Raw genomic sequence first — 57,671 nt, forward strand, 5'->3', positions numbered from 1 at the left:
TCATATTGCACAGTGTCGTCGTTGTGAATTCAACGTTTGTCAGCTGCATGTCTCCGTATTGGTCAACATCCATATAGGCTTCCCAAGGGTCAAACTCGGGCGTAATCGGACGCAGCTTCGTGTTTTGTGTCATGACTATCTAACTCCTTTATAAATGGGCATACTAACGCTGCCAACAGTTAATTTTAGACCTGATTTGCCAAGATCGCAAGTAGCGCGGCGATTGAAAAACGGCAAAAAATGAGCTACCATATTAAAAAATGAATGGAGGAACAGAATGGGGAACGCCGTAAACAATAAAGATCAGCAGATTGATTATTTAAAGAACAGACTTGACATGTTTATGAACGTCATCGATTCATTAGACCCTGAAGCAACCGACGTTGAAGATATAGACAGGCTTATCAGCATGCTTGATGACCTGGAAGCCAAATACGAACGTTTTAAAAAAGATTGGGAATAAAACCGCGCGCCCGCTGCGGTTTTTTTATTGGCATAAAGCAACAGTATAAAACAAAGCCCCTATCTGTAAAATAAGAAAAAATGCAGAAGGAGCGCTGGCCATGAAGTGGATGTGTTCAATATGCTGCGCCGCCGTATTGCTTGCCGGAGGTGCAGCACAGGCGGAAGCGGTGCCGAATGAGCCGATTAATTGGGGCTTTAAACGAAGTGTCAATCATCAGCCGCCAGATGCCGGGAAGCAGCTGAACAGTTTAATTGAAAAATATGACGCGTTTTATTTAGGGAATACAAAGGAAAAAACGATTTACTTAACGTTTGATAACGGATATGAAAATGGCTATACGCCAAAAGTGCTTGATGTCTTAAAAAAACATCGCGTAACAGGAACGTTTTTTGTCACCGGGCATTTCGTAAAGGACCAGCCTCAGCTGATCAAACGAATGTCAGATGAGGGCCATATTATCGGCAACCATTCCTTTCACCATCCGGATTTAACGACAAAAACAGCTGATCAGATTCAGGATGAACTTGATTCAGTCAACGAAGAGGTTTATAAAATTACGGGAAAGCAGGACAACCTGTATTTGCGTCCGCCGCGCGGCGTGTTCAGTGAGTACGTACTGAAAGAAACGAAACGCCTCGGCTATCAAACCGTTTTCTGGTCGGTCGCTTTTGTTGATTGGAAAATCAACAACCAAAAGGGGAAGAAATATGCCTACGATCATATGATTAAGCAGGCGCACCCGGGAGCCATTTACCTGCTGCACACCGTATCAAGGGACAATGCAGAAGCGCTGGATGACGCGATTACAGATCTGAAAAAACAGGGCTACACTTTTAAAAGCATTGATGATCTGATGTTTGAGAAAGAAATGAAGATGCCGTCCTTGTAATGAGAAGAGCCTCTCCTGAAATGGAGAGGTTTTTCTTTATTTTATACATTTAATCAGTGCGGCCCAGTCCAGATCCCCGAAGCCTTTCTCAATCCCGCTTTCAAAATGGCTCTTGGCCAGCTCGGCAAGAGGAAGATTTGCAGAAACCCGTTTTGCGGCGGCGAGTGCCAGGTTGGTATCCTTCAGCCCTAAAGACATTTTGAAGCCGGCCGGCTCAAATTTCTGCTCGGCCATAATGGTTCCGTAATTTTGATAGACTGGAGAACCAAAGAGCGCGCTGGCGATTTCTAAAAATTGTTTTTGTTCTAAGCCGTATTTCTCCATCATTAAGAAGGATTCAGATAACGCTTCCAGCATGGACACGAGCAAGAAATTGATGCTGATTTTGGCTGCATTTGCCGTCTTGCTTTCTTCGCCGACGTCAAATACCTGCTGGCTCAGGCTGTCGAGCAGAGGCTTGGCAGCTTGCTTTGCTTCCGCCGGTCCGGCTGTTATGATACGGAGCGCGGCTTTGGCTGCGGCATCCGGTCTGCCAAGGACAGGAGCGGCGAGAAAAAATTGTCCTTTCTCTGCATGAGCCGCTGCGAGCTTTTCTGAGAACTCAACACTGATTGTGCTCATCGAGATGTGAATGCCGTTCTCTGCTAATCCTTCAAGCAGCCCGTCTTCTCCGAATGTCACGGTGCTGACTGAATCATCATCTGCAAGCATTGTGATGACAATATCAGCGGATTTTGCCGCCAGCCGCGGCGTATCAGCTGCCTGTGCGCCTTCTGTGACAAGGTCTTCTGTCTTTTGTTTCGTCCGGTTATAGACAGTCAATTCGTAGCCTGCTTGAAGAACATTTCGGGCAATGGGCTGTCCCATATTGCCGAGTCCGATGACAGCAATTTTCAATCTAATCACTCCCTGAATATTTTTTCCATTATAAACAATATGAACAGAATATGCATAGCGATCGGCTTACAACAAAAAAGAACAGCTGCTCGCTGTCCTCATTTAAAAATATTGAACCATCCTTTATGTACAAACCAAATCAGCATTCCAATCACAAGCGCGGCCATCAGGCCAAGTACAGCGAAATATCCGTATTTCCAATGCAGTTCCGGCATAAAGTCGAAGTTCATACCGTATACACCGGCAATAAAGGTGAGCGGGATGAAAATGGTTGATACGATCGTCAGTGTCATCATAATCGCATTCATCCGGTTTGAGTTTAGCGTCACGTAGCTGTCACGCAAGTCGGACGTCATGTCACGGTTGGATTCCACAATTTCAGACAACTTTAACAAATGATCATATATGTCGCTGAAATAGGCTTTCGTTTCCCGCTGCTCTTTCACATGGTCAAGGCTTAAAATCCGGTAGAGCAAATCACGCATCGGGATAATCGTCCGTCTCAAATGCAATAGGTCTGTTCTGAGATCAAACACCTCATTCATCAGCGTTCCATACGTTTTGTGGGGACGGCTTTCTTCAATTTCATTCAGCCGGTCTTCGATTTTATACACGAGAGGAAAATATTCATCAACAAGCTGATCCATGATCATATAAGAAATATGCCCGGGCCCTTTTTTCAATATGTCCGGTGAAGCATACAAACGCTCCCGGACTTTAGCGATACCGGGCGTTTCGTGTAAATGAAAGGTGACGACAAATTTTTCGCCTTGAAAGATATCGACTTCCTCCGTCTCAAGTGTTTCCTTATTCAGCGCATGAATCACGTAAAAACGATAGCTGTCATAATGGTCAAGCTTTGGCCGCTGCATATGCTGGAAGCAATCCTCAATGGCAAGCGGGTGAAAATGAAAAAAATCTCTCAATAACGCCGTTTCCGTATCCTCCGGGCCGTAAAAATCAACCCAGTACCATGCAATATCAGGCTGTTCCACTCGTTCGATCGGTATATTTTTCAGCAGCTGATGCTCTGTTGTGATTGCGGTAATGTTGATCATAAACAACCCTCCACCTGCCATTATATCATGCGGTCTTTATGAGAAAAGTATACGGTACTCTCTGCCTAATTCCAGCGGCATGTTATACTGAACAAAAACGGAAAAAAGGGTGGATCTCATGTGGAAGGAAAAAGTATCTGTCACGCCTCCGTATCATTTTGACCGCGTGCTGGACAGGCTGTCTTTAGACCCCCTCAATGCTGTTGATCGAGAGGCGAGGGAAGTCCGTGTCCCAATCAGAAATCAAGCGGGGGACGTATGTATTGTAAAGGTACAGGCGTTAGGCCATCCGGGCGAGCCTGAGTTCCTCGTCAGCGGGGAAACGGATCAGGGAGAAATGATGAAGGAAATCAAGCGGATTTTCCAATGGGAAAATCATTTGCAGCACGTTCTGGATCATTTTTCAAAAACGAGCCTGTCCGCCATTTTTGAAGAGCATGCCGGGACGCCGCTTGTTCTGGACTACAGCGTGTACAACTGCATGATGAAATGCATTATCCACCAGCAGCTCAATCTTTCCTTCGCTTACACGCTAACAGAACGGTTTGTTCATGCGTTTGGCGAGCAGAAGGATGGCGTGTGGTGCTACCCAAAGCCGGAAACGATTGCAGAACTCGATTATCAGGATCTGCGTGATCTGCAATTCAGCATGAGAAAAGCGGAATACACCATTGATACATCAAGGATGATCGCAGAAGGCACACTCAGCTTGTCAGAGCTGCCGCATATGGCGGATGAAGACATTATGAAGAAACTGATCAAAATCAGGGGTATCGGCCCGTGGACCGTGCAAAATATCCTCATGTTCGGACTTGGCCGTCCCAATTTATTCCCGCTTGCCGATATCGGCCTCCAGAATGCCATCAAACGCCATTTTCAGCTGGACGATAAGCCGGCAAAGGATGTCATGCTGGCGATGAGCAAGGAGTGGGAGCCTTATTTAAGCTATGCGTCTTTGTATTTGTGGAGAAGTATAGAATAATTCGTCTGACAATGAAGGAAATCCTGCAAACGTGTTATACTAGAAAGATGTGAAAAAACCATTTCACTTTCTGCCAGCTGCAGAAAGCTTCATATAGAAACGGAGAGAACAACGTGAACCAACAAAAGAAACAGGCGCCCGTCGAACTGAAGGTCGGACAAACCTTTCCGCTGACGATTAAGCGTCTCGGCATTAACGGAGAAGGTGTCGGCTATTTTAAGAAAAAAGTCGTCTTCGTGCCCGGCGCGCTTCCTGGCGAAGAAGTTGTTGTGCAGGCCACAAAGGTCCAGCCGAAGTTTTCGGAGGGCCGCATTAAGAAAATCCGCAAGGCGTCTGAGCACCGGGTGGCACCGCCTTGCCCTGTTTATGAGCAATGCGGCGGCTGTCAGCTTCAGCACCTTGCATACAGCCAGCAGCTTCGGGAAAAACGCGATATCGTCATTCAGTCTCTTGAACGCCATACGAAGTTTAAAGTTGAAAACATGGAAATCAAAGAAACGATTGGCATGGACAACCCGTGGAATTACCGCAATAAAAGCCAATTCCAGATCGGACGCTCGCAAAGCGGCAGCATCATCGCCGGCTTATACGGCCTTGATTCTCATGATATCGTGCCGATTAAAGACTGTATCGTTCAGCATCCGGCAACGAACAAAACAACAGGCATCGTCCGCCGCATTTTAGAGGACTTCAATGTGTCTGTTTATAATGAAAGAAAACGAAAAGGCGACGTTCGCACGATCGTGACGAGAGTCGGCTTTGAAACAGGCGAAGTGCAGGTTGTGCTTGTAACCGCAAAAGAAACGCTTCCGCACAAGGAAGAAATCGTCAAAGCGATTCAAAAGCGATTGCCAGAGGTCAAATCCATTATTCAGAATGTAAATGGTGCGAAAACTTCAGTGATTTTTGGTGAGAAAACAAAACCGCTCGCCGGAAAAACAGTGATTCAAGAAGTGCTCGGCGACGTATCTTTTGAATTGAGCGCCCGCGCTTTCTTCCAGCTCAACCCGGAACAGACCGTCAAGCTGTATGATGAAGTGAAAAAAGCGGCGCAGCTGACCGGAAAAGAAAAAGTCGTTGATGCGTATTGCGGTGTCGGCACTATCGGCATGTGGGTGGCGGACGGAGCGAAGGAAGTCCGCGGCATGGACGTCATCAAGGAATCGATTGACGATGCTAAGAAAAACGCCAAAAAACACGGCATGGCAAATGCCACATACGTAACAGGAACAGCCGAGCACTGGCTCCCGAAATGGACGAAAGAAGGCTTCCGCCCGGACGTCGTCATCGTAGACCCGCCAAGAACCGGCTGTGACAGCACGTTCCTGGACACGATCAAAAAAGTCAAACCAAAACGCTTCGTCTACGTATCCTGCAATCCATCCACGCTCGCGAAGGATTTGCAGACGCTGTCGAAGGACTATCGCGTGGACTATATTCAGCCTGTCGATATGTTTCCGCAGACGGCGCATGTTGAAGCAGTGGCGAGACTTGTATTGAAAGCGTCTAACTAAAATAAACAATACCTAATCAGACCTGGATTTCGGTAAAATAAACAATTCCGATTTCCGGGTCTTTTTTTCATGTACAGCCCTTGTCCTGACTGTCTTTTCCCAATTTTATCTTTCTTTTTTTCGCGGAGATCTTTATTTTAACTGGCGAAAAGAGTTGATAAAAACGTGTTGAAAAGCGGGTGAAAAACAGCCAATTTTGAACAGGAAAAGTATGAAAATGGGGGTTCGGTAGGAAAAGTCTATTTTAACTCGAATAGGGCTGCTGTAGCAGTTACTATTGGAGCGCTACACTTGTCCCTAAAGTAGGTTCATATCCCTTTCGAAAGCCTAGAGACTTACTTACTAGCGATCTCTATCTTCTTTATCTTTTTTTGATAAGAAAGTAGGTAAACTTAAATTAATTATGTTATATCATCGCCAATGGAAGTCTTGTGTATTATCTTCAACTGGAATAAAAGACTCTTCAGTATCTACAATAATCGATTACTCCTCAATATCTTTTTTGCTGAAAATAGGTTTAAATTTGTTTCTATATTTCTGAACCTTGTTTATTGTCGATTCACTTACTTTTGAGCCGAGGTTAATTATGATAGAGTCATCATTATTTGATTCTTCAGCATGAGCGCTTAGGCTGTAAACTGGCAAATATGTAAACCATCGAAATTCTTCATTTTTTACATACTCCATTTCCTTTATATATTTTATTAAATAGATAAGATTGTATATAATTTATCCCTCTTCCTATAAACAAAACTTTAAATGTTTATTTTTCTAATTAGCAGTTATTTAACCGGAAAAATTTCCTTCCAGTATGATTAAAATACATGAGTAGAATGATGTAAAATCATAGATGTATTTTCATAATTTGTAAAATTATATATTGACTTGCAGTTATTACGTGTGAAATATTGATTATAGGAATATAAGGAAAAGTATGGCGTATATCATTTCAAGAGTCATTCGATGTAAAAAGTTGAAACATTGTAATAAATGAAAGAGGTGAAAATGATGGCCAACCCCATTTTAAAATGCATAACGTATGAGCACTACAACAATTAAATAATAGTGCCGAGACGATAACAACTATTACAGTAATACCTACAATGGTTATATCCTTGCGACAATCATGCTTCATAATATAATGATTTTAGATTGACACTTGGCTAAAAAGTATTGCAGAGAAGGAAATGGATAATTAAATGGATAAAGTATATAAAAAACGACCGTTATATAAAAGAAGTTGGTTTCAAACATTTTTGGCATTTTTAGTATCTCAGCTTTATTTTAATTTTGTAGAATTAACGGGATGGGGTCCTAAGTATAGAGAAATGAATGGATTCCCAGCAAACATAGTTGAACAAGATTTCTTTCAAACATATCTTTCATTCTATGATAATCCATGGTTTAATATTATTACTGTTTTCTTGGGAGTTTTCACTATTATACAAATAATTACAGGGATAACAAAGGATATTCGAAATTAAAGCAATAACTTCTGATGCCTTATTTAATGATGAAAGAAAATGAACACTTTCTTAATTATCTTATGAGTGAAGACTGCGACACTTAGTCAGCAGTCTATTTTATTGGTTCTGGAGCAGGATTACCGTTCTCATCCTCTTTACCACATGTGATTCACAAGTAGTAGCAAGCCGTAAGTTAAAGCTTTTTCATTCTCTTGAGTACTAGTTATACCACCCCCAACTCAATTTGCTTAATCAAAGTTTATCTCTTGAAATTAGTTTTTCCGCAAATATGATATAGAGATACGGATATGGTGTAGTGTTAAATATCTTATCTTCAATAACAGGGCAATTATTTTGCGTTGGTAATATGGAGAACTCATATGATATTCTATTTAGGTTGGAATTCTTTTTATCCAAAAAGTTCAAAAGTAAGGCCACTAAGAAAGACGAAGGTCAGCGCCAGTGTTAACCACAATATATGGTTTAGATAATCATCCCACGTGAAATGTTCAAAATTTACTATAGATTGATAAGAAATGCTTTCGCATGCGATAAGTGTAAAAAGAAAGCATGGTCAGTTTTTTAATATTGAGATAAAGGTATAGCCGTATCCCCTAATGAAAGGATTTGATTTTTGTTATGACAGAAAATTTCTGGCGTGAATTACCACGGCCATTTTTTGTACTGGCACCAATGGAAGATGTGACAGATGTTGTTTTCCGGCATGTAGTAAGTGAAGCAGGCAGACCGGATGTATTTTTTACAGAGTTCACAAACTCAGAGAGCTATTGCCATCCGGATGGGAAGGATAGCGTACGCGGCCGTTTGACTTTTACAGAGGATGAACAGCCAATTGTGGCCCATATATGGGGAGATAAGCCTGAAAACTTCCGTAAAATGAGTATTGGCATGGCAGAGTTAGGATTTAAAGGACTAGATATCAATATGGGCTGCCCAGTGCCTAATGTGGCGGGGAATGGAAAGGGAAGCGGCCTTATTTGCCGTCCTGCAGTTGCGGCAGAATTAATACAAGCTGCAAAAGCAGGGGGATTGCCTGTAAGCGTGAAGACAAGACTTGGATACACGGATGTGGATGAATGGCGCGAGTGGCTGACACACATTTTGAAACAGGATATTGCCAATCTTTCTATTCATTTGCGTACAAGAGCGGAAATGAGCAAAGTAGATGCCCATTGGGAACTCATCCCGGAGATTAAGAAACTTCGTGATGAGGTGGCACCAGATACACTTTTGACGATCAATGGCGATATCCCTGACCGCCAAACTGGCTTAAAACTTGCTGAACAATACGGCGTCGATGGAATTATGATAGGGCGCGGTATTTTTACAAATCCATTTGCCTTTGAAAAGGAGCCGAAAGAGCATAGCAGCAAGGAATTGCTTGATCTCTTAAGGCTGCATCTGGATCTTCATGATAAATATTCAGCATTAGAAGCCCGTCCGTACAAGCCTCTTCCTCGCTTTTTTAAAATTTATCTCCGCGGGTTCCGAGGGGCAAGTGAATTAAGAAATCAATGCATGAACACAAAGTCAACAGATGAAGTGCGTGCATTGCTCGACGACTTTGAGAGAAAGTATCTTGATGGGGTAGAATAACAGCAGTGCTTGATTCAAAAAAGGCTAACAAAATAAAGGGATTTTTACACCATTCTTGACTAAAATAAACCTGGATTTTCGGTAAATCCGGGTCTTTTTTGTACGCAGCTTTTACTCAGCCTGTCTTTTCTCTAATTTATTGTAAGAAAATAATGGTATATTTAGTCGAGATATCTTATAAAGGGGGAGAGGAAAATGAAACGGCTATGCATCATCCCCTGCGGCAAGAAAAAAATCTGGGACGTCCAGCCTGATGCCGGGCCGGTAAGAGCAGAGGACGCTTATCTCAGCCCGTTTCATCAGGCGTGCGAACGGTATGCGAAAGCATTTTTCGATGAGTGGGTGATTTTGTCTGCGAAGCACGGGTTCCTCCGCCCTGATGATCTCATTTCGGGAAATTACGATGTCACTTTTGGCACCGGTCATCCGGAAATCATGACAGCGGACGAGCTGAGCCGCCAATTTCACGAAAAAGGCTTTTCTGATATCGAAGAGCTAGTCATGCTTGGCGGAAAAAAATATCGAAGCGTTCTAAACGCCGTCATCGGAGAACACCAGCATATCAGCTGGCCGCTATCATCTTACAAAGGCATAGGCTATATGCTCCAAGCGCTGAACCGGGCTGTTGAAGAAAAGCATGAACTGTAGCACGTACATATGAAGAAAAGAGTGGGAACATGAAAAAACTTGTGTTTGGCTTGCTTGCCATTGCATTATTCGGATGCGGACTATATATCTATCATGTATGGTTCGGTGATCCATTTTCGAAAAATGCTGCAGAACAGAAGCTAGTCTCTTATGTGAAACAAACCTATCCTAAGAAAGAAATCAAGATCACGAATGGGGTATATAACGCTAAAACCTCTGAATATGTATTCGAAGCAACCTCCCAATCTCATCGCTACCCAATGTGTACGAAGGGATTTCTGCATCCTAAAGTAACGTGCGATGGAATTGAAGAAGCGTATACCGAATCAGTATCAAAACATGTAAATGAAGAAGCAACGAAGGCAATCGAAGCAGATCTGAAAAAAGCGGTTCCTCGACTTATAAAAGCTGATGCTGCTTTGAGTTTTGAAAACGGACAGTTCACGTTAGATACAAAATGGAACAAACAGCTGGCTGAAAAAGCGCCTATGAGCATGACGATTCAGTTAGACGCCAGCGGGTTATCAAAAACAGATGCCGCAAAGATGGCGGAAACAGTCAGAAAAACGCTTAATGAAAAGGGATATACATACTCAAACGGCACGATAGACTGTATGCAGAAGGACGGGGACGGCGGTATCGGATATGTCAAATATTCAATTGATTTTCTTTCAAAAGCAGCTATTCAGTCAAACGATGCAGAGGAACTAGGAAGTTAAAAAGATTTCCAAGGAAATAAATACGTCGATCATTGTCAAAGGCCGGGTGATATCCGGTCTTTTTTTTGCATGCTGTAAAACGAGACAAATGAATCAGTTTGAGACAAAACGAGACACACGTCTCAAACTGTCTCCAAAGTGAAGACGAGAAGACTGATTTTACGGGCTCAAAAGACTGGCACACTTCTTGCATTTATAATGGTGAACCCTAAATAGAAGGAGGCGCACAAAATGGAATTGTTAAAACGAGAAGGCTTGTCATTAACTGAGGAAAAAGCGCTGTGGATGTACCAAAAGATGCTGGAGATCAGGGGCTTTGAAGACAAAGTGCATGAACTGTTCGCCCAGGGAGTGCTTCCCGGATTCGTTCATTTATATGCCGGTGAGGAAGCCGTGGCTGTAGGGGTGTGCGCTCATTTACATGATGGCGACAGCATTACAAGCACCCACAGGGGACATGGACATTGTATCGCCAAAGGCTGTGATCTGGACGGCATGATGGCGGAAATTTTCGGGAAAGCGACCGGATTGTGCAAAGGCAAGGGCGGTTCTATGCACATTGCGGATCTTGATAAAGGCATGTTAGGCGCAAATGGAATCGTCGGGGGCGGCTTTACGCTCGCATGCGGATCAGCGCTCACGGCTAAATATAAACAGACTAAAAATGTAAGCGTTTGCTTTTTCGGGGACGGGGCAAATAACCAAGGCACCTTTCACGAAGGGCTGAATTTAGCGGCTGTATGGAACCTTCCTGTCGTGTTTGTCGCCGAAAATAACGGCTATGGCGAAGCCACCCCATTTGAGTACGCATCAGCCTGTGATTCAATTGCCGATCGGGCGGCTGCTTATAACATGCCGGGGGTGACAGTTGACGGCAAAGATATTTTAGCAGTTTACCAGGCAGCCGAGGAAGCGATAGAAAGAGCAAGAAACGGCGGAGGCCCGTCTTTGATTGAATGTATGACCTACAGAAACTACGGCCATTTCGAAGGGGATGCCCAGACCTATAAAACGAAGGATGAAAGAGTTGAGCACCTTGAAGAAAAGGATGCCATTCAAGGTTTTAAAAACTACCTTTTAAAAGAAACAGATGCTAATAAGCTGTCAGACATTGAACAGCGTGTCAGCGAATCGATTGAAAAAGCCGTCTCGTTCAGCGAAGACAGTCCATATCCAAAAGATTCGGAGCTGCTGACAGATGTGTACGTGTCATATGAAAAAGGAGGAATGTAAGAGATGGCGAGAGTCATAAGCATGTCAGACGCGATCAATGAAGCAATGAAGCTTGCGATGAGAAGAGACGAAAATGTGCTTTTGATCGGTGAGGATGTCGCCGGGGGAGCGGCGGTCGATCATTTGCAGGATGATGAAGCATGGGGCGGTGTATTAGGGGTCACAAAGGGACTCGTACAGGAATTCGGGCGCACAAGAGTGCTGGACACACCGATTTCTGAGGCGGGCTACATGGGTGCGGCTATGGCTGCGGCATCAACCGGTTTGAGACCGATTGCCGAGCTAATGTTTAACGATTTTATCGGCACGTGCTTTGACCAGGTGATCAACCAAGGGGCGAAATTCCGTTATATGTTCGGCGGAAAAGCGCAAGTGCCGATTACCGTCCGCACCACATACGGAGCAGGGTTCCGGGCCGCTGCCCAGCATTCACAAGCGCTTTATGGCCTTTTCACGAGCATCCCTGGACTGAAGACGGTTGTTCCATCCAATCCGTATGATGCCAAAGGTCTTCTGCTTGCAGCAATAGAAGATAATGATCCGGTGTTCTTCTTTGAAGACAAAACGTCCTACAACATGAAGGGCGAGGTGCCGGAAGATTATTATACAATTCCGCTCGGAAAGGCGGACATCAAACGTGAAGGCAATGATGTCACGCTATTTGCAGTCGGCAAGCAGGTCAATACCGCGCTTGAAGCAGCTGCACAGCTTTCAGAGAGGGGCATCGAAGCTGAGGTCCTTGATCCGCGCAGTCTGTCTCCTCTGGATGAGGATGCGATTTTCACATCGTTAGAAAAAACAAACCGGCTGATCATCATTGATGAAGCCAATCCGCGATGCAGCATTGCCACGGATATTGCTGCGATTGTCGCTGACAAGGGCTTTGATTTGCTTGATGCGCCGATTAAACGGATTACAGCGCCGCATACACCGGTTCCGTTTTCACCAGTGCTTGAAGATCAATATTTGCCGACACCAGATAAAATTGTCAGCGTCACGCTTGAATTGCTTGGCGAGCCGGCAATGAATTAAAGGGGGGACACAAATGGCGGTAAAAGTAGTGATGCCAAAATTGGGAATGGCCATGAAACAAGGGGAAGTATCGATATGGAATAAAAAAGTAGGCGACCCGGTTGAAAAGGGAGAAAGCATTGCCAGCATTCAATCGGAGAAAATTGAAATGGAGATCGAAGCGCCTGAAAAAGGAACGCTGATCGATATCAAAGTGAAAGAGGGAGAAGAGGTTCCGCCCGGCACAGCTATCTGCTATATCGGGGACGCCAATGAGTCGGTGCAGGAAGAGGCGAGTGCGCCTGTTGCTGAAGACAATATGCCGCAAGCCGTTCAGCCCGTCAAACAAGAAAACAAACCCGCAGCCTCCAAAAAAGATCGAATGAAAATATCTCCAGTCGCCAGAAAAATAGCAGAAAAAGCAGGATTAGACCTAAAACAACTGAAAGGAACTGGACCAGGCGGACGAATCGTGAAGGATGACGTAACAAAGGCTCTTGCTGAACAGAAAAAAGATCAGGCAAAGCCTGTTTCGGAACAGAAAGCGCAGGAAATCCCGGTGACAGGCATGAGAAAGGTCATCGCTGCCCGAATGCAGGAAAGCCTGGCAAACAGCGCGCAGCTGACGATCACGATGAAGGCTGATATCACCAAGCTTGCCACTCTTCAAAAACAGCTTTCATCAACTGCGGAAGAGAGATACGGCACAAAACTGACGATCACTCATTTTGTCTCAAGAGCCGCCGTTCTCGCTCTGCAAGCTCACCCTGTGCTGAACAGCTTTTATCAAAATGAGCGCATCATCACACATCCCCATGTACACCTTGGTATGGCTGTAGCCTTGGAAAACGGCTTAGTGGTGCCTGTCATCCGCCATGCTGAAAAGCTATCGCTGACTGAACTGGCTCAATCCATCTCAGAAAATGCCAAAAAAGCACGCGAGGGACGTGCGGGAAGCGAAGAACTGCAAGGCTCTACCTTCTCCATTACAAACCTTGGCGCGTTTGGAGTTGAGCATTTCACACCGATACTAAATCCGCCGGAAACAGGCATTCTCGGCATCGGAGCAAGCTATGACACGCCGGTGTATCAAGGGGAGGAGATCGTCAGAAGCACGATCCTGCCGCTCAGCCTGACATTTGATCACAGAGCGTGTGACGGCGCCCCAGCCGCTGCATTCCTGAAGGCGATTAAAACATATTTGGAAGAACCCGCAGCATTAATTTTATAGGAAAAGCAGGTGAAAACGACATGACATTAGCCATTATCGGCGGCGGACCTGCAGGCTATGCGGCTGCGGTCTCCGCGGCACAGCAGGGCAGAAACGTGCTGCTCATTGACAAAGGCAAGCTTGGGGGGACCTGCCTGAATGAAGGCTGCATCCCGACAAAGTCTTTGTTAGAAAGCGCAAACGTTCTTGATAAAATCAAGCATGCCGACAGCTTTGGAATCGAACTTCCGGCAGGTGCGATATCAGTCGATTGGAGTAAAATGCAAAGCCGAAAACAACAGGTTGTCAGTCAGCTTGTCCAAGGCGTTCAGTACCTAATGAAGAAAAATCAAATACAGGTTGTAAAGGGAACAGCCTCCTTTCTTTCTGAAAGAAAGCTCTTAATCGAAGGAGAAAACGGAAAAGAAATCAGAGAGGCGGACCAAGTATTGATTGCCTCCGGATCAGAGCCAATCGAGCTGCCTTTTGCCCCGTTTGACGGCGAATGGATCATCGACAGCAAAGACGCGCTTTCTCTTTCCGAGATTCCGTCTTCACTAGTCATTGTCGGCGGAGGTGTCATCGGGTGTGAGTATGCAGGGCTGTTCGCCAGATTGGGATCGAAGGTGACCATCATTGAAACAGCGGACCAGCTGATCCCGGCTGAAGATGAAGATATTGCCCGTCTCTTTCAGGAGAAACTTGAGGAAGACGGTGTCGAAGTGCATACTTCATCCAGATTAGGGCGGGTGGATCAAACGGCCAAAACGGCAATATGGAAAAGCGGTCAGCGAGAGTTTAAAACGAAGGCCGATTATGTGCTGGTGGCGATCGGCAGAAAACCCCGTCTTGACGGGTTACAGCTGGAACAGGCCGGAGTTGATTTTTCTCCAAAGGGCATTCCGGTGAATGGGCACATGCAGACGAACGTGCCTCATATTTACGCGTGCGGAGATGCTATAGGGGGCATTCAGCTCGCGCATGCCGCTTTCCATGAGGGCATCATCGCTGCTTCTCATGCTTCCGGAAGGGATGTCAAAATCAATGAGAAACATGTGCCGCGCTGCATCTATACGTCCCCGGAAATCGCGTGTATCGGAATGACAGAACGACAGGCAAGAAGCATATACGGGGATGTGAAGATCGGCGAATTTTCATTTTCCGCAAACGGCAAGGCGCTCATTAAACAGCAAGCGGAAGGAAAGGTCAAAATCATGGCTGAACCGGAATTCGGCGAAATCGTGGGTGTCTCGATGATTGGCCCGGATGTAACCGAGCTCATCGGCCAAGCGGCAGCGATCATGAATGGTGAGATGACGGCAGATATGGCGGAGCATTTTATCGCCGCCCATCCGACTTTATCGGAAACATTGCATGAGGCGCTGTTAAGCACGATCGGCCTTGCGGTACATGCATAATAAAGGAAAAAGCAGGCGCATGGATATAAGGCGCCTGCTTTTTTTATTGTTGAAAGCGCTTTATTTTTCCCCTACAATAGATGAAAACGGCGTGTAAGGGAGGAGCGATCAAGGAAATGAATTCGGTCCCAAACGATTTGCAAACCTGGAAACGTTTTGTGAAAGACGGTGTGCTTGACGAAGCCCGATTAAGAAAACGGATTGCCGAGTCATGGCATCGCTGCCAAAAAGCTGAGGTCAATCCTTATTTAGAAAAAGGCCCGAAGGTTTTACAGCAAACGGAGCTGGATCAGCAGTCAAAAAAACATTCATTCTTCTTGACGACCGCAAAGCCTTACCTCGAAAAACTGCTGCCTGCCATAAAAGAAATGGAAATGATGGCGCTGTTAATTGATTCAGACGGTGTTGTTCTGGCATTGGACGGCCATCCCCGCGCGCTCTATGAAGCCAAACGCATCAACTTTGTCGAAGGGGCATGCTGGACGGAAACGGCTGTCGGAACAAATGCGATTGGCACGGCGCTCCACATCGGCGAGCCGGTTGCGATACAAGGATCAGAGCATTACTCCATTGCTTCCCATCTTTGGAACTGTTCAGCCGCTCCGATTCACCATGAGGATGGCAGCCTTGCGGGTGTGATTGACATATCGTGTCCGGCGGCAGGCGCTCATCCTCATATGCTCGGTATTGCCACTGCGATCGCCTATGCAGCTGAACGGGAACTCGCAGCTAAAAGCCGTGAGAAAGAGCTCGAGCTGATCAGCCGTTTTGGAGAGAGAGCTGCATCCAGTGTGCCGATGGTGCTATGCAATAACAAGCAGCACATCATCAGTGCGAGCATACCGATTCGAACCTCAATACCGGATTGGCAGGGCCGGCACCTGTATGAGTTGAAGGAACGGGGCTACTCAATCGAAAAAGCTGTCACCATAGGAGATGGCGGCACTTGTTTTTATCTTTCGGAACAAAAGAAAAAGAAGGTGTTTCGATTCAATGGAGTGATCGGAAAAAGCGGCCGATCACAAGCAATGCTGATGAACCTTGAACGTGCAGCTGCGGCAGATGCAACGGTCTGTTTGTCGGGCGAAACTGGTACGGGAAAGGAAGTCGCGGCTCGCGCGCTTCATGAGAACAGTGAGAGACGGCAAGGTCCGTTTGTTGCTGTCAATTGCGGAGCGATTCCGTCTGACTTGATTGAAAGCGAACTGTTCGGATATGCAGAGGGCGCTTTTACGGGAGCGAAACGAAATGGCTATAAAGGCGCCTTTCAAAAAGCGAATCAAGGCACATTATTTTTAGATGAAATCGGAGAAATTTCCCACTCGATGCAGGTTGCACTTTTACGGGTGCTTCAGGAACGCAAGATAACGCCAATCGGCGGGACGAAAGAAATTCCGGTTGATATCAGAGTTATTGCCGCCACACATTGTGATTTACGCGAGCTTGCCGAAAACGGAAAAATCAGAGAGGACTTGTTTTACCGTCTTCATGTCTATCCAATTGAACTCCCTCCATTACGCGATCGCACCGACGATATCCCGGACCTCTTTGAGTACTACAAACAGAAGAATCATTGGCCAGGCGAACTTCCTTCTGATTTTTGTAATGTGCTGAAGCAATGGAAGTGGCCGGGGAATATCCGTGAGCTGTTTAATGTGTTTGAACGTCTTTCTATCAGATTTCCGGACGGCCGGCTGAGGGATGAATCGCTTCCCGCTTTACTGGAAGCCGCTGGATTGCCGGCCAGCTCTGCAGAAAAAAAGCCGGCTGCTGCCGGCGTGCTTACTTTTCGTGAGCAAATCCAAAAAGATATGATGATCAAAGCGCTTGAATCTGCAAAAGGAAACGTCTCTCAAGCCGCAAAAATCAGCGGGATACCCCGAAGCACTTTCTACAAACGCCTGAAAAAATTCAACTTGTCCGCTGAATCATAAAGCATACTTCCTTCGGGAAATGGAAACATTATGTATGAAGGAGGGTGTTACGATGAATATTCAAAGGGCGAAAGAAATTGTAGAATCTCCCGACATGAAGAAAGTAACATATAACGGCGTTCCTATTTACATTCAGCACGTAAATGAAGAAACTGGAACAGCAAGAATTTATCCGCTTGACGAACCGCAAGAGGAGCATGAAGTGCAGCTGACTAACTTAAAAGAGGATTAAACAAAAATGGCCCGCTTCATAAGCAGGCCATTTTGTTATCCGCGCGGCGCAAATAAAATAACACAGACACCGATGAGACAAATGAATGCGCCGATCCAGTCATACAGATCAGGTGTTTTCCGGTCAACAAGCCATCCCCACAGGACCGCAAGCACGATGAATACTCCGCCATAAGCGGCGTATACACGGCCGAAAGATGGGAAGGACTGAAACGTCGGAAGAATGCCGTATACAATGAGGATCAGCGCCCCGGCGATTCCATAGCCGGCTGGCTTTGCCTCTCTCAGCCATAGCCAAACCAGATATCCGCCGCCAATTTCAGCAAGCCCTGCCGCGAGAAATAAAAGAATGGTAATCAGCATCATGAGCACTCCTCAATTTGCATTTATCTTTCATTATAGAGGAGGAGAGCTTTTAAAGCTTCGGATGATTCTCAAATTCCTTCAAATACGCTTTTCGCTGAACCTCTGTAAATTGGCTGATCCAATTGTTTTGAGCCTCTTCACTCAAATGGGGAAGGATATAGCGTTCAACCGCTTCGAAAAACAGCGGATTCGCGATGATGTTCCAGGTCGGGATGCGAACGATTTTCCCGTCTGTTTTTTCGATGATAATATCCTCAAAAAAGATCCCTTTCAAACTGTATTGATGACGTCCCATATAAAGCCGCTTCACCTCGGAAAACAGCACGCTGCGCTTTCTCGAAAAGATCTCGCCATTAGGTCCGGTCTTTATGCTGAAAATGACATTTCCACGGCTTGTGAACGCAGGAAAAGCCATAAAGAATGTGATCAATCCATAAATCATCGCCAGTAAACCGCCGCCCAAATAAAGCAGGGCATATTTAGATTCAAACGTGAGAGCTTCAGACACCAGCCAGACGCCCACAATAAAGGCGCCCCCTGTAGCGAGGAACAGCCATATTCTAAAAAACAGTCTGCTTTTGACCTTAATTACTTCATTGTTTTTCAATTGCTATTCTCCTTTATCGCTCTTTAGCAAAAAAGTATTCCTTTTATCACATCTTTATTTGCTGTTACGATAGAAAATTCATTTTGGGTAATACCTATTACCAGCCAAGTATGATGGCTGCCAGGCAGAACGAAAGCCATGTCAGCCACTTCCGGGGAGTTGTCTTTGTCATAAACCAGCCGCATCAGCGTATCCATTTTTCCTTTTCGCAAAGCCAGATCATTTACAAAACGGGTAACGTCCTCTTGGTGATCATGCTTATCTAGAAACTCCTTGAGATGTGTGGGAGTGTCTGAAGCGCCCTCCAAAAGCAATTCAAATTCAGTTGATGTCAGAGAGATCAGTGATTCTTTGTGATCTTCTGCATCTATTATATTTAAAAACTCGGATGTTTTAGAGAGTAATCCATTAGTTGAATCCATTTTTTTGATTCTATGCACCTGTTCATCAAACAGCAATTCATGAGAGTAAGTACCAAACTTTGAAACATGGCAGGATATATTCTGTTCTTTGCCTTGTTCATCAAATTTGGACAGCTTAACTGTATAGTCGGCGTCGTTTAACACATGGATAAACGGACAGTATTCGTCCTTTAGCCGATATTGATGATTCCGATATTCCGCCGCATCTTTGGCTAAGAGTGAGCGGCACGCGGCTTCAAATAACGCGCCGAGCTGTTCATCTTCTATTTCGGGAAAATAGGCTTGTTTTAAGGCCATTCCCTGTTCGAAAAACCCTTCGCTGTAAAAACAAAACAAGAGTTCTTCTATGCTGATTGTAAACTGCTTCATTGTTTATTCTCCTATCCAAATGAAAATTTCCCTTTAAGGAAATGGGTTGCGCCGTGTATGAGCGAATCCGCTGTTTTCTTTGCTTTTTCTATTCCTTTTTTCGCACTGTCTATCCCTTTATGTATCGTTTTATTCGCCGCATCTATGCCGTCATTCACTGATTTGACGACTTTGCCGGCTGATTCCAGTCCTTTTTTGGCTGTATCAACGACAGCATGGATCGGTTCTTTAAGTTTTATCGCTGCTTTTTCAGCATAGACTGATGTGAATTTTGCGATTTTTTCCCCAACAAACCCTCCTACTGCCGAACCAATTGTGCCTCCGATTACTGTGCCGACAGGACCTAACACACTTCCTACGGCACCGCCCACAACAGCACCAGCTGTGGCACCGCCCGCAACAAAAATCGTGTTATTCACAGCATTTCCGACGGCCTTGGCGTTTTCACGCTTGAGAACTTCCGGTTTGTCCTGGTATTTTGCATAATTTTCAGCAATTTTCACGCCTGCTCCGAATGTTTCGGTCGCACCGGTAATCAGTGTGGCGGTAATGGCATTTCCTTTCGCGAATCTCAAGCCCGTTTTTCCCACATCCTTCAAAGTGGAGCGTACGCCGGCTTCATTAAGAAATCCTTTTGTGTAGCTTCTGACGCTGTTTGAAAAATCCACCGTGTCCTGAGGAAAGTATTTTGTAAACTTTTTATGTACCAAATCTGAAAATGGACGGTTGGTCTTTTTTAACAAATATTTAGGATTCAAAAGCACTCTTGCCGCTTTTTGATAACGTGAGCTGTCAACGGCCCTGGAAATATCCAAGAGCAGTTTTGAGTGCTGTGCTGTATGCAAGCCGCTTGGCTGTTTCACAAATTTCGTAAGCCCTAATCCGTAATATTTTCCCTGCGTCAGCATAAGGGCGGTTAAGCTTGTCAACGTACCGTATTTGTCGTAGGCATTGTAGAGCTTTCGCAAAATATCATCTTGTTCCACAAATTTATCGCCCGTTTTTCTGATGAAAATCTCATTGTCACTCAGCTTGGTGACGAGCGCCTTTCCTGAGCTCCACGCATCGCCCACTCCGGAAAAACAGCTGCTGTAGCGGGGATCGCATTGCAAAATCATCTGCCCCAGCTCCACATGCAGGTCCTTATATTTGTTTTCCATATCAGTTAATTCAGTGACTACATCATATGCAAGCTGTTCGAGCTTATCCGGATCAACTGCAATGTTTCCTGACACACCGTTCACCTCCCGAGTTTATGTCTTTCCTCTCTTGCTTTACGCTCCAGTTCTTCCATTCTGGCAATTTCAGCTTTTCGTTCTTCTATTTTGACAGCGGCAGCCTTCAGCTCTTGGCTTGTTTCAAGCAGCTCCTGTTCGAATTGATCGTAGGCGGCTTTCGTTTCCTCGAAATCCTGGTCAAACGAATCTCTTGATTTGCCCTGCCAAGCATCTCCCAATGCAGATAACCGGGATTCAAGCAGCATTTTGGAGCTTCTGACCTCTTCTGCGGCCGCACTGTACTTGTTTGCCAGCTCAATGACTTTATATGAGTCCAACTTTTGTCCCCTGCCTTTTCTAAATTCACGCACAATTGGATGTTTTATATAAATGATTATAAATAATTCGGCATGTATCCGAATCGTACAAAAGAACCTTTTCATAAGAATTGGAAGGGCGTATATTCACTTAAAATTCACAGTTGGTGAGACTTTAAGATTACAAAAAAGGTAAAAAAACCAAATCTCTCAGACATAAGGCAAATGAGAAATTTCCCGCTCTATGGGAAAAAACACTAAAGTTGATCAAATGACCTAAGTGCGCCAAACGTGTTACGGGACGGGATATCTCGTGGTATAAATGGAATTGTAAACGTTATCAAGGAGGTCGTCATATGAAGAAAAAATCATTCTCAATCGTAATAGCGGGCGGAGGGAGCACTTTCACTCCAGGGATCGTACTCATGCTCTTGGACCATTTGGAGGAGTTTCCGATCAGAAAGCTGAAGCTGTATGATAATGATAAGGAGAGACAGGATCGAATTGCAGGCGCCTGTGACGTTTTTATCAGAGAAAAAGCGCCGGATATTGAATTTGCAGCGACGACTGACCCGGAAGAAGCTTTTACAGATGTCGATTTTGTTATGGCGCACATCAGAGTAGGGAAATACGCGATGCGTGCGCTTGATGAGCAAATTCCGTTAAAGTACGGAGTTGTCGGCCAGGAGACGTGCGGGCCGGGCGGGATCGCATACGGCATGCGTTCGATCGGCGGTGTGCTTGAAATATTAGATTACATGGAAAAATACTCGCCTGATGCGTGGATGCTCAATTATTCCAATCCGGCGGCAATTGTGGCTGAAGCTACGAGACGCCTTAGACCGAATTCTAAAATTCTCAATATCTGTGATATGCCGGTTGGGATCGAAGACCGGATGGCGCAAATTCTTGGCTTATCCTCAAGAAAAGAAATGAAGGTCCGCTATTACGGATTAAATCACTTCGGCTGGTGGACATCAATTCAGGATCAAGAGGGCAACGATTTAATGCCGAAGCTGAAGGAGCATGTATCTCAATACGGCTATATTCCGAAAACAGAGGCTGAAGCGGTGGAAGCGAGCTGGAATGACACATTCGCCAAAGCGCGTGACGTGCAGGCCGCAGATCCTGATACACTGCCGAATACGTATTTGCAATATTATTTGTTCCCGGATGATATGGTGAAAAAATCAAATCCGAATCATACGCGGGCAAATGAAGTGATGGAAGGGCGCGAAGCTTTTATTTTCAGCCAATGTGACATGATTACACGTGAGCAGTCCACAGAAAACAGCGAAATCAAAATCGATGACCACGCATCATATATCGTTGATCTTGCCCGGGCGATTGCCTACAACACAGGTGAAAGAATGCTGTTGATCGTTGAAAATAACGGCGCAATTGCGAACTTTGACCCGACTGCGATGGTCGAGGTTCCATGCATTGTCGGCTCAAATGGGCCTGAACCGATTACCGTCGGCACCATTCCGCAATTCCAAAAAGGGCTTATGGAGCAGCAGGTATCCGTTGAGAAGCTGACTGTTGAAGCGTGGGCGGAGAAATCGTTCCAAAAGCTGTGGCAGGCGCTAATCCTGTCAAAAACAGTGCCGAACGCGCGTGTGGCAAGACTCATTCTCGAGGATTTAATGGAGGCCAACAAAGGCTTCTGGCCTGAGCTTGATCAAAGCCCGACCCGTATATCATAACTGAAATTCCCCCATTTTCGAATCTGTAATTGTATATAATAGAAAGAAAATGGGGGGATCTGATATGCAGCTCGAAGAACTGATCAATCAGCACTACAGCAAATTGAATGACAACGATTTTCATATTTTAAAATATATATTGAATCATAAGCACACATGCTATCACCTTGGAATCGACGCGCTGGCCAAAGCTTGCAGTGTATCGCGTTCCTCAATTTTACGGCTTGCCCAAAAGCTCGGTTTCAGCGGTTACAGTGAATTTCGCGTCTTTTTAAAGTGGGAAGATCAGCCGGAAGAAGGCGAGAGTATGAGTTTTCAAAAGCTGCTTGATGATATTGAAGCAAATTTGAAGTTCTTACGGACAAAGGACATGACGGACATGTGCCAGCTAATTGATGAAGCGGACCGCATTTTCGTCTACGGTTCTGGAAATGCGCAAAAGATATGCGCTCGCGACCTGCAAAGAATGTTTATTCCGCGCCATCGCTATCTTATTTTAATTGAAGATACAAATGAATTTAATTTGATGCGCGATGATTTTAAAGTAAACGATCTGTTTATCATCATTTCTCTTTCCGGAGAAACACCGGAGCTGATTCCTCAGGCAAGAATGCTTTCTGCAAAGGGTATTCCCTTTATTTCCATTACGAATTTAAAAAACAATGTCCTCGCCCAGCTGACTCCGCATAATCTTTATGCGACAAGCAAACCTGTGACATTAAGCGATAAAACGGAAATTGTCGCTTTTGCACCGTTTTTTCTCGTTGGCGAAGCATTGTTCCGCGCATATGTTGATTACAAAGAGGCAGAAAAAAATGACAATGAGTAGCAGGGGGTTCTGGTATGATGCAAAAAATTCAGCGCTTTGGAAGCGCGATGTTTGTGCCTGTTTTATTATTCGCGTTCGCCGGCATTATCGTCGGTATCAGCACGCTCTTTAAAAATAAAACCCTCATGGGACCGCTCGCCGATCCTGACGGTTTTTGGTATCAGTGCTGGTATATCATTGAGCAGGGCGGCTGGACTGTCTTTAACCAAATGCCGCTCTTATTCGCCATTGGCATCCCGGTTGCTTTGGCGAAGAAAGCTCAGGCACGCGCTTGTTTGGAAGCGCTTACTGTCTACCTGACATTCAACTATTTTGTCAGCGCGATATTGACGGTATGGGGAGGAGCATTTGGCGTCGACATGAATCAAGAGGTCGGCGGAACGAGCGGATTAACGATGATTGCGGGCATAAAAACGCTCGATACCAACATTATCGGAGCCATCTTTATTTCTTCGATTGTCGTCTTTTTGCATAATCGCTATTTTGATAAAAAACTGCCCGATTTTCTCGGCATCTTTCAAGGCTCAACATATATCGTGATGATTTCCTTCTTTATTATGATCCCAATTGCCTTGGCTGTGTCTTATATTTGGCCGATGGTTCAATCGGGAATCGGCTCGCTTCAAAGCTTCCTGGTTGCTTCTGGGGCGGTGGGCGTTTGGATATACACGTTTTTGGAACGGATTTTAATTCCGACCGGCCTTCATCACTTTATTTACACGCCGTTTATTTATGGCCCGGCTGTAGCGGAAGGCGGGATCGTCACGTATTGGGCACAGCATCTCGGCGAATATTCGCAAAGCGCCAAACCGCTGAAGGAGCTCTTTCCGCAAGGCGGATTCGCGCTTCACGGCAACTCGAAAATCTTCGGTATTCCGGGTATCGCCCTGGCTTTTTATGTGACAGCCAAAAAGGAAAAGAAAAAACTCGTCGCAGGGCTGCTGATTCCTGTCACACTGACAGCGATTGTCGCCGGTATTACAGAGCCGATTGAGTTTACGTTCTTATTCATTTCACCTTTCTTATTTGCGGTTCACGCCGTGCTTGCCGCCACAATGTCGACAGTTATGTATATGGCCGGCGTCGTCGGAAATATGGGAGGCGGACTGATTGAGGCGGTGACCTTGAACTGGATTCCGCTCTTTGGCAGCCACGGTATGACATATGTGTATCAAATTTTGATCGGGCTCTCGTTTACAGCAATTTATTTTTTCGTCTTCAGATTTTTAATCCTCAAATTCAATATCGCTACACCAGGACGGGAAAAGGATGAACAGCAGGAAACAAAGCTATATTCGAAAAAGGAATACAGAGAACGAAAAAACAAGGATGAAACGGCCTCCGCTGCTGAAACGGCAGATGACACCGCTTTTCTGTATATTGAAGCGCTGGGCGGAAAAGGCAACATCACTGAAGTCACAAACTGCGCCACCCGCCTCAGAGTCAGTGTCAAGGACGAAACAAAGGTTGAACCCGACAGCGTATTCCGCGCGCTTGGCGCACACGGCGTCGTCAGGAACGGGAAGGCGTTTCAGGTGATTATCGGATTAAGCGTACCGCAGATGCGGGAGCGTGTGGAAAAATTACTGAATGAATAGTCAAAATTATTTTATCTTGCGCTGTTTAAAGACAGCGCTTTTTTGTTTGTCATACGTTTGCCACTTATAAGTGCAAGGGATGTTATGTTTCTTAAAAACTGAAACCAATAGGGGGAGTAAAAATGGAAAATTATACAACGTTTTTAGGTCTTTACAAACCTGAAAGCACTGAAAGTATTGAAATTGATTCCAAGCTTGCCGAGAATTTCGAAACGATTGATAGTAAAATTGGGATTGCATTAAGTAATGGAATAACAACTTTTGAAAACTTAAATGAAAGACTCAAAATGTATGAGAACAGATTTGAGTACCTTGATGAACGAAACGTAATGGATTATGGAGCTAAAGGAGACGGGGTCACAGATGATACGCAAGCATTTCATGATGCGATGGCCGAAGGCGGTTATCTCATAAAAGTCCCTGCAGGCGTATTTAGGGTATCTGGCTTGCTCGTTCCTTCGAATACAATGCTGGTTGGAGCGGGTAAAAAAAGGACCATCATCAAGTTATTAGACGATACGCCAGTTGGTCACTCTGTACTCACCAATAGTGATCATACAAATGGTAATGAAAATATCTACATTGGACATTTGACACTGGACTGGAATAAAGATACGCGTCCTGCTGGATGGAAGATCCCTAAGGGGCCCACTTCAAGCTGCTTGCTTTTTGCAAATGTGGATTACTCTTTTGTAGAGCATGTTTTTGCAAAAAATGCCGGCCTTCACGGGTTTGATGCTACAAGCCCTAATTATAACAGACACGGAGAAAATGATGATCCTACCTTTTATCAGCCTGGTGGCTGCAACTTTGTAACCTTCTCATATTGCGAAGCAACAGGCTCTGGCGATGATAATTTCACATGTCACTTTGGAAAGCATACGACTTTTAGTCATTGTCTTTCTTACCATCCGATGGGGTTAAATGATGGGTCTTCAAATACAAACTGTTTTGAAATCGATGATGGCTCTCAGGATGTAATGGTTGATAGCTGCATCGCAATTGGAGGAGTTCGAGGATTTGAAATTAAAGCTCATGATTATGCTCCGGCTGCAAAAAGAGTTCAACTTGTGAACTGCCGTGCCTATGAAAATGCAATTAGTTTTTGCATTCGGCATATAGGACACCACACAGCAAGTGATCCTCAATCAGCATCAGCTCATGACGTTCAGCTGGCTAACTGTATCGCATATAACCCTAAGCCGAGTGATCTGTACAAAGGGGCAGGGCCGAATGCATTGCAAATTTCAGGTTACGATGGCGTCAATGTGGTTAATTTTCATGCTATATGCGATGATTCCTCCATTAACTATAAGGGAAATTCAGTCGTAAGCGTGTATTATAAAGGGCGTCTAATCAATTTAAAGAATATAACGATTCGAGGATTTAAAACTGCTGATAATGATCTTTATATTGTAGGTGGCGACAATTCTGTCGGCAAGGTAATGATTGATGGTGTGACATTGATCGATTCAGCCGAAAAGGGTGTTGTTTTTGGGAGCGGTATGTACGAATCTGTAGTTAGTAATGTATGGGGGCAAAGATCGCCTAAAAATAACAGTGGTACAGTTGGGATTTTTTCTGTTGACCCTGATCTTAATGTTTCTAATTGTGACTTTTCAGGCTACGAAACAGATTTTAAGATTGGCGGCGTCGTGACGCCGTACTTTTTGTTTAAACATAAAGGAAGCGGGATTATTGGCTCTCGTGATTCCCACGCTACTGGAAATAATAATTTTGTAGCTGGATCTGTTCGAAGCAGAGCAACTGGGGCTGCTCAATCTTCTGTGATAGCCTCATATAATACGATCAATCCGAACTCAGACTCAGTTGCTCTAGGATGGGCAAGTGGGAGCACACCATCCTCATCAAACAGAAAGATAGAATTTCATGCAAAAGATGGAACGATTAAGGCTTCAGGAAGCATAAAAAGTTCCCAAACGTTCTCGGATTACGCTGAATATTTTGAGAGCCTAAGCGGTGAAAAAATTCCGGCAGGAACCCTAGTTACTTTGGAGGGTGATAAAATTAGACCTGCAAAAAAAGGTGACTTTATGCTTGGAGTTATTTCTGAAACAGCTGGTGTGATACTTGGTGAGTCAAGCTTCCATTGGTCTGGAAGATACCTGAAGAATGATTTTGGCGGGTATATTTATGAAAAACAGAAAGATGCCAATGGCCAAATCGTCATGGCGCCTATGGAAAACCCTGATTATAAGCCAGATAAGAACTATGCCTCTAGGGAAGAGAGGGATGAATGGAATGTTGTGGGCCTTGTAGGACAGGTTTATGTAAGATGCGACAGCACAGTAGAAGCCGGAGACTTTATTCAAGCGCATAACAACGGAATTGCTACAAAAACGGTATCTCCTAAACAAAGGTGGCAGGTCATGAGAGTCATCAAAGAGTTCGACAAAAGTAAGGGATATGGAGTGGTTTTAGTTTTTATTCGGTAACATTAAAATGTACAGATTCTAAATAGAGTGCTTAACAATGCACTCTATTTAGAGTTTTAATTAGATTTTAGAAATTTTCCACCGCATTTTTATCAGATTATATTCCTCGCAAAAAGGTCTTCGTTTTAAAATTTATCTTTTTCATTATTCCTACGGTTCCAGCAATCTTCCTAATTTATCTAAGTCTATCCAGCGCCTCAACTTTAGTAGAGTAAAATCTTTGATATTTTTTAATGAACGCAGATCAGCAGTGAATAGCTCTCGAATAAAAGATAAAGTGATTTTGGTTATCGATAAATTCAGTGCTTTTCTATGCTTTCATAACACTTCATGACAGTAAAATTCTTTCATCAAGCCTTATAAACAATTAAAATAAAAAGTACATATTGCTAAAAGGGGTTTGGAGGCTTTTACATGCAAAAGGCTTTGTCGTTTTTAAAACCATATTCATTGCTGGCGGGAATTGCTCTGATTCTTATGTTGACGGAGCTTGCAGTTGAACTGATGCAGCCTTTATTGATTGCAAAAATCATCGACGATGGGATATTGAAGCAAGATCTGCGGCTTGTATGGATATGGGGCGCGGTCATGATCGGGCTGACCGTGTTATCCTTTGCGGCGGGGATGCTGAATTCCTTTTATGCCGCCCATGTCAGCCAAAGCTTTTCCTATGATACGAGAAAAGGGCTTTTTCAAAAAATCCAGTCCTTCTCCTATTCCACATTTGGACAGTTTTCGTCCTCTTCTTATATTACAAGGCTGACAAACGACGTCACACAGGTTCAAAATATGATTTTTATGAGTTTGCGGTTTATGCTGCGGGCTCCCTTAATGATTGCAGGCGGCATTGTGCTGTCGCTTGCCGTTAATGTGAAACTCGGCTTTTTTCTGCTTGTGACCATTCCGATCCTGATCTTGTTTTTGCTGTGGGTATTAAGGAAAGGCGGGGCACTGTTCCGCTCAGTGCAGAAAAGGCTGGATCAAGTGAACACCATCATGCAGGAAAATTTAATCGCAATCAAGCTGATCAAAGCGTTGCTTCGCGGCAGCCACGAAGTCAAACGATTTATCAAAGCCAACACAAGGCTGATGGAAAAAACGGTTTCGGCCTTTCAGCTTGTGGAATTCACGATGCCTGTACTGATGCTGCTGATGAATCTCTGCATCCTTTTGATTTTGTGGGCGGGGTCCTACAGTATTACGAGCGGAAGCACTCAGGTCGGCGATGTTGTTGCGATAATTAACTACGCAACACGAATTACAGGCGCGCTTTCGATGTTTCCGTTTTTGATTATGATTTTCACCAGGGCGAAGGCTTCAGGGGATAGAATCGGCGAGGTGCTTGAAACAGAAGGCGATGAGCGGGAGGAAGGCATCATATCTGATCGTTTGTCAGGACGGATTGAGTTTCAGCATGTATCCTTTCGCTATCCTGAAATGGACAGAGAAGCGCTCAGGAATGTCTCGTTTTCCGCAAAGCCAAGAGAAACGATCGCGATTCTCGGTGCGACGGGCTCGGGCAAGTCCACGCTTTTTCAGCTCATTCCGCGGCTTTATCAGCCGGATTCAGGCTGCATTTACATAGATGAAAAGCCGGTTCAAGATTTTCCGGCTGAAGGGCTGCGCAGGCAAATTGGATATGTACCGCAGGAAGTCCTCTTGTTTTCCGGCACAATCAAAGAAAACATCGCTTGGGGCAAAGAAAATGCTTCACTAGATGAAATAATGGATGCGGCCAAACATGCGCAAATTCATGAAACGATTTTGAAGCTCCCAAATGGATATGACACTGTTTTGGGGCAAAGAGGCGTCAACCTGTCCGGCGGCCAAAAGCAGCGAATTTCCATTGCGCGGGCGCTGATTCGAAAACCGGCTATCCTTCTTTTAGATGACAGCACAAGCGCGCTTGACCTGCAAACGGAGGCGAAGCTGCTTGAAGCAATCAGCACATACCATTGCACAACTTTGATCATTACACAAAAAATGACCACGGCGATGAAAGCTGATCAGATTTTGCTGCTTGAGGACGGCGAACTGATTGAAAAAGGCACTCACAGTGTGCTGCTTTCTGAATCTCAGTTATACAAGCGCATTTACGAGTCACAATTCGGAAGGGAGGGGAGCGAGTCATGCTAAAAGACATCCGCAAGCCTTTCCAATATCCCAAACTGCCAATTGACAAAAAAGAAGGCGCGAAAAAGCGGGCGAAAGCAAAGGATACAAAGGGCACACTGAGACGAATCTGGTCTTACTTGGCTGAAAGAAAAGGACTGCTCATACTTGTCATGCTGATGGTTGTCATCAGCGCCATATTCGGGCTCCTTGGCCCCTTTGTGATCGGAAAGGCCATCGACCATTTTATCGTCGGGAAAACGGTCAGCGGCTTGATTCCCGTTTTGCTTCTTCTGCTCGCTATCTATATCATTCAGTCTCTGTCGCTTTGGTTTCAAAACTATTGGATGATTACGATCTCGCAGGGCACGGTTTTCAGAATGAGAAGCGAATTGTTCACCCATCTGCATGAGCTGCCGATTCCATTTTTTGATAAACAGCGGCACGGCGAGCTGATGAGCCGGGTGACGAATGACATCGAAAATGTCAGTTCTACCTTAAACACGTCAGTCATTCAAATTTTGTCAAGCGTGATCACCTTTGTCGGGACGATTGCGGTGATGCTGTACATGAGCCCGCTCCTTACATTGATTACGCTGACCATTATTCCGGTGATGGCAGCGAGCCTGAAATGGATCACCAACCGAACGGGAAAGCTGTTTAAAGAACAGCAGAAAAACCTTGGTGATCTGAATGGGTATATTGAGGAATCTGTTTCAGGCGCAAAGGTCATCAAAGCATATTCACGTGAGAAGCAGATTACTGCTGAATTTCTCGAAAAAAACGCTGCACTCAAGACGTCGGGCTTTTGGGCGCAGACGATTTCCGGGTTTATCCCGAAGGTCATGAACTCTTTGAATAACTTAAGTTTTACAATGATTGCGGCAATCGGCGGTTTGTTTGCGCTGAAAGGCTGGATCTCGATCGGCTCCATCGTCGTCTTTGCCGAGTATTCAAGACAATTTACACGCCCTTTAAACGATCTGGCCAACCAGTTTAATACGATGCTGTCCGCAATCGCCGGCGCTGAACGGGTGTTTGACGTGCTTGATGAAAAAGAAGAGCGCGAGGATGAAAAGAACGCCGTGCATCAGCCCATCCAAACAGGCAGCATTGAATTCCGGGATGTGTCCTTCGGTTACGATAAAGGGCAGCAGACGCTGAAGCATTTACAGTTTACCGTGCCTGCCGGGCAGTCCATCGCGTTTGTCGGGCCGACGGGGGCGGGGAAGACAACCGTCACTAACCTTCTCGCCCGTTTTTACGAGCCTAACGAAGGAAAAATTTTAATCGACGGTACAGATATTAAAACCCTTACTAGAGCAAGCCTCAGAAAAAACATGGGGTTTGTTCTTCAGGATTCTTTCTTATTTCAGGGAACGATCAGAGAAAACATTCGCTATGGCAGGCTCGATGCTTCTGATCAGGAAGTCGAAGCCGCTGCAAAAACAGCAAATGCCCATAGCTTTATTGAAAGGCTGCCAAAAGGGTATGACACCGTGCTGACGCAAAACGGTTCGGGCATCAGTCAAGGACAGAAGCAGTTGATTTCTATAGCGCGGGCGGTGCTTGCCGATCCGGTTCTTCTCATTTTGGATGAAGCGACAAGCAACATTGATACCGTAACAGAAGTCAACATTCAAGAAGCGCTCGCCCGTTTAATGGAAGGAAGAACAAGCGTCATCATTGCCCACAGGCTGAACACCATTCAAAGAGCGGACCAGATTGTGGTGCTAAAAGACGGTGAAATGATTGAAAAAGGCAGCCATGACGAGCTGATTCGGCAAAAAGGATTTTACAGTGACTTATATGAAAGCCAATTTGAGAAATAGACCTTTGTCCTGCACAGAGGTCTTTTTTGTTACAGATTTATAGTACTTTTATTTCATTTTCGTAAAATGTAACAAAATTACTTGACGTAAACAAGTTATGTATATATACTAGCTTACATTAAGTAAGTGATAACATTTATCAAGGAGGATAAAATGAATAAATCATTTGAAATTGGCACATTACTTTTAAGAGTTATTACAGGTATTATCTTTTTTGTTCACGGTTTATCAAAGTTTCAGGGAATGGAGGGCACCATCCAATTTTTCGGCAGCATAGGCCTTCCAAGCTTTATGGCGTATGTCATCGCAGCGATTGAACTCATTGGCGGAGTGCTTGTCTTCTTCGGATTGGCTACACGTATTGTCGGTGTACTGTTCGCTCTTACACTGATCGGCGCCATCATCACTGTTAAGCTGAAAGCGCCATTCATGGGCAATGCAGAATTTGATTACCTTCTGCTTTTGACATCCATTCACCTGGCGCTTACTGGAAGTCGATTCCTGGCGCTGGACCCATTTGTGTTTAAAGGAAAAAAGAACGGAAACGTTTCAGCATAAGAAAAGAGGCATGCAGCATGACCAGCATTCATGAGGATACACACATTGGCTATGCCAAACTCACAATTCGCAGTCTGGAGCGTTCGCTTCAGTTCTACTGTAACGTCATCGGTTTTCAAGTCTTAAAAAAGACGGATCGCCAAGCGGAATTAACGGCTGACGGGAAACGCGTACTGCTTATTCTTGAAGAAAATCCGAGCGCTGTCGTCTTGCCTGAACGGTCTGTGACAGGCCTTTATCACTTTGCGATTCTTCTTCCGGACAGGAAAGAACTTGGGATCGCGCTCGCACGCCTGATTGAACACGGCATTGCTATCGGACATGGAGACCATGCTGTCAGCGAAGCGCTCTACCTGTCTGATCCTGACGGAAACGGCATTGAAATGTACGCTGACCGCCCCCGCAGCACGTGGCAGCGTGATCGGGAAGGAAACTACGTCATGACGACAACCGCTGTTGACATTGAGGGCCTTCTGGAAGAGGCAGGAGATGAGCGGAAAACATCGCTTCCAAACGATACAATCATCGGACACATTCATCTGCATGTCAGTGATTTGAAAGAAGCAAAGGCGTTTTATACAGATGTACTGGGCTTTGACATTGTCGGAAACTATGCGGGCATGTCCGCCCTCTTCGTTTCAGCCGGGGGGTACCACCATCATATCGGCTTAAACATTTGGGCGGGAAGAAATGCGCCGCCTAAACCGACAAATGCCAGCGGACTAGACTATTACACTGTTGTCCTGCCTCACCAAGAGGAGCTGGATTTAGTGGCAAACCGAGTCAAACATGCCGGGTATTCGATTGAAGAGACGGAAAACAGCTTTCGTGTGAAAGACCCTGTTTCCGGCGCCTATATTACATTTTTGATTTAACTGCAATCCCCTTGCCGAAAAAACGGCAGGGGGATTTTTTATTTTTGTCCGCCTTGTTATGATGAGAGAACCACCAACTTGTTAGGAGGCGTTTACATGGAACTCGATCACCTTGTGACAGGCAAAATCGCTTTAAATCAGTATGTGCATCGCTTAGAGCAAAAGGATGTTTCATTTTACGTCCATTATTGGGGAGCAATGACGAATCACTATAACACACTGCTTCATAAGCATTCCTTTTATGAAATTTGTTACGTGGTAAGAGGTGAAGGATATTATCTTGAAGGCGATCGTACATATCCGCTTCGGGAACAGACGATTTTTTTGTCAAAGCCGGATCATTTGCACCAAATCAAAAGTGAAACAGGACTGTTCATTTTTTATGTCGCTTTTGAGCTGAGTGAGGATCAATCAAGCGCTGAATGGATCAACGTGATGGAAGAAGTGAAACAAAGCCCCCTTGTCACAGTGCAAATAAAAGATGGCGAACCTCCGGGCATTCTTTGGAAAACGTTAATGCTGCAAGCAGCTCAGTCAGTCAATGCTTTTGACAAAGAGATCCTATCCCAATTGTCGCACGCATTGATCCTGTCATTAATCCAAACCTTTCTCCCGTCCGCCCGCCGCCCGAAAAACAAGCAGCTCATTCAAAGCTCATCTGCTTTGCTGACGGAGGTCAAACTGCACATTAAAGACAATCTGTCACAGCCGTTAAAGCTGACGGATGTCGCCGGCCATTTTCATATCTCAGGCAGGCACTTATCACGTTTATTTGCAGCAGAACTGGGTGTCAGCTACTCCGAGTTTGTCCAAAATGAAAAAATCAATAAAGCCGCCGCGCTGCTGAAGTCAACGAATCTATCGATAAAGGAAATAGCAGAAGAAATAGGATTCTCTGTACATTATTTTACACGCGTATTTTCTGCCAAAATCGGCAGCTCTCCAGGGCTTTTCCGTTCCCTTTATAAAGACTCAAAAATGACCGCATTTCAAATCAATAAGCCTTTTCAAAAAATCGAACAGGCCGAGCCGCACGAATAAGATGTCCTGAAATGACAAAATAATGTCTCCATATGATAAAGACGCGAGAAATCTTGTTGTCTTATAATTTTTTAAGAAAGCGGTTTCTGTTTGAAAACCGGCTTTTCTTAAAATTTCTGTCCCATAGTACATGATCGAATTGACATCGGTAATTTGCTGTACGATGGCGATTCCGATCTCAGTAAATAGCATGCGCCTGATCTACGGCTCTTGAAAATCTTTAAAAATATGTGCCTGAGACGAAAGGGCGGTCACTTGAACAGCTTTAGCATTCATTTCGCCAATATGAATATGGCCGGCAAGTTGATCAGGACATGCCGAATCAATCGACTCACTTATCGTAATCTGCAGATATGAGGAGGAATCTATCGATGAAACTATCTTATGTCACAGACAGCCTAGGGCATTTGCCTTTTGAAGACATGCTCGATTTTGCCGCAAAGCTTGGGATCGATACACTTGAAATGACAACCGGGGGCTGGTCGCCGGCACCTCACTTGAATCTTGATGAACTGCTGCAAAGCAGCGAAAAAAGAAAAGAATTTTCACAAGCGCTGGAAAAGCGGAACATGACACTTTGCGCATTAAACTGCTCGGGGAACCCTTTAGATCCGGGTGAATTGGGCAAATCGCACAGAGACATAACTGACAAAACGATGGAGCTGGCTGGATTATTAGGCGTCAAAAAAGTGATCATGATGAGCGGTTTGCCAGCCGGCAGCCCGGACGACAAAGTGCCGAACTGGATCACATACACAGTAAGCTGGCCTCCCGTTTTAAAAGATATCCTCAACTATCAATGGGAAGACGTTGCGATTCCATATTGGAAGAAGCTTGTCAAAAAAGCGGGGGCCTGCGGCGTAGAAAAAATAGCGCTTGAGAACTTCAGCTCTCAATTAGTCTATAACCCTGAGACTCTCTTTCGACTCAGAAAAGCGGTCGGCCCGCTGGTCGGTTTGAATCTTGACCCGAGCCATTTATTATGGATGGGCGCAGACCCGATCATCGCAGCAAGGGAGCTCGGCTCAGCCATTCACCATGTCCACGGGAAAGATGTCAGAATTGAAAGATATTTATCAGCGGTCAACGGACTTTTAGAAACAAAAGAAGTGACAGATCCTGCAAACCGGGCGTGGAATTACGTAGCTGTCGGTTGCGGACAGGATTTACAGTGGTGGAAGGAATTTTTTTCAGTTGTAAAAATGATGGGATATGATGATGAGGTTTCTTTAGAAATGGAGGATCTGACGATGTCACCTGAAGCGGGCATCCGCACTTCTGTAGAAGCATTAAAACAAACCATCAGCCAATAGGAGGTTTTCATGATGATAAATGGAGAAAGAATCATCTCCAAGCCGCTGCGCTGGGCAATGGTAGGCGGCGGACGGCTTAGCCAGGTTGGGTATAAACATCGTACTGGAGCGCTGAGAGACAATACTGCTTTTCAATTAACTGCCGGCGCTTTTGATATCGATGCCGAAAGAGGAAAAGACTTCGGGATGAACCTTGGAGTGGATGCGGAACGCTGTTATCCCAACTATCAAACCATGTTTGCCGAGGAAGCGAAAAGACAGGATGGCATAGAGGTAGTATCGATTGCCACTCCGAACGGCACTCATTATGAGATTTGTAAGGCGGCGCTTGAAGCAGGACTGCATGTCATCTGTGAAAAACCGCTGTTCTTCACTTCAGCAGAGGGTTATGAAATCAAAGCGCTCGCAGAGAAAAAAGGGAAAATTGTCGGCGTGACGTACGGTTTTTCAGGCAATCAAATGCTTCTTCAAATGCGTGCGATGATTGAACAAGGAATGATCGGCGATATTCGGGTGGTTGACTTGCAGTACACACACGGTTTTTGTGCAACAGATGAAGGTGAAAAGATAAGCGCTGCACAGAAATGGCGTGTCGACCCTGCGATCGCCGGGCCAAGCTTTGTACTGGGCGATTTATCTACCCACACGTATTATATGTCACAGCTTATTATGCCAAAGATGAAAATTAAAGAGCTGCTGTGTGACCGACAGAGCTTCGTCGGCAGCCGCGCACCGCTAGAGGATAATGCCCATGTGCTGATGCATTATGAAAATGGAGCGGTCGGAACGATGTGGGCATCGTCAATCAATGCCGGATGTATGGATGGCCATAGAATCCGGATTGTCGGCTCAAAGGCAAGCATTGAGTGGTGGGACAGCATGCCAAATGAACTGACGTATGAAGTGCAGGGAGAGCCGGGCCAGACACTCATTCGCGGCATGCCGTATTTAGATGATGTGTGCAGCGCCGATGAACGACTGGGCGCCTTACACAGCGAAGGGCTGTCCGAAGCATGGGCCAATATTTATCTTAAATTTGCCATTGCGATAGACGCCAAAAACCGTGAAGAGGAAGAAAGCTTGAACAACTTGGTTTATCCTGACATTGATGCAGGGATCGAGGGCATTCGCTGGATTGAGAACTGCGTACGCTCGGCAAACCAAGGGTCAGTATGGGTTGAATTTAAATAAATGAGGGGATGCGTCGCATATGACATAAAGTTCATATGCGGTTTTTATTTTCCAGAAACTCCTGTCAAAAATGCCCTGAGGCAGGTATGATAAGAAGGGAATTGGGTATCGGGAGTGATGAGCGTGAAGGCTCTTTTATTTACTAGGATTTTCACCTTAATGGTAAGCTGTTCGGTTTATTTTTTCCTTGTAAAGGACGACAGCTGGTTTGAGTATTTGTTCATCGCTTGCGGTGCAAGTGTATTCTTAGCAAATCATCTCTTATTAAGGGTACAGAGATATGCGATTATTTTTTGCCTGATTGATATTGCAGTTGGCTTTTCGTTCGGTTTCATGTTTCCGGGTACAGGTTTATATATTACCTTGCTCAGCCCGGTTGCAGTTACCTTTTTTCTGAAGGGGTTTGACCGAAAAACTGTATGGTCCGTTCTTTGTTTTTGTTTTATGATGTGGCTGATTGTTCTATTACGCACGTATCATATGCTTGGCGGTGAATATGTGATGGATCATTGCATCAGCATGACATTCGTTGTCTTCTGTGGTGTCGTCGGCAAATTAATCCGAAAGCTGACGGATGCGCAGGAAACGGCAAAACAGCAGTACCGGGAACTGACAGAATCCCACTTGGCGCTGTCTTCCGCACATCAGGAGCTGCATTTATATGCGAAGCAGGTTGAAGAGCTGACCGCCATTTACGAGCGGAACAGAATGGCGCGGGAAATCCATGATACAGTGGGGCATAAAATGACGGCCCTTCTCGTCCAGCTGCAGCTTTTGCGTGAATGGCAAAAAAGAGACAGCCAAAAAGCGGATGAGACAGTAGGTGTCTGTGAAACACTTGCCCGTGAAGCGCTTGATGATGTCCGCTTATCAGTACGCACTCTGCAAACTGAAAACGATCCTTCGCTAATCGAATCGCTGAAACAGCTGACAGAGGACTTTTGCAAAAATGCAGGAGTCACAACAGAATTTGCGGTCAGCGGTGATCCTGCAATCATCCCGCTGTCTCTCCATCCGACCCTGATCAGAACGGTGCAGGAAGCACTGACCAATGCCAAACGGCACGGCGGCGCCACAGCTTGTTCGATACAGCTTGCCTGCACAACGGACAGCATCAGCCTTGTCATTAAGGATGACGGAAAAGGCAATCCCGAAGCGGCACTTGGCTTTGGCCTCTTGAATATGAAAAAGCGGGCAGCGGAACATGGCGGAACGATCCGCTTTGAAAGCGAACGGGATCAAGGATTTACTGTAATCGCCGAATTTTCACTTGCCAATAAAAAATGGAGCTTCAGGCCCGTGCAGCAGAAGGAGAGTTTATCATGATTAAGATCATCATTACCGACGATCAGGATATCGTCAGAGAAGGGCTGGCATCCCTGCTCCAGCTCAGAGAAGAGCTCGATGTGATCGCAACGGCGCGAAACGGACAGGAAGCCTTCGAAAAGGCGAAAGAGCTGGAGCCGGATATCGTGTTAATGGACATCCGCATGCCGGTTTCCAACGGGGTGGAGGGAACAAAATTAATCACAAGCTCGCTGCCCGGCGTAAAGGTTTTGATGCTGACAACCTTTAAGGATTCAGCGCTGATTGCTGAAGCGCTTGAAGAAGGAGCAAGCGGGTATCTGCTGAAGGATATGTCGGCAGATACGATTGTAAAAGCGGTGATGACTGTTCATTCTGGCGGAATGGTGCTTCCGCCGGAATTGACTGCCCAAATGCTGAATGAATGGAAGCGTGAAAAACAGCTGAAAGGAATAAATGAGATAGAAAAACCTAACGAGCTGCTCGACCTGACCGAGCGCGAAATCGAAGTTCTGGCTGAGCTGGGGTACGGGCTGAATAACAAAGAAATTGCCGAAAAGCTTTTCATTACAGAAGGCACAGTCAAAAACCACGTTTCAAATATTATCAGCAAGCTGGCTGTCAGGGACAGAACCCAAGCCGCCATTTACTCGGTCAGATATGGTGTATCTGTCTTTTGACATATGACGTTTTGCATATACGCTTCTCTGAAAAGGCCTTTTACAGGCCTTTTTTTCATGCCCTATGTTCTATCTGCCGCTACATGCCGCACGCCTTTCTTTCTTCTACAATGGCAATGGATCAAAAAAAGGAGTGAGACGACGTGCTGCAAGCAGAAAACATCAAAAAGGCATATGGAAAAAAAACAATCGTGAAAGGTATTTCTTTTTCCCTTCAAAAGGGGGAGTCGTTCGGTCTGCTCGGGCCAAACGGTGCGGGGAAATCCACAACCATTTCGATGATTTCCGGCCTTGTACCGCATGACAGCGGGAACATCACGGTGGGCGGCTATGTCATCGGAAAAGAAACGGCCAAAGCGAAACAAAAAATCGGCATTGTTCCGCAGGAAATTGCATTATATCCGACGCTGACGGCTCATGAGAATCTTATGTTTTGGGGGAAAATGTACGGACTTACGCACGGTGAGGCCAAAAAAAGATCGGCTGAGGTCCTTGAATATGTCGGTCTGACTGAGCGGGCTAAAGATAAGATTGAAACGTTCTCCGGGGGGATGAAACGAAGAATCAACATCGGTGCGGCTTTAATGCATAAGCCCGAGTTGCTGATTATGGATGAACCGACTGTCGGTATTGACCCTCAATCGAGAAATCACATTTTAGAAACGGTCAAACAGCTCAACGAAACGGGCATGACGGTGATCTATACGAGTCATTACATGGAAGAGGTTGAGTTTTTATGCGACCGGATCGGGATAATTGATCAGGGGGAAATGATTGCGATTGGCACAAAAACTGATTTGTGCAGCCGCCTTGGAGGCGATACCATCATTCAGCTCACGGTCAGCGGGATCGATGAAGCGTTTCTTTTGGCGATCCGTTCCCTGGCTCATGTGAATGATGTAACAGTCCAGGAGTCAGAGCTCAAAATCGACATTTCTGCGGCTCATCATGAGAAAGTCGTCACCAGTCTGCTTGCTGAAGCCGCTGCTCATCATATAAACCTGCTGTCTCTTCAGGTGCAGGAACCGAATCTGGAGCGCCTGTTTTTGAATCTGACCGGCCGCACGTTGCGGGATTAGGAGGGACGGCCATGAAAAAAAGCATATGGATCGCATGGAAAGATGTCAAAATCAGAATCACGGACAGAAAAGGGTTTATGATGCTTATCCTAATGCCGCTGCTCCTAACCTGTATTTTAGGCGCGGCGCTCGGATCAGTTGTTGACGGAGGCAGCGGGATTGATGAAATCAAAGTCGGCTACGTTCAACCAGATCAGTCAGATGCAGCGAACATGTTTACGAAAGATGTGCTTAAAAAAATAAAGTCAATAAAGGTCACAAAAGCCGGCAGCGAAGACAAGATGAAAAAACTGATTGATGAAAAGAAAATTGATGTAGGTATCGTCATCCCGAACCATTGGGAAGCCGGCAAAACCTCAGCTGTTGTTTATGCCGCTCCTGATCAAACATTGAAAAGTTCCATCATCGAAACAGCTGCAAGCTCTTTTATAGAACAATATAAAGCGGTAAAGGAAGCCGCGTCAGCCTCAATGGACTACATCAGCAAAACGGAAGCTGTAAAGCAAGGAAAACTTGATCCTGCACAGTTTGCAGAAAAGCTGGCAAAGACGCTTGAAAAAGAAACAGGTGACAAGCTGACTATTGCAGAAAAATCTGTCGGCAGCAAGGCCGTTACCAGTTTTCAATACTATTCGGCGGCAATGCTTTGCATGTTTATGCTGTTTCATATGACAGTCGGGGCGAAATCGTTTTTACAGGAAAAGGATACGGAGACGCTTGCCAGAATGCTGATGACGCCTGCGCAAAAATCCGTCATTCTCTTCGGAAAATGGCTTGGGACGTATCTGTTTGCTATCATGCAATTTTTCATATTTCTGATCGTCACAATCAATGCATTTGGTGTGGACTGGGGAGGTAATCTGCTGTTTGTGAGTGTACTCGGGCTTTCTTACGCCGCCGCTGTATCTGGCATTTCAATGCTGCTTGCGTCGTGCATCAGCGATATGAAATCTGCAGATGCGATAGGCGGCTTCGGTATTCAATTGCTTGCGGTTCTCGGCGGGTCCATGCTGCCGCTGTATCAATTTCCGGACGTCTTGCAGTCTGTATCCAAAGCGGTGCCAAATCGCTGGGCGCTTGACGGCTTTCTTTCTTTAATGGAAGGAGGAGGCTGGGCTGACCTTCAAAAGCCTGTGCTTCTTTTTGCGGCGATCGGCCTTTGTTCACTTGTAATTGGTATCAGACGGCTTCATACAAGATAAGGAGGGTACAAAAGGTGAAAAAAATCATAGCCATTTGCGGCATTGAGCTTTCTCTCATTTTTAAGAAGCCGCAGAACTATTTGATCATGTTTGCTGCCCCGCTTTTGCTTACCTTTGTATTTGGGAGTATGCTCGGCGGCAATGATGATAAGGTGCGGCTTGCAATCGTTGATCAGGACGATACGATTCTCTCACAGCATTATATTCGGCAGCTGAAGGCACACGATGATATGTATACATTCGAAAACATGTCTGAAAGCAAAGCGTCAGAAAAGCTGAAACAAAAGAAAATTGCCGGGATCATCGTCATTTCCCGCTCGTTCCAGACACAGCTGGAAAAAGGCAAAAACCCTGAGCTGATTTTCCGTCACGGCCCCGAGCTGTCGGAAGCGCCGATGGTCAAACAATATGAAGAAAGCACATTGGCAACGCTCAATATTCAGGTGACCGCGGCAAAAACGGCATCGCAGACAGCGGGAGAGAACTGGAAGGCTGCGTATAAAACCGTTTTCGCCAAAAAACATGAAGATACAGTTCCGGCTGTAACACGACAGACGCTCAGTGATAAAAAAGAGGGTGCGGAAGCAAGTGACACAGCCTCCAGAGCAGCAGGGTTTTCCATCCTGTTTGTCATGCTGACCATGATGGGAGCGGCTGGAACCATTTTAGAAGCAAGAAAAAACGGCGTCTGGTCCAGATTGCTTACAGCCTCTGTCAGCCGAGCCGAAATCGGTGCTGGGTATGTGCTGTCCTTCTTTGTCATTGGCTGGATTCAATTTGGCATATTGCTTCTTTCCACCCATTGGCTGTTTGGCATCAACTGGGGGAATCCGGCTGCGGTTATTGTATTAGTGTCACTTTTTCTATTGACCGTTGTCGGCATTGGATTGATGATTGCGGCCAATGTCAGAACGCCAGAACAGCAGCTTGCGTTCGGCAACTTGTTCGTCATCGCAACATGTATGGTGAGCGGGATGTATTGGCCGATCGACATTGAACCGAAATTGATGCAATCCATCGCTGAATTTCTTCCGCAAAAGTGGGCGATGAGCGGGCTGACGGAGATTATCGCTAACGGTGCCCGCGTCACAGATATTCTCGGAATCTGCGGCATCTTGCTTGCTTTTGCAGCAATCACTTTCGCAGCGGGGCTTAAGGCGCTCCGAGCCTAAAAAAAAATCATCTGTCCGAGGGACAGGTGATTTTTTATGTGGGCAAACCCATGCATTACGTAAAGGCCGCTCCCGGTTAATCCTTATCGATCATAGCTAATATCGATTCCAGCCAAGAAACGTAATTTTTCTCCCGCTCCAGCGCTTTCGTCAGCACAAGATAGTGGCCGAAGTCCGGTGAAGAAAATGACATCGGCTCTGCTGAAGCCATAAGCTTTTCATAGCTTCCCTGTAAGTCAGAAAGCTTGGTCTGGCGTTTTTGCAGCTGGTCTTTGAACAAATCAGAAGCCTCCTGGCGCGATAGACAAGAAATGAAATAAGCCTTCAGCATAAATTCATCCTTCACCGTCTCGGGTATCGGCTGGTGGCGGATCAGCCAGTCATGTAGCTCCTGCTTTCCGCTGTCTGTCAGGGTGTACATCTTTTTCTCCAGCTTTGTGCCCTGAATCGTTGTCCGGAACGTGATAAATCCTTCATCCGTCAGCTTTTTGAGCTCAGGGTAAATCTGGCTGTGCTTGGCGCTCCAAAACTGGCCGAGCTCCTCTTTAAAATAACTCGTAATATCGTATCCACTCAATTCGCCTTTTCGCAAAAGCCCTAATATGGCGTATTTTAATACTCTCATGCTATCCTCCGTGTCTGGCTGTTTCGCAAAACAGATGAGCCGGTGCTCAACTGTGATTCTAACTGCCTATTCCCCTTATTATAGAAAAGGGAGGAAGGGAACACAACCGGGCTCTTTGGAAATGAAAATAAAAGGTTTGTCAGAAGGTATCCGATTTATCTCCGTCAATGATATAAAAGAGATTTAAATTTAATTTTCAGAAAAAATAGTAACGATATTGATTTTTTATGTATAATAGGAAATTGGTGGTATCAACATTTTAAGGGGGAATAAACGTGAAAAAAGTACTTATGGCATTCATTATTTGTTTATCGCTGATTCTATCTGTTTTAGCCGCTCCGCCGTCTGGCGCAAAAGCTGAATCAGTACATAATCCTGTCGTTCTTGTTCATGGAATAAGTGGTGCATCATACAACTTTTTCGCTATTAAAAACTACTTAATTTCTCAAGGCTGGCAAAGCAACAAACTGTACGCAATTGATTTTTATGATAAAACAGGAAACAACCTAAATAACGGCCCGCAGCTTGCTTCATATGTTGACCGTGTTTTAAAAGAGACGGGGGCAAAAAAAGTAGATATTGTGGCTCATAGTATGGGAGGCGCCAATACGCTGTACTATATTAAATATTTAGGCGGGGGCAATAAGATTCAAAATGTCGTAACGCTTGGAGGGGCTAATGGTTTAGTGTCATCAACGGCGCTGCCGGGTACAGATCCTAATCAAAAGATCCTCTATACATCTATTTACAGTCTCAATGATCAAATTGTAATCAATAGCTTGTCTCGGTTACAAGGAGCGCGAAACATCCAGCTTTATGGCATCGGTCATATTGGCTTGCTCTCTAATAGCCAAGTGAACGGCTATATCAAAGAAGGGCTGAATGGTGGAGGCCTCAATACAAATTAATATCTTCATAAAAAAACCTGCAGTCTCCGTTACGGCAGGTTTTTTGCATTTTTCTAGCAATCTCGCCTGAGAAAGATACACCAACAAGCCAGAAGGGTTTATGACCTTAGTCTATCATGCATACGTCAATTTATGACATCAGGCACTTTTTCAAATAGAGCGGACATGTTAAGGTACAACCATCGATTTCTATCAATTTGAAATAAAAGGAGCGCTGTTATGCAAATTAAAGAAATTTTTATGATCCGCTGCATTTCGTGCTTAAGTGTCGTCTTGCTCCATATCATTTCAATGGTCCTGATGCTTCAGGCAGAAGCTCTTGCAGATATTTCTCACACTGTTGATTCTTTCCGCACACTCCTGATGTTCAGCACGCCCGCTTTTATTTTCATCTCTGAATTTTTACTGGCCCGTTCTTATCCTGATGGGGTGCCTGACGGTTTTTTAAAGAAGCGGGGAAAAGTGATTTTTGTTCCTTTTTTATTTATCGCGGCCATCGATGCGTTGCTGATGACCAGTGCGATGGGGGGAGAGGTAACCTTTCTCGCGTTTGTGCAAAAATATCTGGAGAACGTATTCTTAGGAAACTTTATCGGATACTTCATTCTCGTCATCTTTCAATTTTACATGCTGCATATGATGTTTCATGAGTATTTGAAAAAAGCATCGCCGAAATGGGTGCTGTCTATCTCATTTGTGGTGACAGCCGCTTATTTAGGCTATTTCTCAGCAGCCAGCCCGGCTCCTGCTTCTGAAGAGGGAGGGGCATTTCCGTTCTTCTGGGTTCCGTTCGCAGGCTGGCTTTTCTACTTTTGTCTAGCCTACTATTGCGGAAAAGAATACAAGCGTTTTTTAGCGCTGCTGAACCAATACCGCTTGGTGGTGTACGGCGCCGCAATTGCTTCTGGGGCGCTGGTTGTCACTGTTTCTTATGTGGGTGAAATCGGCATGATCAGCTCGAAGCGGCCTGATATCATGCTGTATTCAACCAGCATGATTTTCCTGTGTTTTCACTTGTTTTCCAAAATGAAGCATGTGCCGAAAATCATGATGTTTATCAGCAACTATTCCTTTTCGATTTATCTGCTTCATGCCTATTTTATGATTATAGGCTACGTGTTGCTTTTGAATATACCCGACATTCCTGCCGTACCGGCTGTTCTCCTGTTGTTTGCCGTGTGCACAGCCGGCCCGATTATGACCTCATGGGCGCTGAATAAGTTCAAATATGGGTATTTATTTGTGGGGAAAATTTATCAGCCAAAACAGAAGAAGGTAACAGTCGAAGTGCGTGATCACGCAGGGTGAAAAACAAGCGGCAGGGGGGCTCCTGCCGCTTGTTGTGTATTAAATCATACAGTATACACAATCTTTTTCTTGTAAAATAAAGGAGAAGATTGAATAGAAGGGAGAACATTCATGACATCAGTCAATCTAAGCTACCCAATAGGAGAATACAAGCCGAGGGAATCCATATCGAAGGAGCAAAAAGATAAATGGATTCAAGTACTTGAAGAAGTGCCGGCAAAATTGAAGCAAACTGTAGAGGGCATGACGGACAGCCAGCTTGACACACCGTACCGGGACGGTGGATGGACCGTTCGGCAAGTTATTCATCATCTGGCTGACAGTCATATGAACAGCTATATTCGTTTTAAATTGAGCTTGACGGAAGAGACACCGGCTATCCGTCCGTATGATGAAAAAGCATGGTCGGAGCTAAAAGACTCGAAAACGGCAGATCCGAGCGGCTCACTCGCGCTTTTGCAGGAGCTTCACGGAAGATGGACGGCTCTGCTCCGCACCCTGACGGATCAGCAATTTAAGCGCGGATTTTATCACCCTGATACAAAGGAGATCATTACCCTGGAGAACGCGCTCGGCCTGTATGTCTGGCACTCACATCACCATATCGCTCATATTACGGAGCTTTCCAGACGGATGGGGTGGTCTTAACGCTTTTGCCGGCGGAAAGCCGGAATACTGATAGCAGCAATCACCAGAAGTGAGATCACAGCAGCCGCTGCATATAAATGATCATAGCCGCTGGCGACACTCGCATGAATGGCGTCGCTTATCGCGGTTTTGACTTCAGGAACGGGAATGCGTTCGATTTGTTCTTGTAAAGAAGAAACATCAGAACTGTCGATCTCCGGAATCATCTGCATCGCCTTTTCTGAATATCCGCTGTCCGATAAGCGGCTGTTGATCTCATCACCTATTTGGTCAAACCCGGCTGTGATAAAACCTGCATATAGAGTAGGCGCCAAGGTCAGTCCAATTTGCCTTACTAATGAAAGCGTGCCAAGAGCTGTACCCTTATTTGTTTTTGCCGCTTCTGATACAAGGACGTTCAGCGGAGCGCCTAACAGAAAGCCAAAACCGATCCCAGCTGCCACACTTGCGATCACAAACTCCCATTTTTCCGTCACCCAGAGCGGAAATAAAGCAAACCCCGCACATGAGATGATTCCCGAAAGAATAACGGTTTTTACAGGACCTTTTTTGTCGGTAAGCGCTCCGCCAAGCCAAGCGCCGATTCCGGAAGCCAACGCAAGCGGTGTCATCCAATAGCCTGCTTTTGCGGCAGGGACACCCAAATACTGCTCGACATATGACGGGATAAAAATGACTGCCGCCAAGAGCCCCCCGGATAACAAACCGATGATAAGCGTGCGCTGAAACATATGGTTTCGCAGCAGAGAATACGCCAAAATGGGATCGCCTCCTCGCATTTCAACTCTCTTTTCATACGAGATAAGCGCTGCAAAACAGAGCATGCCAAAAATAATACATCCATAAACCTCCGGATTCCCCAAGCTGTGTAAGAGATTTGCCCCGTCAAGGTTCGTCATGCCGTACATCACGGCTAAAATCGACAGGGATAGAAGGAAGATTCCGGCCGCGTCGAGGCGCTTAGCTTCAGGTGCTTTTGTTTCCGCGATAAAGTATGCGCCGAAAACAACCAATAGCACGGCAATCGGCAAATTAATCAAAAATAGCCAATGCCAAGACCCGGTCCAATCAAGCAGAAAGCTTCCGATATTTGGCCCGAGCACAGCGGCCATCCCGTTCATTGCGCCAAGCAGCCCAAGCGCCTTCCCCTGTTTTTCCTTTGGGAGGGTCGCGAGAATGTGAGAGCTGCCGATGATGAAAATCCCGCCGCCTCCAAGCGCCTGAATCAGCCGCGATATCAGAAAGAGCGGGAAGCTTTGGCTCAAAGCAACAAGCAAAGAACCAAGTCCGAACAGGCAAACCTCAATGAGAAAGAGTTTTTTTCTGCCGTAGCGGTCGGAAAGCTTTCCGACGATTGGCACACTGACGCTAAGACCGAGCGTATAAAGAGTAATGCCCCATGATCCCCAGGAAGGAGAAACGGCAAACGACTCGTTTATCGTTGTTAAAGCAGCTGAAATAATTCCGTTATCTAGCGCAGCCATAAATACACCAATCGTAAACAGGCTGATCGCCCACTTTTGGCTTTTCTGCTCTGTTAATGCTTCAGACATATTCATCAACCCCTTTTTAATTCACTATAAATATATTATTCATTTTGAATGAACTAAATGTCAATTAAAAAAAGCCTGCTCCCGCAGTTTGCGGATGACAGACTTACAGATTTATTCTTTTTTCGCTTTCTCTAATGCTCTTGAAAGGATAGACAGCCCTTCGGAAACCGCCTGCTTTTCTTCAGGGGACAGCAGCTCTAATGAACGCTTCAATTTCAGGTGGCCTTTTTCATACAAACCCCGGAAAATATTTTTCGCATTTTCTGTCAACTGAACAACTACAGAGCGGCGGTCCTCTTCAGAATGTGAGCGTTTGACAAACCCTGATTTCTCAAGGCGGTCAAGCAGCCCAGTTGTATTGGACAGGGAAGCCCCCATTTTTTCAGCAATGTCGCTCACTTTCAATGTTCCATGGTTGTTTAATAGCATCAACACCTTCATTTGCGGCATGCTCATATCCAGCTTCATCCACTCGGACACATCACCGAGGCCGGCGGAAGTTAAGACTTTCATATAGAGCACCCATATTTCCCGTTCCTCCGATGAAAGAATGTTTTCGTTTAATACTGTTGTATCGTGTAAATTATATTCCATTTCATCACTTCCTCATCATTCACTCCTCTTACCATATTACTCGATTTTCACTCCTGAAAGAAAGTGAGCAGAAACCGCATGCGGGACTTTGTCCGAAAAATAACGGTAGTGTATAATGAGTTGGAGATTATTGGGGGAGAGGATCGAACTAGAATATGATTGGAGAGACCATTGCTGATTAAAAAGAATGCTTTATCAATATTAAAAATCGTTTTTCCTATTGCTGTTTTGCTATTTGTTATTTATCAATCGAAAAAAGAACTGACAAATCTGTCATTCAAACGTACGCTCATGGTCATCAACGGACTGGAACGAACGGACTTATTCATGCTTGTGTTGATCGGCTTGCTGGCTGTTGCGGCTATGTCGCTGTATGATTACGTCCTGAAATACTCACTGCGCCTATCGATCACAAACGGAAAAGTATTCAGGGTTTCTTGGATCGCCAATTCATTTAATAATGTGCTGGGCTTCGGCGGTTTAGCCGGCGTCGGGTTAAGAATGATGTTCTATAAGGAGCATACGAAAGACCATAAGGCACTCGTGAAAGGAATCGCCTGGCTCACATCATCTATGCTGCTCGGATTATCTGTTTTCAGCATTTTCGTCGCTGCGAGAGTGCTGCCAGTTGATGAAGTGATTCATGAGAAGCCTTGGCTGTGGGCGGTCGTTATCGGTTTTGCACTGATATTGCCGTTATCTTTAGCGGTGTCCAAAATAAAAGGGCGCAAAGTTGGGGACGAAGAGAATGCGGACAAAGTGAAAAATCCGATTTTCGCGTATATTGGAGCTTCAGTTGTTGAATGGCTCATGGCCGGGATCGTCATCTATTTTGCTTTGTTCGCTATGGGCATTCATGCAGATATCAGGTATGTGTTCGGGGTGTTCGTCATTGCGGCGATCGGAGGAATGATCAGCCTCGTGCCGGGCGGCTTCGGCTCGTTTGACCTTTTATTTTTGCTGGGGATGGAGCAGCTTGGCTATCATCAGGAGGCCATCGTTACTTCTATTGTATTGTACAGGCTCGCCTATTCATTTATCCCATTCATCTTGGGACTGTTCTTTGCCGCCGGCGACCTGACGGAAAATACAATGAAGCGGCTCGAAACGAACCCGCGCATCGCACCGGCAATTGAGACGACAAACGTTCTGCTTGTTGTTCAGCGTGCGGTATTAGTGAGAATTTTGCAAGGCTCGCTTTCCCTTATTGTGTTCGTAGCAGGTCTGATTGTCCTGGCCTCAGTTTCCTTGCCGATTGACAGGCTGACGGTTATACCGCACATTCCGCGCCCGGCGCTTTTGCTGTTCAACGGCCTGTCCTTAAGCTCAGCGCTCATTCTGCTGATTTTGCCGATCGAGCTTTATAAACGGACAAAACGTTCCTATACGATGGCCATTACAGCGCTTGTCGGCGGCTTTGTGTTCAGCTTTTTAAAAGGGCTTAACATCAGCGCGATATTTGTACTGCCGATGATTATCGTATTGCTTGTGCTATTGAAAAAACAATTTGTCCGCGAACAGGCATCCTATACACTGGGACAATTGATATTCGCTGTGGCGCTGTTTACTGTGGCGCTCTTTAACTACAATCTGATCGCGGGCTTTATTTGGGACCGGATGAAGAAGGTGCTGCGTCACGAATATTTCGTCCACAGCACCTCGCATATTACACATGCAACCATCATGGCGATCATCATTGTGCCGCTGTTCTTCTTGATATTTACAGTGGTCTATCATAAGAGAACGAAACCGATCGGAGAGAAAGCTGACCCTGAGCGTCTTACTGCGTTTCTCAATGAAAAAGGCGGCAACGCGCTGAGCCATCTCGGTTTTCTTGGAGATAAGCGGTTTTATTTTTCTAGTGATGGGAATGCACTGCTTCTGTTTGGGAAAATCGCCAGAAGGCTGGTCGTGCTCGGCGATCCGTCTGGCCAAAGAGAATCATTCCCGCTCGTGCTGGAAGAATTTCTGAACGAAGCGCATCAGAAGGGATTCAGTGTTTTGTTCTATCAAATTGAACGAGAGGACATGGCGCTGTATCACGATTTTGGCTACAACTTCTTTAAATTGGGCGAGGAAGCATATGTAGATTTAAATACATTTACCTTGACTGGGAAGAAAAAGGCCGGCCTTCGGGCAATCAATAACCGCTTTGAGCGGGAGGAGTATACTTTCCATGTGGATCATCCCCCATTTTCTGATGCGTTTTTGGAGGAGCTGAAGCAAATCTCAGACGAATGGCTCGGCTCGAAAAAAGAGAAGGGATTCTCGCTCGGATTTTTTGATCCTTCTTATTTACAGAAAGCGCCGATCGCCTATATGAAAAATGCAGAGGGAGATATCGTTGCATTCGCAAATGTCATGCCGATGTACCAGGAAGGAGAGATATCGGTTGATCTGATGCGCTATCGCGGCGACGCTCCAAATGGCATTATGGACGCATTGTTTATCCGTATGTTTTTATGGGCAAAGGAAGAGGGCTGCACGTCATTTAATATGGGGATGGCACCCTTGGCCAATGTCGGCACTGCCTTTACATCCTTCTGGTCCGAAAGGTTTGCCGCTGTCATTTTTAATAATGTCAGATACATGTACAGCTTCAGCGGCCTAAGAGCCTTTAAAGAAAAATACAAACCGGAGTGGCGAGGGAAATACTTGGCGTATCGGAAAAACAGATCTCTTTCTGTCACCATGTTCCTCGTTACACGTCTGATTGGCAAAAGCAAAAAAGACTCCGTCTAATAAGACGGAGTCTTTTTTTATTTCGTTTTTAAGAAGTAGGTTTCAATATCATCAAGCAGATAGTTTGCGGCTTTAATTCCGCCTGCGGTTGTCCACACGACGTCATCGACTTCATGTGCATTACCTGACTTCACGGCCTTCAGGTTTTTCCATAGTGAACTGCTTGTCCACTGATTGGCCCATTTTTCATTTTCTTTTGCATTATCGGCTTTATAAGTGAAATAAAACAGCACATCAGCATCCATATCAGGAATAGATTCTTTACTGTCGGTTGAGAACGTAAATTGGTCCTTTTGTTTCTTAAACAGCTCCACTTGTTTTTCAGGGCGTTTGAAGCCAAGCTGGTCTAAAATAATCCCAGGAAATGAATCGGTATAATAGATTCTTGACTCACCGGATAAAAAGCGTACGACAGAAACGGTTTTGTTTGTCTGGTCGCCCAGCTTGTTTTTTAAATCAGAAACGCGTTTATCAAAATCGGCAATGACTTCCTTGCCTTTGTCCGCCTTATTCACCGCGTTGGCGTATAGAGTCAGGTTATCCTTCCAGTTCCCGGCCAAAGATTCAGCAAAAACAGTCGGCGCAATCGCATTTAACTGATCATAAATTTTTTCCTGGCGCACTTTGTTTCCAATAATCAAATCAGGCTTTAATTCTGCAATGGCTTCCACATTCGGTTCCGTTTCAAGACCGACGTTTTTAACACCTTTCATGTCATCTTTCAGATAGTCATACCACGGGTCGCCCTTCCATGACTTTACGGCTCCGACCGGCTTAATGCCAAGCGCTAAGAGCGCCTCTGTTCCTTCATTAGTTAAAACAACAATCCGTTTTGGATTGGCGGGAATGTTGTCTGATGTCCCCATTGCATGTTTGACCGTTCTTGTTTTGCTGCTTGACCCCTCGCTGTTACTTGAACTTTCTGAACTATTACAGGCAGAAAGTACTATAACGGCCATTATAAATACGAATAGCATGCTGATATGCTTTTTCATCTTTTTCCTCCCAATATTGAAATTCATTATCATTTAGATCATAATAAGCAGTGTTAAGAGTGTCAATCCCTAATTGAGGATTATTCTCAAAAACAAACATTACATAGTAAATAACTAGGAGAATTAGATCATGATCTGCAAAAAGGCATCTTCAAAATGGATTGTGTTAGTATGTCTGATTTTCATTTTACTGGCGGCTGTCTGCGCAAGCGTCGTGTACGGCTATACAGGTACGTCATGGAGACAGGTCTATCAGGCGTTTACTTCCTTCAACGGAACAAATGAGCATGTCATCATCAAGGATGTCAGGCTTCCGCGCGCTTTGGTTGCCACAGTTGTCGGCGCCTCGCTTGCAGCCGCGGGCGCTCTCATGCAGGCGCTCACAAAAAATCCGCTTGCGTCACCGGGGATTTTCGGGATTAACGCCGGTGCAGGTTTTTTTATTGTTGCCGGATCGTTTTTTCTGCATATTCAGTCACCTCAGGCATTAGTATGGAGCTCGTTTCTGGGGGCAGCATTTACCGCCGCGATCGTCTATGCAGCAGGCTCGCTTGGGAGGGAAGGGCTGACGCCAATCAAACTGACGCTGGCGGGAGCTGCCATGGCGGCTATGTTTTCTTCTCTGACACAGGGCTTGCTTTCTGTTAATGAACTCGAGCTTGCCCAGGTGCTTTTTTGGCTGACCGGCTCTGTGCAGGGCAGGAGTCTGGATCTGCTGATGACGATGCTCCCGTATGCAGCGGCAGCGCTTGTGATCTGCTTCTTTCTCGGTCAAAAAATTAATCTCCTCGTCATGGGAGAAGATGTGGCAAAAGGACTCGGCCAAAAAACAGGCCTGTTGAAATTTGTGATGGCGCTTTGTGTTGTCATGCTTGCAGGGTCCGCTGTCGCCATTGCCGGGCCGATTTCTTTTATCGGCATCATTATTCCGCATTTTGCCCGCTTTGTCGTTGGTAATGATTATCGCTGGGTTCTGCCATTTTCCGCTGTTTTGGGTGCCATTTTGCTTGTTTGCGCGGATATCGGTGCGCGATATATCATTATGCCTCAGGAAGTTCCTGTCGGGGTCATGACCGCCATCATCGGAATGCCTGTGTTTGTGTACATCGCAAGAAGGGGGGCGAAGCTATGAAACTTCGTTTTGGCGTTACTGCGGCTGAAAAGAAAGCATGGATCGTCTTTTTGGTTTTACTGGGGTTAACAGCTGCTGTACTCATCATAAGCGCTGGTCTCGGACAAAGGTTTATTCCTCCCTGGGATGTAGCAAAAACATTCTTTGGTGCAGGTTCCAAGCTGGATGAACTGATGATCATGTCGTTCCGCATGCCAAGAATTTTGACGGCTTTATGCGCCGGTGTCTGCTTGGCAGCGGCAGGCGCGATATTGCAGGGGCTCGTCAGAAACCCTCTCGCATCTCCGGATATTATCGGAATAACAGGAGGAGCGGCGGTAGCGGTCGTGCTTTTAATGATGTTCTTCTCAGACCGCAGCAGTTCACTTACGATCAGTCTGTCATGGCTTCCAGCAGCCGCATTTATCGGCGCATCGGCTGTCGGACTCATCGTCTATTTACTGGCATACAAAAATGGCGCCTCCACATTTCGGCTGGTGCTTATCGGAATCGGATTTTCAATGTCGGCGCAGGCGATGACTACCCTGTTGATGATCAAAGGTCCGATTTACCGGGCATCACAAGCCAATGTGTATATCACTGGGTCAGTTTATGGGTCAAACTGGCAGCATGTAAAAATAGCTATTATCTTATCTGTCATTCTCTTATTCATTTGTTTTGTCGCGCTAAAAAATATGAATATACAGGTGCTGGGTGAAGATATTGCGGCGGGTGCAGGAAGCGCTGTGCAGCGAAATCGTTTTTTCTTGCTCCTTTTGAGTACGGCTCTTACGGGTTGTGCAGTTTCAGTTGCCGGCACAATCGGTTTTGTCGGGCTGATGGCGCCCCATATTGCAAGACGGCTTGTCGGCTCATCTTATGGAGCTCTGCTCCCAACGTCGGCACTTATTGGAGCTCTGCTCGTTTTAACAGCTGATATCGTCGGCAGAACCTTATTTGCTCCGGTGGAAGTGCCGGCCGGCGTCTTTACAGCGGCTATCGGCGCACCTTATTTTATTTATTTGCTCTATAAAACAAGAAATTCTTGATCGTTACACCCATTTTCTTAAAAAAGGAAATGGTTTTTTTTGATAATGACTGAAGATTCGTAATTATTTTTGCTATACTGACAGAGACATTGATAAAGAAAGGGCGGCAGATGAATGAAAGAAGCAGAGGTATTAAAATATGAAGCATTTACAAGCAGTCCCGGCAAAGGAAACCCCGCAGGCGTCATTTTGCAGGGAGACGATTATACGGAAGACGAGATGCAGATCATAGCTGAACGTGCCGGGTATTCAGAAACCTCCTTTATCCGAAAAAGCGAGTCGGCCGATCTTGAACTCCGTTACTTTACCCCTGGACACGAAATGAATTTGTGCGGTCATGCGACAGTTGCTTCTCTTTACGCATTATGTGAGAAAGGAATGCTGGAGAGCGGTAAAACGTACAGCATCCAAACGAAAGCGGGTATCCTGCCTGTGAAGATTTCTGAAAAAGATGGCCGTATTCATATCACGCTTGAACAGGCCTCTCCGCAATTCAAACCATTTACAGGCGATCGGAAAAAACTTGCGGACGCACTGGGTATCACCGATGAAGATTTTCATGAAGACCTTCCGATTGTGTTTGGCAGCACTGGGATATGGACAGCCATCGTTCCGCTTAAATCATTGGAGGCTTCCAAAAAAATGGTGCCAGATAACAAACAATTTCCGGAAGTGTTAGTTGATCTGCCAAAAGCTTCAGTCCATCCGTTTACCTTTGAAACCGTCCATCCCGACAGCGACCTGCACGGGCGCCACTTTTCATCCCCATATTCGGGAACGATTGAAGACCCCGTGACCGGCACAGCATCCGGCGTGATGGGGGCTTATATGAAACATTATGGCAATACCAAGCAGCATAAATTTATCATTGAACAAGGGCAGGAAATTGGAAAAGACGGAAAAGTGGAGATCGAAATGAACGAAGCCGGCGGCCATGTGAAAGTGAACATGACAGGAACAGCCGTTTACTCAGAAACCCGTATTCTTAAAATCTAATACGGATGATGGTTTACAAAAAGATGCACTTTCCGTTATCATTATGAAATGATAATCATTTTCAATTGCATAGGAAGGTGAGACGGTATGCCTCAAACCGAACAAATACATCAGCATTCAGTACTGCGGGACATCATACGCAGCAGAAGATCGATTCGAAAGTTTAAACAAGAGCCAGTACCTTCAGCAGTCATTCTTGACATGCTTGAAACGGCAAAATATGCGCCAAATCACAGAGTGACAGAGCCATGGAGATTTATTTACGTTTCCAGTGAGACAGGTAAAGCGAACCTCATCAATACATTTGCAGCGTTCTCTAAGAAATCCAAGCCGGATATGACAGAGGAAAAGCTTCAAAATTTCAAAAACACACTTGGGCGCGTTCCGGGATTTCTGCTCGTCGTGTTTCAGGAAGATGAAAACGAAAGAGCGCGGGACGACGATTTTGCGGCAACAAGCTCGTTGATTCAAAATCTCCAGCTTCTTGCTTGGGAAAAAGGAATCGGCATGGTTTGGAAAAGCGGAAAAATCCTTTACGACAAAGAAGTCCATCAGGCCTTTGGTTTACAGGATAATGAGCGTTTCGCCGCCATCATACAAACAGGTTATCCTGACGAGGCGCCGGAAGTGAAAAAACGCACACCGATCCGCGACCGGTTCACTGAAATGTAAAAAAACCCTTGTCTCAAACGGAGACAAGGGGTTTTTCATTAACGAGATTTCTTTTTCGCTCTGTTGTCGGCTGCTTTCGCACGCTCTTGCGCTTCGCGGTCATCTGCATCAGCAAGCTCGGTTGAATATTCTTCGTAAACGCCGTCAGTTTCCCTTTTTAATGCATCGGGAACTTGTGGAAGCTTTTGTTTGTTTTTATCACGGTTTTTGTGGATATGATTTCTGCCCATATCAAATTCCCCCTAAAAAGTGATATCAAACAAATATAGTATTTGGTTTTAAGGGGATATGTATTCCTACTTCCGCTTAGCAGCTTTTTCCGCTTTTTTAAATTCGCCTGAATAAAGAACTTCCTGCATTTTTTTCAGGTTGGCGCCTTGCTGATGCTTCTCCCTCTTTTTTTCCATAAAAAGGACCTCCTTCAACCATGTTATTCTTAAGGTTGACCCTTCCTGCTGTTTTTATACAGTCTTTCGGTCTGCTATCAGCTGTGAGAGTGCAAATTCAAGATCCGAATATGTAAAACGAAATCCAGAGGTTATCGCTTTTTTCGGAAGAGCGCGCTGTCCTTTCACAATCAAAAGACTCATTTCACCCAATGCTTTTGATAAAAAGAATTCCGGGACGGGGAGCCAGTGCGGGCGGTGCTTCACCCGTGCAATCGTTTTTCCGAATTGCTTCATGTCCACAGGATTGGGCGCGGTGACATTCATTGGGCCTGAGATGCCGGCGTTTTCCACCGCATATCGGATCATCTGGGCCGCATCCTCGACATGAATCCATGACAGCCACTGCCTTCCCGTTCCGATCGTTCCGCCGGCCAGAAACTTATAGGGGAGAACCATGAGCGGGAGAGCGCCTTTTTCTCCAAGCATCACGCCAAATCTCGCATAAACCGTCCTGATGCCCATCGCCTCAATATGCTGTCCTTCCTTTTCCCACAGGTGTGCAGTATGGCTGAGAAAATCCTCATCTGACGTTGCAGAATCCTCTGTAAAGGTTTTCTCAAGGCTTGTGCCGTAAATACCCACGGCACTGGCTTGGATCAATGTGTTCGGCTTCTCCTTCTGTTTCTGAATAAGCCGCTGCACTTCACGCGTCGCATTGATACGGCTGGAGAGAATGTGCTGCTTTGTTTTATTTGTCCAGCGGCCAAAAATCGATTTTCCCGCAAGGTTTATCCAGACATCAATATGAGGAAGTTCCTGCTCCGGGGCGGCTCCTTCCGTCAGCCATTGGACATATGTCATATTTTTTTGTTCAGTTTCCCGTGCGTTTCTTGATAAAATATAAACATGGTGTCCCTGGCGCGTAAGAACGCCTGTCAGATGCTGGCCGAGAAAACCGGTTCCGCCCGTCATTGCGATATTCATGAACATCTCTCCTCATCGTTCTAATAAATATACTTTACCTCATTGTAATAAAAGAAAACGCGTTTCAGGCCTGAGAAGGGAGATTAAGATGCCGTTTATTACAAAAATATCAACGCAAAAAAAGAATACGGAACGCTTCAATATTTTTCTGGATGATAAATACGCCTTCAGCGTGGACGCGGATGTGCTCGTGAAATTTGAGCTCAAGAAGGGAAAAGAACTCGATGATCTTGACATCATTGAGATTCAATACGGCGATGAAGTGAAGAAAGGCTTCAACCGTGCGCTTGACTTTTTATCCTATCGAATGCGGTCGACGAAAGAGGTCGAGGACCACTTAAAGAAAAAAGAAACCTCGCCCCCCGTCATTGCGGAAGTCATCCATAGGCTTAACGATTACAAGTACTTAAACGACCAGGAATTTGCCGCAGCCTATGTCAGCACTCACAAAAAAACAAACGGAAAAGGCCCTGATGTTTTGTTCAGAGAGCTAAGAGCGAAGGGAATTGATGACGATACAATTAAGGAGGCGCTAAGTTCCTTTTCCTTTGAAGATCAGACAAGAGAAGCGGTCAAACATGTTGAAAAGCTTCTCAAAAAAGATAAAAAGCTTTCGACGAAAGAACTCAAACAGCGCGCCCAGCTGCAGCTTCAGCGCAAGGGCTTCTCATTTGATGTTATCAGCGCGGCGATGGATCAGATTGAATATGAAAATGATGAAGACACAGAGAAAGAAGCGCTGCGCCTTCACGCGGAAAAAGCGTTTAGAAAATACCGCTATGACGGCTCATATGAAAGCGCCATGAAGGTCAAACAATTTTTATTCCGCAAAGGATTCTCACTCGATTTAATCGAGCAATTACTGCAGGAAGAGGAGTACTGAAATGGACAAACGATACAGTCAAATGACACCGCACGAACTCAATACCGAAATCGCATTACTTTCTGAAAAAGCAAGAAAAGCCGAACAGCATGGAATCATAAACGAACTGGCAGTGCTCGAACGGAAAATTACGATGGCAAAAGCATATTTGCTGAACCCGGAAGATTACTCACCGGGAGAAACATATCGTGTGGAAAACACTGAGGACGAGTTTACCATCAGTTATTTGAATGGCGTTTTCGCATGGGGATACAGAACCTCTTCCCCTCAGCAAGAGGAAGCGCTGCCAATCTCAGTATTGCAAGAAAAAGAATAAAGCGTAACAGGAGGCTGATGATCAGCCTCTTTTTGTTTGCAGCACATTTACACGAATTCTTAAAGAAAAAATCATTGAATTCACTTGAAAAATCTTTTAAGATGAAACTCGTTGTTTTTTAAAATCAAAGGAGGCGATGACGTTGAGTATCAAAAACCCATCTGTAAAATTTATTATATTTGTTCTTATGATTTGTACATTTTCAATCGGCTATACAGAATACGCGGTGATGGGTATTTTGACGTCGATTGCCAATGACTTTCATATACAGGTTTCATCCGCAGGGCTTCTTGTCACGGCTTATGCGGCAAGCGTTTGTTTGACAGGGCCGCTCGTCACCATCATTTCCGTCAAGCTT

General features: G+C 45.4%; 56 protein-coding genes and 1 pseudogene (2 of these 57 cut by a window edge). 41 read left to right on the forward strand and 16 right to left on the reverse strand.

Annotated features, from left to right (window positions below; translation table 11 throughout):
* On the reverse strand, nucleotides 1–133 hold the start of the coding sequence (gene yfkAB / locus CW370_RS18800; RefSeq protein WP_003233655.1) for a radical SAM/CxCxxxxC motif protein YfkAB. 989 nt of this gene lie to the left of the window's left edge; the window shows 133 of its 1,122 coding nt (coding positions 1–133); its start codon is at nucleotides 131–133; its stop codon lies beyond the left edge, outside the window.
* 144 nt (nucleotides 134–277) lie between these two features.
* On the opposite strand from yfkAB, the gene CW370_RS18805 reads away from it, so the two are divergent.
* Both CW370_RS18805 and pdaA read left to right on the forward strand, forming a co-directional pair.
* Nucleotides 278–463 (forward strand): SE1561 family protein, encoded by a 186-nt coding sequence (locus CW370_RS18805; protein WP_003223132.1) that lies wholly within the window; start codon nucleotides 278–280, stop codon nucleotides 461–463.
* A gap of 100 nt (nucleotides 464–563) precedes the next feature.
* Entirely contained in the window at nucleotides 564–1,355 is a 792-nt protein-coding gene (gene pdaA / locus CW370_RS18810) for a delta-lactam-biosynthetic de-N-acetylase (RefSeq protein WP_014479173.1), read from the forward strand.
* A gap of 36 nt (nucleotides 1,356–1,391) precedes the next feature.
* Here pdaA and CW370_RS18815 read toward each other — a convergent pair whose 3' ends face one another.
* Nucleotides 1,392–2,252, reverse strand: a complete 861-nt coding sequence (locus tag CW370_RS18815; protein WP_014476157.1) for an NAD(P)-dependent oxidoreductase — start codon at nucleotides 2,250–2,252, stop codon at nucleotides 1,392–1,394.
* A gap of 98 nt (nucleotides 2,253–2,350) precedes the next feature.
* Entirely contained in the window at nucleotides 2,351–3,310 is a 960-nt protein-coding gene (gene corA, locus CW370_RS18820) for a magnesium/cobalt transporter CorA (protein ID WP_024573320.1), read from the reverse strand.
* Between the two features lie 118 nt (nucleotides 3,311–3,428).
* On the opposite strand from corA, the gene CW370_RS18825 reads away from it, so the two are divergent.
* From CW370_RS18825 to CW370_RS18880, 12 genes are all read left to right on the forward strand, one after another.
* The gene (locus tag CW370_RS18825) at nucleotides 3,429–4,292 is read left to right on the forward strand and encodes a DNA-3-methyladenine glycosylase family protein (RefSeq protein WP_024572951.1); all 864 of its coding nucleotides are present in this window, start codon (nucleotides 3,429–3,431) and stop codon (nucleotides 4,290–4,292) included.
* Between the two features lie 113 nt (nucleotides 4,293–4,405).
* Nucleotides 4,406–5,806 (forward strand): 23S rRNA (uracil(1939)-C(5))-methyltransferase RlmD, encoded by a 1,401-nt coding sequence (gene rlmD / locus CW370_RS18830; protein ID WP_029946308.1) that lies wholly within the window; start codon nucleotides 4,406–4,408, stop codon nucleotides 5,804–5,806.
* Between the two features lie 1,199 nt (nucleotides 5,807–7,005).
* Nucleotides 7,006–7,290: a YfzA family protein gene (locus tag CW370_RS18835; RefSeq protein ID WP_024572064.1), complete on the forward strand. Its 285-nt coding sequence runs from the start codon at nucleotides 7,006–7,008 to the stop codon at nucleotides 7,288–7,290.
* 621 nt (nucleotides 7,291–7,911) lie between these two features.
* Nucleotides 7,912–8,889 (forward strand): tRNA dihydrouridine synthase, encoded by a 978-nt coding sequence (locus CW370_RS18840; protein ID WP_024572065.1) that lies wholly within the window; start codon nucleotides 7,912–7,914, stop codon nucleotides 8,887–8,889.
* A 195-nt stretch (nucleotides 8,890–9,084) separates the two neighbouring features.
* Nucleotides 9,085–9,537, forward strand: coding sequence for a DUF6884 domain-containing protein (locus CW370_RS18845; RefSeq protein WP_024572066.1), 453 nt, complete (start codon nucleotides 9,085–9,087; stop codon nucleotides 9,535–9,537).
* Nucleotides 9,538–9,566: 29 nt separating this feature from the next.
* Complete coding sequence (locus CW370_RS18850; protein WP_024572067.1) at nucleotides 9,567–10,256, forward strand: YfjL-like protein; 690 nt, start codon at nucleotides 9,567–9,569, stop codon at nucleotides 10,254–10,256.
* Nucleotides 10,257–10,487: 231 nt separating this feature from the next.
* Nucleotides 10,488–11,489, forward strand: a complete 1,002-nt coding sequence (gene acoA, locus CW370_RS18855) for an acetoin:2,6-dichlorophenolindophenol oxidoreductase subunit alpha (RefSeq protein WP_015383114.1) — start codon at nucleotides 10,488–10,490, stop codon at nucleotides 11,487–11,489.
* Nucleotides 11,490–11,492: 3 nt separating this feature from the next.
* On the forward strand, nucleotides 11,493–12,521 hold the full coding sequence (gene acoB, locus CW370_RS18860; RefSeq protein WP_024572068.1) for an acetoin:2,6-dichlorophenolindophenol oxidoreductase subunit beta: 1,029 nt from the start codon (nucleotides 11,493–11,495) through the stop codon (nucleotides 12,519–12,521).
* Between the two features lie 13 nt (nucleotides 12,522–12,534).
* A complete protein-coding gene (gene acoC / locus CW370_RS18865; RefSeq protein WP_029946307.1) occupies nucleotides 12,535–13,731 on the forward strand; it encodes an acetoin dehydrogenase complex dihydrolipoyllysine-residue acetyltransferase in 1,197 nt (398 codons plus the stop codon).
* Between the two features lie 20 nt (nucleotides 13,732–13,751).
* Entirely contained in the window at nucleotides 13,752–15,128 is a 1,377-nt protein-coding gene (gene acoL, locus CW370_RS18870) for an acetoin dehydrogenase complex dihydrolipoyl dehydrogenase (RefSeq protein ID WP_003233626.1), read from the forward strand.
* A 116-nt stretch (nucleotides 15,129–15,244) separates the two neighbouring features.
* Nucleotides 15,245–17,062, forward strand: a complete 1,818-nt coding sequence (acoR, locus tag CW370_RS18875) for an acetoin dehydrogenase operon transcriptional activator AcoR (RefSeq protein ID WP_101169908.1) — start codon at nucleotides 15,245–15,247, stop codon at nucleotides 17,060–17,062.
* Nucleotides 17,063–17,114: 52 nt separating this feature from the next.
* A complete protein-coding gene (locus CW370_RS18880) occupies nucleotides 17,115–17,294 on the forward strand; it encodes a small acid-soluble spore protein H (RefSeq protein ID WP_024573066.1) in 180 nt (59 codons plus the stop codon).
* A 35-nt stretch (nucleotides 17,295–17,329) separates the two neighbouring features.
* On the opposite strand, the gene CW370_RS18885 is transcribed toward CW370_RS18880, so the two are convergent.
* The 5 genes from CW370_RS18885 to CW370_RS18905 are packed head-to-tail and all read right to left on the reverse strand — an operon-like array spanning nucleotide 17,330 to nucleotide 20,612.
* On the reverse strand, nucleotides 17,330–17,659 hold the full coding sequence (locus CW370_RS18885) for a YnfA family protein (protein ID WP_010886445.1): 330 nt from the start codon (nucleotides 17,657–17,659) through the stop codon (nucleotides 17,330–17,332).
* Between the two features lie 49 nt (nucleotides 17,660–17,708).
* Nucleotides 17,709–18,266: a YfjD family protein gene (locus CW370_RS18890; RefSeq protein WP_157829194.1), complete on the reverse strand. Its 558-nt coding sequence runs from the start codon at nucleotides 18,264–18,266 to the stop codon at nucleotides 17,709–17,711.
* Between the two features lie 23 nt (nucleotides 18,267–18,289).
* Complete coding sequence (locus tag CW370_RS18895; RefSeq protein ID WP_101169909.1) at nucleotides 18,290–19,057, reverse strand: hypothetical protein; 768 nt, start codon at nucleotides 19,055–19,057, stop codon at nucleotides 18,290–18,292.
* Between the two features lie 11 nt (nucleotides 19,058–19,068).
* On the reverse strand, nucleotides 19,069–20,292 hold the full coding sequence (locus tag CW370_RS18900) for a hypothetical protein (protein ID WP_101169910.1): 1,224 nt from the start codon (nucleotides 20,290–20,292) through the stop codon (nucleotides 19,069–19,071).
* A gap of 5 nt (nucleotides 20,293–20,297) precedes the next feature.
* A complete protein-coding gene (locus tag CW370_RS18905) occupies nucleotides 20,298–20,612 on the reverse strand; it encodes a WXG100 family type VII secretion target (protein WP_014476174.1) in 315 nt (104 codons plus the stop codon).
* Nucleotides 20,613–20,947: 335 nt separating this feature from the next.
* Here CW370_RS18905 and glvA point away from each other — a divergent pair, with 335 nt between their 5' ends.
* The 9 genes from glvA to CW370_RS18950 all read left to right on the forward strand — a co-directional run bounded on the left by glvA (nucleotide 20,948) and on the right by CW370_RS18950 (nucleotide 33,598).
* Nucleotides 20,948–22,297, forward strand: coding sequence for a maltose-6'-phosphate glucosidase (glvA, locus tag CW370_RS18910; RefSeq protein ID WP_017696475.1), 1,350 nt, complete (start codon nucleotides 20,948–20,950; stop codon nucleotides 22,295–22,297).
* 64 nt (nucleotides 22,298–22,361) lie between these two features.
* Nucleotides 22,362–23,126, forward strand: a complete 765-nt coding sequence (gene glvR / locus CW370_RS18915; protein ID WP_014479189.1) for a MurR/RpiR family transcriptional regulator GlvR — start codon at nucleotides 22,362–22,364, stop codon at nucleotides 23,124–23,126.
* Nucleotides 23,127–23,140: 14 nt separating this feature from the next.
* Entirely contained in the window at nucleotides 23,141–24,724 is a 1,584-nt protein-coding gene (gene malP / locus CW370_RS18920) for a PTS maltose transporter subunit IIBC (RefSeq protein WP_069703769.1), read from the forward strand.
* Nucleotides 24,725–24,846: 122 nt separating this feature from the next.
* Entirely contained in the window at nucleotides 24,847–27,180 is a 2,334-nt protein-coding gene (locus CW370_RS18925) for a peptidase G2 autoproteolytic cleavage domain-containing protein (RefSeq protein ID WP_014479191.1), read from the forward strand.
* A gap of 414 nt (nucleotides 27,181–27,594) precedes the next feature.
* The gene (locus CW370_RS18930; RefSeq protein WP_101169911.1) at nucleotides 27,595–29,316 is read left to right on the forward strand and encodes an ABC transporter ATP-binding protein; all 1,722 of its coding nucleotides are present in this window, start codon (nucleotides 27,595–27,597) and stop codon (nucleotides 29,314–29,316) included.
* Nucleotides 29,310–31,124, forward strand: coding sequence for an ABC transporter ATP-binding protein (locus tag CW370_RS18935; protein WP_042978122.1), 1,815 nt, complete (start codon nucleotides 29,310–29,312; stop codon nucleotides 31,122–31,124). The genes CW370_RS18930 and CW370_RS18935 overlap by 7 nt, the downstream gene beginning before the upstream one ends.
* 153 nt (nucleotides 31,125–31,277) lie before the next feature.
* Complete coding sequence (gene catD, locus CW370_RS18940) at nucleotides 31,278–31,682, forward strand: DoxX family oxidoreductase CatD (RefSeq protein WP_003244204.1); 405 nt, start codon at nucleotides 31,278–31,280, stop codon at nucleotides 31,680–31,682.
* Between the two features lie 17 nt (nucleotides 31,683–31,699).
* Nucleotides 31,700–32,557: a catechol 2,3-dioxygenase gene (catE, locus tag CW370_RS18945; RefSeq protein ID WP_024572214.1), complete on the forward strand. Its 858-nt coding sequence runs from the start codon at nucleotides 31,700–31,702 to the stop codon at nucleotides 32,555–32,557.
* A gap of 96 nt (nucleotides 32,558–32,653) precedes the next feature.
* Nucleotides 32,654–33,598 (forward strand): AraC family transcriptional regulator, encoded by a 945-nt coding sequence (locus tag CW370_RS18950; RefSeq protein WP_024572213.1) that lies wholly within the window; start codon nucleotides 32,654–32,656, stop codon nucleotides 33,596–33,598.
* 66 nt (nucleotides 33,599–33,664) lie between these two features.
* Here the strand turns inward: CW370_RS18950 and CW370_RS21630 are convergent.
* Nucleotides 33,665–33,823 (reverse strand): annotated as a pseudogene (locus CW370_RS21630) (MFS transporter); the annotation flags it as partial.
* A gap of 146 nt (nucleotides 33,824–33,969) precedes the next feature.
* On the opposite strand from CW370_RS21630, the gene CW370_RS18960 reads away from it, so the two are divergent.
* The 7 genes from CW370_RS18960 (at nucleotide 33,970) to lnrN (ending at nucleotide 41,540) form a co-directional block, all read left to right on the forward strand.
* The gene (locus CW370_RS18960) at nucleotides 33,970–34,911 is read left to right on the forward strand and encodes a sugar phosphate isomerase/epimerase family protein (RefSeq protein ID WP_024572211.1); all 942 of its coding nucleotides are present in this window, start codon (nucleotides 33,970–33,972) and stop codon (nucleotides 34,909–34,911) included.
* Between the two features lie 9 nt (nucleotides 34,912–34,920).
* Nucleotides 34,921–36,102: a Gfo/Idh/MocA family protein gene (locus CW370_RS18965; RefSeq protein WP_080263055.1), complete on the forward strand. Its 1,182-nt coding sequence runs from the start codon at nucleotides 34,921–34,923 to the stop codon at nucleotides 36,100–36,102.
* A 123-nt stretch (nucleotides 36,103–36,225) separates the two neighbouring features.
* Nucleotides 36,226–37,428: a sensor histidine kinase gene (locus CW370_RS18970; RefSeq protein ID WP_024572983.1), complete on the forward strand. Its 1,203-nt coding sequence runs from the start codon at nucleotides 36,226–36,228 to the stop codon at nucleotides 37,426–37,428.
* Nucleotides 37,425–38,087: a two-component system response regulator LnrK gene (gene lnrK, locus CW370_RS18975; protein WP_024572984.1), complete on the forward strand. Its 663-nt coding sequence runs from the start codon at nucleotides 37,425–37,427 to the stop codon at nucleotides 38,085–38,087. Before CW370_RS18970 ends, lnrK begins: the two co-directional genes overlap by 4 nt.
* A gap of 143 nt (nucleotides 38,088–38,230) precedes the next feature.
* On the forward strand, nucleotides 38,231–39,166 hold the full coding sequence (lnrL, locus tag CW370_RS18980) for a linearmycin resistance ATP-binding protein LnrL (protein WP_024572985.1): 936 nt from the start codon (nucleotides 38,231–38,233) through the stop codon (nucleotides 39,164–39,166).
* 11 nt (nucleotides 39,167–39,177) lie between these two features.
* The gene (lnrM, locus tag CW370_RS18985; protein ID WP_024572986.1) at nucleotides 39,178–40,368 is read left to right on the forward strand and encodes a linearmycin resistance permease LnrM; all 1,191 of its coding nucleotides are present in this window, start codon (nucleotides 39,178–39,180) and stop codon (nucleotides 40,366–40,368) included.
* A 14-nt stretch (nucleotides 40,369–40,382) separates the two neighbouring features.
* On the forward strand, nucleotides 40,383–41,540 hold the full coding sequence (gene lnrN, locus CW370_RS18990; RefSeq protein ID WP_029946450.1) for a linearmycin resistance permease LnrN: 1,158 nt from the start codon (nucleotides 40,383–40,385) through the stop codon (nucleotides 41,538–41,540).
* Nucleotides 41,541–41,616: 76 nt separating this feature from the next.
* Here the strand turns inward: lnrN and padR are convergent, their stop codons facing one another.
* Nucleotides 41,617–42,165: a transcriptional regulator PadR gene (gene padR / locus CW370_RS18995; RefSeq protein WP_024571654.1), complete on the reverse strand. Its 549-nt coding sequence runs from the start codon at nucleotides 42,163–42,165 to the stop codon at nucleotides 41,617–41,619.
* A 275-nt stretch (nucleotides 42,166–42,440) separates the two neighbouring features.
* On the opposite strand from padR, the gene estB reads away from it, so the two are divergent.
* The 3 genes from estB to bstA all read left to right on the forward strand — a co-directional run bounded on the left by estB (nucleotide 42,441) and on the right by bstA (nucleotide 45,029).
* Nucleotides 42,441–43,073, forward strand: a complete 633-nt coding sequence (estB, locus tag CW370_RS19000) for an esterase EstB (protein ID WP_003243184.1) — start codon at nucleotides 42,441–42,443, stop codon at nucleotides 43,071–43,073.
* 219 nt (nucleotides 43,074–43,292) lie between these two features.
* Nucleotides 43,293–44,381 carry an acyltransferase family protein gene (locus CW370_RS19005; RefSeq protein WP_101169912.1) on the forward strand — a complete coding sequence of 363 codons (1,089 nt, stop codon included), beginning with the start codon at nucleotides 43,293–43,295 and terminating at the stop codon, nucleotides 44,379–44,381.
* A gap of 111 nt (nucleotides 44,382–44,492) precedes the next feature.
* Nucleotides 44,493–45,029: a bacillithiol transferase BstA gene (gene bstA, locus CW370_RS19010; protein WP_024572314.1), complete on the forward strand. Its 537-nt coding sequence runs from the start codon at nucleotides 44,493–44,495 to the stop codon at nucleotides 45,027–45,029.
* On the opposite strand, the gene CW370_RS19015 is transcribed toward bstA, so the two are convergent.
* Together CW370_RS19015 and CW370_RS19020 are read right to left on the reverse strand one after the other, a co-directional pair.
* Nucleotides 45,026–46,582, reverse strand: a complete 1,557-nt coding sequence (locus CW370_RS19015; RefSeq protein ID WP_024572315.1) for an MFS transporter — start codon at nucleotides 46,580–46,582, stop codon at nucleotides 45,026–45,028. The genes bstA and CW370_RS19015 overlap by 4 nt on opposite strands.
* A gap of 111 nt (nucleotides 46,583–46,693) precedes the next feature.
* Nucleotides 46,694–47,176, reverse strand: a complete 483-nt coding sequence (locus CW370_RS19020; protein WP_014663255.1) for a MarR family transcriptional regulator — start codon at nucleotides 47,174–47,176, stop codon at nucleotides 46,694–46,696.
* 171 nt (nucleotides 47,177–47,347) lie between these two features.
* On the opposite strand from CW370_RS19020, the gene mprF reads away from it, so the two are divergent.
* Complete coding sequence (gene mprF / locus CW370_RS19025) at nucleotides 47,348–49,918, forward strand: bifunctional lysylphosphatidylglycerol flippase/synthetase MprF (protein ID WP_024572316.1); 2,571 nt, start codon at nucleotides 47,348–47,350, stop codon at nucleotides 49,916–49,918.
* A 17-nt stretch (nucleotides 49,919–49,935) separates the two neighbouring features.
* Here the strand turns inward: mprF and CW370_RS19030 are convergent, their stop codons facing one another.
* Nucleotides 49,936–50,913, reverse strand: a complete 978-nt coding sequence (locus CW370_RS19030; protein ID WP_024572317.1) for an ABC transporter substrate-binding protein — start codon at nucleotides 50,911–50,913, stop codon at nucleotides 49,936–49,938.
* Nucleotides 50,914–51,043: 130 nt separating this feature from the next.
* Here CW370_RS19030 and CW370_RS19035 point away from each other — a divergent pair, with 130 nt between their 5' ends.
* From CW370_RS19035 to CW370_RS19050, 4 genes are all read left to right on the forward strand, one after another.
* Nucleotides 51,044–52,045, forward strand: coding sequence for a FecCD family ABC transporter permease (locus CW370_RS19035; RefSeq protein ID WP_017696455.1), 1,002 nt, complete (start codon nucleotides 51,044–51,046; stop codon nucleotides 52,043–52,045).
* Nucleotides 52,042–53,073 (forward strand): FecCD family ABC transporter permease, encoded by a 1,032-nt coding sequence (locus tag CW370_RS19040; RefSeq protein WP_029317459.1) that lies wholly within the window; start codon nucleotides 52,042–52,044, stop codon nucleotides 53,071–53,073. The genes CW370_RS19035 and CW370_RS19040 overlap by 4 nt, the downstream gene beginning before the upstream one ends.
* Before the next feature lie 114 nt (nucleotides 53,074–53,187).
* On the forward strand, nucleotides 53,188–54,069 hold the full coding sequence (locus CW370_RS19045; protein WP_024572467.1) for a PhzF family phenazine biosynthesis isomerase: 882 nt from the start codon (nucleotides 53,188–53,190) through the stop codon (nucleotides 54,067–54,069).
* Nucleotides 54,070–54,156: 87 nt separating this feature from the next.
* Nucleotides 54,157–54,741, forward strand: coding sequence for a nitroreductase family protein (locus CW370_RS19050; protein WP_003243940.1), 585 nt, complete (start codon nucleotides 54,157–54,159; stop codon nucleotides 54,739–54,741).
* A 38-nt stretch (nucleotides 54,742–54,779) separates the two neighbouring features.
* Here the strand turns inward: CW370_RS19050 and CW370_RS19055 are convergent, their stop codons facing one another.
* The 3 genes from CW370_RS19055 to CW370_RS19065 form a co-directional block, all read right to left on the reverse strand.
* The gene (locus CW370_RS19055) at nucleotides 54,780–54,971 is read right to left on the reverse strand and encodes a YfhD family protein (protein ID WP_003233561.1); all 192 of its coding nucleotides are present in this window, start codon (nucleotides 54,969–54,971) and stop codon (nucleotides 54,780–54,782) included.
* Between the two features lie 66 nt (nucleotides 54,972–55,037).
* A complete protein-coding gene (locus tag CW370_RS19060; protein WP_003223230.1) occupies nucleotides 55,038–55,148 on the reverse strand; it encodes a YfhE family protein in 111 nt (36 codons plus the stop codon).
* A 54-nt stretch (nucleotides 55,149–55,202) separates the two neighbouring features.
* On the reverse strand, nucleotides 55,203–56,114 hold the full coding sequence (locus CW370_RS19065) for a TIGR01777 family oxidoreductase (RefSeq protein ID WP_029946424.1): 912 nt from the start codon (nucleotides 56,112–56,114) through the stop codon (nucleotides 55,203–55,205).
* Between the two features lie 88 nt (nucleotides 56,115–56,202).
* Here CW370_RS19065 and recX point away from each other — a divergent pair, with 88 nt between their 5' ends.
* The 3 genes from recX to CW370_RS19080 all read left to right on the forward strand — a co-directional run.
* Nucleotides 56,203–56,997 (forward strand): recombination regulator RecX, encoded by a 795-nt coding sequence (gene recX, locus CW370_RS19070; protein ID WP_003243354.1) that lies wholly within the window; start codon nucleotides 56,203–56,205, stop codon nucleotides 56,995–56,997.
* Between the two features lies 1 nt (nucleotide 56,998).
* Nucleotides 56,999–57,313, forward strand: coding sequence for a YfhH family protein (locus CW370_RS19075; RefSeq protein ID WP_024573179.1), 315 nt, complete (start codon nucleotides 56,999–57,001; stop codon nucleotides 57,311–57,313).
* Nucleotides 57,314–57,455: 142 nt separating this feature from the next.
* Nucleotides 57,456–57,671 carry the 5' end (the start) of an MFS transporter gene (locus tag CW370_RS19080; RefSeq protein ID WP_024573180.1) on the forward strand. Its footprint extends 978 nt past the window's final position, so the window shows 216 of its 1,194 coding nt (coding positions 1–216); it begins with the start codon at nucleotides 57,456–57,458; the stop codon falls past the right edge of the window.

This window comes from Bacillus sp. SN32, assembly GCF_002837495.1.
GTDB lineage: Bacteria > Bacillota > Bacilli > Bacillales > Bacillaceae > Bacillus > Bacillus subtilis.

Excerpts from the sequence above, each read along its gene's own strand:
- lnrM (WP_024572986.1), top strand. The coding sequence starts at position 39,178 with ATGAAAAAAAGCATATGGATCGCATGGAAAGATGTCAAAATCAGAATC.
- CW370_RS19030 (WP_024572317.1), bottom strand. The coding sequence starts at position 50,913 with ATGAAAAAGCATATCAGCATGCTATTCGTATTTATAATGGCCGTTATA.
- acoA (WP_015383114.1), top strand. The coding sequence starts at position 10,488 with ATGGAATTGTTAAAACGAGAAGGCTTGTCATTAACTGAGGAAAAAGCG.
- CW370_RS18925 (WP_014479191.1), top strand. The coding sequence starts at position 24,847 with ATGGAAAATTATACAACGTTTTTAGGTCTTTACAAACCTGAAAGCACT.
- CW370_RS18895 (WP_101169909.1), bottom strand. The coding sequence starts at position 19,057 with ATGAAGCAGTTTACAATCAGCATAGAAGAACTCTTGTTTTGTTTTTAC.
- CW370_RS18835 (WP_024572064.1), top strand. The coding sequence starts at position 7,006 with ATGGATAAAGTATATAAAAAACGACCGTTATATAAAAGAAGTTGGTTT.
- catD (WP_003244204.1), top strand. The coding sequence starts at position 31,278 with ATGAATAAATCATTTGAAATTGGCACATTACTTTTAAGAGTTATTACA.
- padR (WP_024571654.1), bottom strand. The coding sequence starts at position 42,165 with ATGAGAGTATTAAAATACGCCATATTAGGGCTTTTGCGAAAAGGCGAA.
- CW370_RS18950 (WP_024572213.1), top strand. The coding sequence starts at position 32,654 with ATGGAACTCGATCACCTTGTGACAGGCAAAATCGCTTTAAATCAGTAT.
- glvA (WP_017696475.1), top strand. The coding sequence starts at position 20,948 with ATGAAGAAAAAATCATTCTCAATCGTAATAGCGGGCGGAGGGAGCACT.
- CW370_RS18930 (WP_101169911.1), top strand. The coding sequence starts at position 27,595 with ATGCAAAAGGCTTTGTCGTTTTTAAAACCATATTCATTGCTGGCGGGA.
- CW370_RS18840 (WP_024572065.1), top strand. The coding sequence starts at position 7,912 with ATGACAGAAAATTTCTGGCGTGAATTACCACGGCCATTTTTTGTACTG.
- CW370_RS19020 (WP_014663255.1), bottom strand. The coding sequence starts at position 47,176 with ATGGAATATAATTTACACGATACAACAGTATTAAACGAAAACATTCTT.
- CW370_RS18960 (WP_024572211.1), top strand. The coding sequence starts at position 33,970 with ATGAAACTATCTTATGTCACAGACAGCCTAGGGCATTTGCCTTTTGAA.
- CW370_RS18825 (WP_024572951.1), top strand. The coding sequence starts at position 3,429 with ATGTGGAAGGAAAAAGTATCTGTCACGCCTCCGTATCATTTTGACCGC.
- CW370_RS18850 (WP_024572067.1), top strand. The coding sequence starts at position 9,567 with ATGAAAAAACTTGTGTTTGGCTTGCTTGCCATTGCATTATTCGGATGC.
- acoC (WP_029946307.1), top strand. The coding sequence starts at position 12,535 with ATGGCGGTAAAAGTAGTGATGCCAAAATTGGGAATGGCCATGAAACAA.
- CW370_RS18805 (WP_003223132.1), top strand. The coding sequence starts at position 278 with ATGGGGAACGCCGTAAACAATAAAGATCAGCAGATTGATTATTTAAAG.
- CW370_RS19015 (WP_024572315.1), bottom strand. The coding sequence starts at position 46,582 with ATGTCTGAAGCATTAACAGAGCAGAAAAGCCAAAAGTGGGCGATCAGC.
- CW370_RS19055 (WP_003233561.1), bottom strand. The coding sequence starts at position 54,971 with ATGGGCAGAAATCATATCCACAAAAACCGTGATAAAAACAAACAAAAG.
- CW370_RS19035 (WP_017696455.1), top strand. The coding sequence starts at position 51,044 with ATGATCTGCAAAAAGGCATCTTCAAAATGGATTGTGTTAGTATGTCTG.
- corA (WP_024573320.1), bottom strand. The coding sequence starts at position 3,310 with ATGATCAACATTACCGCAATCACAACAGAGCATCAGCTGCTGAAAAAT.
- catE (WP_024572214.1), top strand. The coding sequence starts at position 31,700 with ATGACCAGCATTCATGAGGATACACACATTGGCTATGCCAAACTCACA.
- pdaA (WP_014479173.1), top strand. The coding sequence starts at position 564 with ATGAAGTGGATGTGTTCAATATGCTGCGCCGCCGTATTGCTTGCCGGA.
- lnrK (WP_024572984.1), top strand. The coding sequence starts at position 37,425 with ATGATTAAGATCATCATTACCGACGATCAGGATATCGTCAGAGAAGGG.
- CW370_RS19050 (WP_003243940.1), top strand. The coding sequence starts at position 54,157 with ATGCCTCAAACCGAACAAATACATCAGCATTCAGTACTGCGGGACATC.
- acoB (WP_024572068.1), top strand. The coding sequence starts at position 11,493 with ATGGCGAGAGTCATAAGCATGTCAGACGCGATCAATGAAGCAATGAAG.
- acoL (WP_003233626.1), top strand. The coding sequence starts at position 13,752 with ATGACATTAGCCATTATCGGCGGCGGACCTGCAGGCTATGCGGCTGCG.
- glvR (WP_014479189.1), top strand. The coding sequence starts at position 22,362 with ATGCAGCTCGAAGAACTGATCAATCAGCACTACAGCAAATTGAATGAC.
- CW370_RS19040 (WP_029317459.1), top strand. The coding sequence starts at position 52,042 with ATGAAACTTCGTTTTGGCGTTACTGCGGCTGAAAAGAAAGCATGGATC.
- CW370_RS19060 (WP_003223230.1), bottom strand. The coding sequence starts at position 55,148 with ATGGAAAAAAAGAGGGAGAAGCATCAGCAAGGCGCCAACCTGAAAAAA.
- bstA (WP_024572314.1), top strand. The coding sequence starts at position 44,493 with ATGACATCAGTCAATCTAAGCTACCCAATAGGAGAATACAAGCCGAGG.
- acoR (WP_101169908.1), top strand. The coding sequence starts at position 15,245 with ATGAATTCGGTCCCAAACGATTTGCAAACCTGGAAACGTTTTGTGAAA.
- CW370_RS19005 (WP_101169912.1), top strand. The coding sequence starts at position 43,293 with ATGCAAATTAAAGAAATTTTTATGATCCGCTGCATTTCGTGCTTAAGT.
- CW370_RS19045 (WP_024572467.1), top strand. The coding sequence starts at position 53,188 with ATGAAAGAAGCAGAGGTATTAAAATATGAAGCATTTACAAGCAGTCCC.
- CW370_RS18885 (WP_010886445.1), bottom strand. The coding sequence starts at position 17,659 with ATGATGCTGATTACCATTCTTTTATTTCTCGCGGCAGGGCTTGCTGAA.
- CW370_RS18935 (WP_042978122.1), top strand. The coding sequence starts at position 29,310 with ATGCTAAAAGACATCCGCAAGCCTTTCCAATATCCCAAACTGCCAATT.
- CW370_RS19075 (WP_024573179.1), top strand. The coding sequence starts at position 56,999 with ATGGACAAACGATACAGTCAAATGACACCGCACGAACTCAATACCGAA.
- CW370_RS18880 (WP_024573066.1), top strand. The coding sequence starts at position 17,115 with ATGAATATTCAAAGGGCGAAAGAAATTGTAGAATCTCCCGACATGAAG.
- CW370_RS18965 (WP_080263055.1), top strand. The coding sequence starts at position 34,921 with ATGATGATAAATGGAGAAAGAATCATCTCCAAGCCGCTGCGCTGGGCA.
- CW370_RS19065 (WP_029946424.1), bottom strand. The coding sequence starts at position 56,114 with ATGAATATCGCAATGACGGGCGGAACCGGTTTTCTCGGCCAGCATCTG.
- recX (WP_003243354.1), top strand. The coding sequence starts at position 56,203 with ATGCCGTTTATTACAAAAATATCAACGCAAAAAAAGAATACGGAACGC.
- malP (WP_069703769.1), top strand. The coding sequence starts at position 23,141 with ATGATGCAAAAAATTCAGCGCTTTGGAAGCGCGATGTTTGTGCCTGTT.
- CW370_RS18845 (WP_024572066.1), top strand. The coding sequence starts at position 9,085 with ATGAAACGGCTATGCATCATCCCCTGCGGCAAGAAAAAAATCTGGGAC.